The organism is Actinomadura sp. NPDC049382 (assembly GCF_040677125.1).
GTDB lineage: Bacteria > Actinomycetota > Actinomycetes > Streptosporangiales > Streptosporangiaceae > Spirillospora > Spirillospora geliboluensis.
Map to the genome: position 1 here is coordinate 1 of NZ_JBFARO010000028.1, position 57671 is coordinate 57671.

44 protein-coding genes (1 of these 44 running past the window's edge) are annotated in these 57671 nt (G+C 74.7%); 27 read left to right on the forward strand and 17 right to left on the reverse strand.

The genetic code is table 11. From position 1 onward, the window contains the following. Positions 1-229 precede the first annotated feature (229 nt). From meaB to AB0K34_RS18995, 3 genes are read right to left on the reverse strand one after another with little or no spacing between them, the layout of a single operon-like run. Positions 230-1213: a methylmalonyl Co-A mutase-associated GTPase MeaB gene (gene meaB, locus AB0K34_RS18985; RefSeq protein ID WP_364550006.1), complete on the reverse strand. Its 984-nt coding sequence runs from the start codon at positions 1211-1213 to the stop codon at positions 230-232. Beyond that, a complete protein-coding gene (gene scpA / locus AB0K34_RS18990; RefSeq protein ID WP_364550008.1) occupies positions 1210-3423 on the reverse strand; it encodes a methylmalonyl-CoA mutase in 2214 nt (737 codons plus the stop codon). Before scpA ends, meaB begins: the two co-directional genes overlap by 4 nt. Further along, positions 3420-5243 carry a methylmalonyl-CoA mutase subunit beta gene (locus AB0K34_RS18995; RefSeq protein ID WP_364550010.1) on the reverse strand — a complete coding sequence of 608 codons (1824 nt, stop codon included), beginning with the start codon at positions 5241-5243 and terminating at the stop codon, positions 3420-3422. The genes scpA and AB0K34_RS18995 overlap by 4 nt, the downstream gene beginning before the upstream one ends. A 149-nt stretch (positions 5244-5392) precedes the next feature. Between AB0K34_RS18995 and AB0K34_RS19000 the strand changes: the two genes are divergently transcribed. The 10 genes from AB0K34_RS19000 to AB0K34_RS19045 all read left to right on the forward strand — a co-directional run bounded on the left by AB0K34_RS19000 (position 5393) and on the right by AB0K34_RS19045 (position 14634). Continuing rightward, positions 5393-6571, forward strand: coding sequence for an acyl-CoA dehydrogenase family protein (locus tag AB0K34_RS19000; protein WP_301176679.1), 1179 nt, complete (start codon positions 5393-5395; stop codon positions 6569-6571). Between the two features lie 122 nt (positions 6572-6693). Further along, complete coding sequence (locus AB0K34_RS19005; protein ID WP_301176680.1) at positions 6694-6903, forward strand: HGxxPAAW family protein; 210 nt, start codon at positions 6694-6696, stop codon at positions 6901-6903. Positions 6904-6913: 10 nt separating this feature from the next. Further along, positions 6914-7105, forward strand: a complete 192-nt coding sequence (locus AB0K34_RS19010; RefSeq protein ID WP_301176681.1) for a hypothetical protein — start codon at positions 6914-6916, stop codon at positions 7103-7105. A gap of 160 nt (positions 7106-7265) precedes the next feature. Beyond that, positions 7266-8336, forward strand: a complete 1071-nt coding sequence (locus AB0K34_RS19015; protein WP_364550078.1) for a glutamate--cysteine ligase — start codon at positions 7266-7268, stop codon at positions 8334-8336. Positions 8337-8535: 199 nt separating this feature from the next. Further along, positions 8536-9483: a sensor histidine kinase gene (locus AB0K34_RS19020; RefSeq protein ID WP_364550013.1), complete on the forward strand. Its 948-nt coding sequence runs from the start codon at positions 8536-8538 to the stop codon at positions 9481-9483. Positions 9484-9585: 102 nt separating this feature from the next. Then, positions 9586-10023: a hypothetical protein gene (locus tag AB0K34_RS19025; RefSeq protein WP_364550014.1), complete on the forward strand. Its 438-nt coding sequence runs from the start codon at positions 9586-9588 to the stop codon at positions 10021-10023. 55 nt (positions 10024-10078) lie between these two features. Beyond that, the gene (locus AB0K34_RS19030; RefSeq protein WP_364550016.1) at positions 10079-10693 is read left to right on the forward strand and encodes a GNAT family N-acetyltransferase; all 615 of its coding nucleotides are present in this window, start codon (positions 10079-10081) and stop codon (positions 10691-10693) included. A 342-nt stretch (positions 10694-11035) separates the two neighbouring features. Continuing rightward, positions 11036-11812, forward strand: coding sequence for an SAM-dependent methyltransferase (locus tag AB0K34_RS19035; RefSeq protein WP_364550018.1), 777 nt, complete (start codon positions 11036-11038; stop codon positions 11810-11812). 222 nt (positions 11813-12034) lie between these two features. Further along, positions 12035-13354, forward strand: coding sequence for an acyltransferase (locus tag AB0K34_RS19040; RefSeq protein ID WP_364550020.1), 1320 nt, complete (start codon positions 12035-12037; stop codon positions 13352-13354). A gap of 101 nt (positions 13355-13455) precedes the next feature. Next, the gene (locus tag AB0K34_RS19045; RefSeq protein WP_364550021.1) at positions 13456-14634 is read left to right on the forward strand and encodes a helix-turn-helix domain-containing protein; all 1179 of its coding nucleotides are present in this window, start codon (positions 13456-13458) and stop codon (positions 14632-14634) included. A gap of 10 nt (positions 14635-14644) precedes the next feature. Here the strand turns inward: AB0K34_RS19045 and AB0K34_RS19050 are convergent, their stop codons facing one another. Both AB0K34_RS19050 and AB0K34_RS19055 read right to left on the reverse strand, forming a co-directional pair. Next, the gene (locus AB0K34_RS19050) at positions 14645-15532 is read right to left on the reverse strand and encodes a DMT family transporter (RefSeq protein WP_364550022.1); all 888 of its coding nucleotides are present in this window, start codon (positions 15530-15532) and stop codon (positions 14645-14647) included. Beyond that, the gene (locus tag AB0K34_RS19055; RefSeq protein ID WP_364550023.1) at positions 15532-17664 is read right to left on the reverse strand and encodes a phosphatase PAP2 family protein; all 2133 of its coding nucleotides are present in this window, start codon (positions 17662-17664) and stop codon (positions 15532-15534) included. The genes AB0K34_RS19050 and AB0K34_RS19055 overlap by 1 nt, the downstream gene beginning before the upstream one ends. A gap of 186 nt (positions 17665-17850) precedes the next feature. On the opposite strand from AB0K34_RS19055, the gene pfkB reads away from it, so the two are divergent. The 7 genes from pfkB to AB0K34_RS19090 all read left to right on the forward strand — a co-directional run bounded on the left by pfkB (position 17851) and on the right by AB0K34_RS19090 (position 22979). After that, entirely contained in the window at positions 17851-18777 is a 927-nt protein-coding gene (pfkB, locus tag AB0K34_RS19060) for a 1-phosphofructokinase (protein ID WP_364550024.1), read from the forward strand. Between the two features lie 40 nt (positions 18778-18817). Next, a complete protein-coding gene (locus AB0K34_RS19065) occupies positions 18818-19975 on the forward strand; it encodes a PTS mannitol transporter subunit IICB (protein ID WP_364550026.1) in 1158 nt (385 codons plus the stop codon). Between the two features lie 15 nt (positions 19976-19990). After that, on the forward strand, positions 19991-20308 hold the full coding sequence (locus tag AB0K34_RS19070; protein ID WP_138638588.1) for a PTS lactose transporter subunit IIB: 318 nt from the start codon (positions 19991-19993) through the stop codon (positions 20306-20308). Further along, the gene (locus AB0K34_RS19075; protein WP_138638603.1) at positions 20301-20780 is read left to right on the forward strand and encodes a PTS sugar transporter subunit IIA; all 480 of its coding nucleotides are present in this window, start codon (positions 20301-20303) and stop codon (positions 20778-20780) included. Before AB0K34_RS19070 ends, AB0K34_RS19075 begins: the two co-directional genes overlap by 8 nt. Further along, positions 20777-21817, forward strand: a complete 1041-nt coding sequence (locus AB0K34_RS19080) for a zinc-dependent dehydrogenase (protein WP_138638589.1) — start codon at positions 20777-20779, stop codon at positions 21815-21817. The genes AB0K34_RS19075 and AB0K34_RS19080 overlap by 4 nt, the downstream gene beginning before the upstream one ends. 12 nt (positions 21818-21829) lie before the next feature. Further along, the gene (locus AB0K34_RS19085; protein WP_138638590.1) at positions 21830-22114 is read left to right on the forward strand and encodes an HPr family phosphocarrier protein; all 285 of its coding nucleotides are present in this window, start codon (positions 21830-21832) and stop codon (positions 22112-22114) included. A gap of 103 nt (positions 22115-22217) precedes the next feature. Further along, complete coding sequence (locus tag AB0K34_RS19090; RefSeq protein ID WP_138638591.1) at positions 22218-22979, forward strand: DeoR/GlpR family DNA-binding transcription regulator; 762 nt, start codon at positions 22218-22220, stop codon at positions 22977-22979. A gap of 66 nt (positions 22980-23045) precedes the next feature. Here AB0K34_RS19090 and AB0K34_RS19095 read toward each other — a convergent pair whose 3' ends face one another. From AB0K34_RS19095 to AB0K34_RS19115, 5 genes are read right to left on the reverse strand one after another with little or no spacing between them, the layout of a single operon-like run. Beyond that, a complete protein-coding gene (locus AB0K34_RS19095; protein WP_138638592.1) occupies positions 23046-24359 on the reverse strand; it encodes an ABC transporter substrate-binding protein in 1314 nt (437 codons plus the stop codon). Then, the gene (locus AB0K34_RS19100) at positions 24280-25464 is read right to left on the reverse strand and encodes a branched-chain amino acid ABC transporter permease (protein WP_138638593.1); all 1185 of its coding nucleotides are present in this window, start codon (positions 25462-25464) and stop codon (positions 24280-24282) included. Before AB0K34_RS19100 ends, AB0K34_RS19095 begins: the two co-directional genes overlap by 80 nt. Positions 25465-25468: 4 nt before the next feature. After that, positions 25469-26347, reverse strand: a complete 879-nt coding sequence (locus AB0K34_RS19105) for a branched-chain amino acid ABC transporter permease (protein ID WP_138638594.1) — start codon at positions 26345-26347, stop codon at positions 25469-25471. Next, a complete protein-coding gene (locus AB0K34_RS19110) occupies positions 26347-27054 on the reverse strand; it encodes an ABC transporter ATP-binding protein (RefSeq protein WP_138638595.1) in 708 nt (235 codons plus the stop codon). Before AB0K34_RS19110 ends, AB0K34_RS19105 begins: the two co-directional genes overlap by 1 nt. Next, positions 27047-27826 carry an ABC transporter ATP-binding protein gene (locus tag AB0K34_RS19115; RefSeq protein WP_138638596.1) on the reverse strand — a complete coding sequence of 260 codons (780 nt, stop codon included), beginning with the start codon at positions 27824-27826 and terminating at the stop codon, positions 27047-27049. The genes AB0K34_RS19110 and AB0K34_RS19115 overlap by 8 nt, the downstream gene beginning before the upstream one ends. A 231-nt stretch (positions 27827-28057) precedes the next feature. Here AB0K34_RS19115 and AB0K34_RS19120 point away from each other — a divergent pair, with 231 nt between their 5' ends. After that, positions 28058-28660, forward strand: a complete 603-nt coding sequence (locus AB0K34_RS19120) for a TetR/AcrR family transcriptional regulator (RefSeq protein WP_138638597.1) — start codon at positions 28058-28060, stop codon at positions 28658-28660. Between the two features lie 58 nt (positions 28661-28718). On the opposite strand, the gene AB0K34_RS19125 is transcribed toward AB0K34_RS19120, so the two are convergent. Beyond that, entirely contained in the window at positions 28719-30368 is a 1650-nt protein-coding gene (locus AB0K34_RS19125) for a long-chain fatty acid--CoA ligase (RefSeq protein WP_138638598.1), read from the reverse strand. A gap of 135 nt (positions 30369-30503) precedes the next feature. Beyond that, positions 30504-31556 carry a phosphotransferase family protein gene (locus AB0K34_RS19130; RefSeq protein ID WP_138638599.1) on the reverse strand — a complete coding sequence of 351 codons (1053 nt, stop codon included), beginning with the start codon at positions 31554-31556 and terminating at the stop codon, positions 30504-30506. A 289-nt stretch (positions 31557-31845) separates the two neighbouring features. Between AB0K34_RS19130 and AB0K34_RS19135 the strand changes: the two genes are divergently transcribed. The 3 genes from AB0K34_RS19135 (at position 31846) to AB0K34_RS19145 (ending at position 35955) form a co-directional block, all read left to right on the forward strand. After that, the gene (locus AB0K34_RS19135) at positions 31846-33528 is read left to right on the forward strand and encodes an MFS transporter (RefSeq protein WP_138638600.1); all 1683 of its coding nucleotides are present in this window, start codon (positions 31846-31848) and stop codon (positions 33526-33528) included. Between the two features lie 198 nt (positions 33529-33726). Next, positions 33727-34992 carry an MFS transporter gene (locus tag AB0K34_RS19140; RefSeq protein ID WP_138638601.1) on the forward strand — a complete coding sequence of 422 codons (1266 nt, stop codon included), beginning with the start codon at positions 33727-33729 and terminating at the stop codon, positions 34990-34992. Between the two features lie 99 nt (positions 34993-35091). Beyond that, a complete protein-coding gene (locus AB0K34_RS19145; protein ID WP_364550031.1) occupies positions 35092-35955 on the forward strand; it encodes a PHB depolymerase family esterase in 864 nt (287 codons plus the stop codon). Positions 35956-36012: 57 nt separating this feature from the next. On the opposite strand, the gene AB0K34_RS19150 is transcribed toward AB0K34_RS19145, so the two are convergent. From AB0K34_RS19150 to AB0K34_RS19165, 4 genes are all read right to left on the reverse strand, one after another. Beyond that, positions 36013-36210 (reverse strand): MbtH family protein, encoded by a 198-nt coding sequence (locus tag AB0K34_RS19150; protein WP_364550033.1) that lies wholly within the window; start codon positions 36208-36210, stop codon positions 36013-36015. A gap of 18 nt (positions 36211-36228) precedes the next feature. Then, positions 36229-37518: a lysine N(6)-hydroxylase/L-ornithine N(5)-oxygenase family protein gene (locus tag AB0K34_RS19155; protein ID WP_364550035.1), complete on the reverse strand. Its 1290-nt coding sequence runs from the start codon at positions 37516-37518 to the stop codon at positions 36229-36231. 14 nt (positions 37519-37532) lie between these two features. Continuing rightward, positions 37533-38552 (reverse strand): iron-siderophore ABC transporter substrate-binding protein, encoded by a 1020-nt coding sequence (locus AB0K34_RS19160; RefSeq protein WP_364550037.1) that lies wholly within the window; start codon positions 38550-38552, stop codon positions 37533-37535. 100 nt (positions 38553-38652) lie between these two features. After that, on the reverse strand, positions 38653-50646 hold the full coding sequence (locus AB0K34_RS19165; protein WP_364550039.1) for an amino acid adenylation domain-containing protein: 11994 nt from the start codon (positions 50644-50646) through the stop codon (positions 38653-38655). A 91-nt stretch (positions 50647-50737) separates the two neighbouring features. On the opposite strand from AB0K34_RS19165, the gene AB0K34_RS19170 reads away from it, so the two are divergent. Together AB0K34_RS19170 and AB0K34_RS19175 are read left to right on the forward strand one after the other, a co-directional pair. Beyond that, on the forward strand, positions 50738-52033 hold the full coding sequence (locus AB0K34_RS19170) for a salicylate synthase (RefSeq protein ID WP_364550041.1): 1296 nt from the start codon (positions 50738-50740) through the stop codon (positions 52031-52033). A gap of 29 nt (positions 52034-52062) precedes the next feature. After that, positions 52063-52845: a DNA-formamidopyrimidine glycosylase family protein gene (locus AB0K34_RS19175; protein WP_364550043.1), complete on the forward strand. Its 783-nt coding sequence runs from the start codon at positions 52063-52065 to the stop codon at positions 52843-52845. A 39-nt stretch (positions 52846-52884) separates the two neighbouring features. Here AB0K34_RS19175 and AB0K34_RS19180 read toward each other — a convergent pair whose 3' ends face one another. Next, entirely contained in the window at positions 52885-53301 is a 417-nt protein-coding gene (locus tag AB0K34_RS19180) for an SRPBCC domain-containing protein (RefSeq protein ID WP_364550045.1), read from the reverse strand. Between the two features lie 230 nt (positions 53302-53531). On the opposite strand from AB0K34_RS19180, the gene AB0K34_RS19185 reads away from it, so the two are divergent. The 4 genes in view from AB0K34_RS19185 to AB0K34_RS19200 are tightly spaced (at most 20 nt apart) and all read left to right on the forward strand, a layout consistent with a single transcriptional unit that may run on beyond the window. After that, complete coding sequence (locus AB0K34_RS19185) at positions 53532-54128, forward strand: exonuclease (protein ID WP_364550047.1); 597 nt, start codon at positions 53532-53534, stop codon at positions 54126-54128. 12 nt (positions 54129-54140) lie between these two features. Further along, positions 54141-55163: a DUF418 domain-containing protein gene (locus tag AB0K34_RS19190; protein ID WP_364550049.1), complete on the forward strand. Its 1023-nt coding sequence runs from the start codon at positions 54141-54143 to the stop codon at positions 55161-55163. 9 nt (positions 55164-55172) lie between these two features. Further along, complete coding sequence (locus AB0K34_RS19195; protein WP_364550051.1) at positions 55173-55370, forward strand: hypothetical protein; 198 nt, start codon at positions 55173-55175, stop codon at positions 55368-55370. 20 nt (positions 55371-55390) lie between these two features. Then, positions 55391-57671 carry the 5' portion of a BTAD domain-containing putative transcriptional regulator gene (locus tag AB0K34_RS19200; protein WP_364550053.1) on the forward strand. It continues 923 nt past the right edge of the window, so 2281 of the gene's 3204 nt are visible here — the first part of the coding sequence; its start codon is at positions 55391-55393; its stop codon lies beyond the right edge, outside the window.

Here is a 57671-nt window from a genome sequence, read left to right on the forward strand (position 1 = left end):
GCTGCCGCGAGCCGGGGTCGGCGGCGAGCAGCCGCCGCGCCGTCGCGTCCGGGTCCGGGGCGGGCTCCCCGGCCGGGTCGGCGGCGTGGACGGCCGCGACCACCTCGTGCCACGCGCGGATCTGCGCGTCGGTCGGAGCATCGAGCGCGATGACGTCCATCCGACTTTTGTACCGGATCCCGGGCCGCCGCGACCGGGGACCCCGGACATCCCGTGCCGGGAACCCGGGTCAGCCGTCCCGCGTGAACGCCGCCAGGATGCGGTCGGCGGCCAGGGCCGGGGGGAGCGTCCCGTCGGCGACGTCCCGCTCCAGCCCCGGCACGAGCTCGCGGACGCCGGGGTGCGCGTGCAGCTCGCCGAGCAGCCGGTCGTGGACCATCGCCCACGTCCAGCCGACCTGCTGGCGGCGGCGCCGGGCCTCCAGCTCGCCGGACGCGCGGAGCCGCTCCTGGTGCTCGACGATCAGGCCCCACACCTCGTCCAGCCCGGTGCCCTCGCGGGCGCTGCACGTCAGGACGGGGGTGTCGCGCACCCGCTCGTCGCTGCGCAGCATCCGCAGCGCCCCGGACAGCTCCCGGGCGGCGCGCTTGGCCTCCATCTTGTGCTCGCCGTCGGCCTTGTTGACGGCGATGACGTCGGCCAGCTCCAGGACGCCCTTCTTGATGCCCTGGAGCTGGTCGCCGGTGCGGGCGAGGGTGAGGAACAGGAAGGAGTCGACCATCTCGGCGACGGTCGTCTCCGACTGGCCGACGCCGACCGTCTCGACGAGCACGACGCCGTACCCGGCGGCCTCCATGACGACCATCGCCTCGCGGGTGGCCTTCGCGACGCCGCCGAGCGTGCCGGCCGTCGGCGACGGCCGGATGAAGGCGTCCGGGTCGGCGGCGAGGCGCTGCATGCGGGTCTTGTCGCCGAGGATGCTGCCGCCCGTCCGGGTCGAGGACGGGTCCACCGCGAGGACCGCGACCTTGTGCCCCTCCCCCGTCAGCTTCGTGCCGAGCGCGTCGATGAACGTGGACTTGCCGACCCCGGGCACGCCGGTGATCCCGACGCGGCGGGCGTTCCCCGCGTGCGGGGTCAGCTCGACCAGCAGCCTCTGCGCCAGCTCCCGGTGGTCGGGGCGGGTCGACTCCACGAGCGTGACCGCCCGCGCGATCCACGCCCGCGACCCGTCCCGCACCCCGGCGACGTAGTCGTCGAGCCCCGGCCTCACCGCGCGACGTGCCCCAGCTCGGCGCCCAGCTCGTCCAGCAGGCCGAGCGCCGCGTCCGCGAGCACGGTGCCCGGCGGGAAGATCGCCGCGGCCCCGGCGGCGCGCAGCTCGGCGAAGTCCTGCGGCGGGATGACCCCGCCCACGACGATCATGATGTCGGAGCGGCCGAGCGCGGCCAGCTCCTCGCGCAGCGCGGGCACCAGCGTCAGGTGGCCGGCGGCGAGCGAGTTGACGCCGACGATGTGCACGTCGGCCTCCACCGCCTGCCGGGCGACCTCCGCCGGGGTCTGGAACAGCGGGCCCACGTCGACGTCGAAGCCGAGGTCGGCGAACCCGGTCGCGATCACCTTCTGGCCGCGGTCGTGGCCGTCCTGCCCCATCTTGGCGACCAGGATGCGGGGGCGGCGCCCCTCGGCCTCCTCGAACGCGGCCGTCGCGGCGCGCGCCCGCTCGATGCTCGTCACCTCGCCGGCCTCTTCCCGATACACACCCGAGATCGTACGGATCTGCGCCGCGTGCCGCCCGTACGCCCGCTCCAGCGCGTCGGAGATCTCCCCGACGGTGGCCTTGGCGCGCGCCGCGTCGATGGCGAGCGCGAGCAGGTTGTGCTCCAGGCCGTGCGGGCGGGTGCCGCCCTCGGCGGCCTCGGCGGCGCGGGTCAGCGCGTCCAGCGCGGACCGGGCGGCGCCCTCGTCGCGCTCCTCCCGCAGCCGGCGCAGCTTGTCGATCTGCTGCGCCCGGACGGCCGCGTTGTCGACCTTGAGGACCTCGATCTCCTGCTCGGCGTCCGGCCGGTACTTGTTGACGCCGATGACCGGCTGCCGCCCGGAGTCGATGCGGGCCTGGGTGCGGGCCGCGGCCTCCTCGATGCGCAGCTTGGGCAGCCCCTCGTCGATGGCCTTGGCCATGCCGCCGGCCTGCTCGACCTCGGTGATGTGCGCCCAGGCGCGGCGGGCGAGGTCGTAGGTGAGCCGCTCGACGTAGGCGCTGCCGCCCCACGGGTCGATGGTGCGGGTCGTCCCGGACTCCTGCTGCAGGAGCAGCTGGGTGTTGCGGGCGATGCGGGCCGAGAAGTCGGTCGGCAGGGCCAGCGCCTCGTCCAGCGCGTTGGTGTGCAGCGACTGGGTGTGGCCCTGCGTGGCGGCCATCGCCTCGATGCAGGTGCGCGCGACGTTGTTGAAGACGTCCTGCGCGGTCAGCGACCAGCCGGACGTCTGGGAGTGCGTCCGCAGCGACAGCGACTTCGGGTTCCGCGGCCCGAACGTCTTCACCAGCCGCGCCCACAGCAGCCGGGCGGCGCGGAGCTTGGCGACCTCCATGAAGAAGTTCATCCCGATCGCCCAGAAGAACGACAGGCGGGGCGCGAACGCGTCGATGTCCAGCCCGGCCTCGCGCCCGGCGCGGATGTACTCGACCCCGTCGGCGAGGGTGTAGGCCAGCTCCAGGTCGGCGGTGGCCCCGGCCTCCTGGATGTGGTAGCCGGAGATCGAGATGGAGTTGTACTTCGGCATCCGCTGCGAGGTGAACGCGAAGATGTCGGAGATGATCCGCATCGACGGCTGCGGCGGGTAGATGTAGGTGTTGCGGACCATGAACTCCTTGAGGATGTCGTTCTGGATGGTCCCCGCCAGCGCCTCCGGCTTCACCCCCTGCTCCTCGGCCGCGGCGATGTAGAGCGCGAGGACGGGCAGCACGGCGCCGTTCATGGTCATCGACACGCTCATCTTGTCCAGCGGGATGCCGTCGAACAGCTGGCGCATGTCGTAGATGGAGTCGATCGCCACCCCGGCCATGCCGACGTCGCCGGCGACGCGCGGGTGGTCGGAGTCGTAGCCGCGGTGGGTGGCGAGGTCGAAGGCGACCGACAGGCCCTTCTGCCCGGCCGCGAGGTTGCGGCGGTAGAAGGCGTTGGACTCCTCGGCGGTGGAGAAGCCGGCGTACTGCCGGATCGTCCACGGCTGGGTGGCGTACATCGCCGGGTAGGGGCCGCGCAGGTACGGCGCGATGCCCGGCAGCGTGTCGAGGAAGTCGACCCCGGCCAGGTCGTCGCCGGTGTAGAGCGGCTTGACGCCGATGCCCTCCGGGGTGTCCCAGGTCTGGGCCTCCGGGTCCCCGCCGGTGGCGTCGGCGACGGCGGCGCGCCACCGCTTGGCGGCCTCGTCGGCGGGGGGCGCGGTCCCGAGGTCGATCTCGGTGAAGTCGGGGATCATTCGTTCACTCCCAGATCGTGGAGGGTGGTCTCCAGGACCCCGATCGCGTCGCATCCGGCGTACACGCGGGCGTCGACCCCCTCGTAGGTTCCCTTACCCGCGAGCCAGACCTTCACCGCGCCCGCGTCGCGCAGGATCCGCGCGGCGTCCCGGGCCCGATCGGCGTAGACCTCGTCGCTGGAGCACAGGCAGGCGACGGCGGCGCCGGACGCGGCGAACTCCTCGGGCGCGCCGGTGACCGTCTCGATCCCGCCCGCCTGGAAGAGGTTGGCGGCGAACGACGCGCGCGCCGTGTGCACGGCGATGGGCCCGAGCGTCGCCAGGAACACCCGGGGCCGGGCGCCGGTGGCCTCGGCGTGGGCGTCGGAGCGGTCGCGGAGGGCCTCGAAGTCCTGCGCGTACGACACCACCGGGAGGCCGCCGCCCGGCTGCGCCGGGGCGGATTCGCGCTCGGGCAGCGCCTCGGCGAGGTTGGGGAACTCGCTGACGCCGGTGAGGGGCGCCTTGCGGCGGGCGATGTCGGCGCGGCGCCGCTCCCACGTCGCGGCGAGCCGGTCGGCGACGAGCCCGGACTCCAGGGCCGCGGCGAGGCCGCCGGCCTTCTCGATCTCGGTGAACCAGGTCCAGGCGGCCTGGGCGAGGCCCTCGGTGAGGCTCTCGGCGTACCAGGACCCGCCGGCCGGGTCGACGACGCGGGCGAGGCTCGACTCCTCCAGCAGGAGGGTCTGGGTGTTGCGGGCGATGCGGCGGGCGAAGTCGTCGGGCAGCCCGAGGCGGGCGTCGAACGGCAGGACCGTGACGGCGTCGGCGCCGCCGACGCCGGCCGCGAACGCCGCGATGGTGGTGCGGAGCATGTTCACCCACGGGTCGCGGCGGGTCATCATCGCCGCCGAGGTGACCGCGTGGATCCGGGCGGCCGTCCCGTCGGCGGCGCCGCTGACCTCGGCGACCCGCGCCCACAGCCGGCGCATGGCGCGCAGCTTGGCGATCGAGGAGAACTGGTCGGCGTTGACGGCGAGGCGGAACTCCAGCTGCCCGAACGCCTCGTCCACGCTCAGCCCGGCGCCGGTCAGGGCGCGCAGGTAGGCGACGCCGGCGGCGACGGCCGCGCCGAGCTCCTCGGCGTCCGCGCCGCCCGCGTCGTGGTACGGGGTGCCGTCCACGGTGATCGCGCGGAGCCTGGGGAACTCACGTGCGCACCGGACGGCCAGCGCGGCGGCCTCCTCCAGCGAGCCCTGGGCGCCCGTGCGGGCCTGGAGCCCGAGCGGGTCGGCGCCGAGGCTTCCGGACGCGTCGGCCGCGTTCCCCCGCTCGGCGGCCAGGGACAGGAAGGCGCCGGCCGCCTCGGCCGTCGCCGCTCCCGCGTCCAGCACCACGGGCGCGAGGTCGAGCAGCACGCCGCGCAGGGCGTCGGGGAGGGCCGCGACGGGCAGGCCGCCGTCGCCGAGCCGCAGCCAGACCGAGGTGGCGCCGTTCTCCAGGTCGGCGAGGATCGCCTCGCGGGTGGCGGCGGCATCGGGGTGCGCGTGCCGCTGCCGGACGTCCCAGCCGGCGATGCCCTCGCCGTCTGGCCGCACCTCGCGGACGTACGGGGCCAGGCCGGGGCGTCCCGGCGGGGCGTCGGCCCGGGTGTAGAGCGCCGCGACCGGCACCCCGTCGTACGACTCGCGGGTCAGCAGACCCTCGATCCCGTCAGGGGGGGTGTCGTCGGTCGCCGCGCCGGACTTGCGCAGCACCCCCTTCACCATCTCCCGCCACCGGTCGCGCTCGGCCGGGGGGAAGGCGGCGGCCAGTTCGAGTTCCTCAGGCGGCACCGTCATGGCGGAAATCGTAGGTGAGCGACCGAACGGGGCTCTAAAGCGGGTCCCGCTGACCAGTACCCGGGCCCGCCCCCGGGTCCCCGCCGGCCGGTGCCCTGGCCGCCCCCCGGGGCCCGGTTAGCGGCACGGGGGCCGGGAAAAGGGGCGTCATGACCTTGGACTCTCTCCCCGGTGACCTCTACCACATGCAGGAACTCCTCGACGAGCGCGAGCAGCGGATCGTCGGCCGGGTGCGCGCCTTCCTGGAGGCGAAGGTCGCGCCGATCGCCGACGACTGCTGGGCGCGGGCGGAGTTCCCGTTCGACCTGATCCCCCAGTACGGCGAGCTCGGCATCGCCGGGCTCGCCCACGACGAGTGCCCCGGGGAGAAGCCGAGCAGCCTGCTCACCGGCTTCCTCGCGATGGACATGGCGCGGGTGGACCCGTCCATGGCGACGTTCTTCGGCGTCCACACCGGCCTCGCGATGGGCAGCATCGGCCGCTGCGGCTCCCCCGAGCAGCGCGAGCGGTGGCTGCCCGCGATGGGGCGGATGGAGAAGATCGGCGCGTTCGCGCTCACCGAGCCGGAGGGCGGGTCGGACGTCGCGCTCGGGCTGCGCACCACGGCCCGCCGCGACGGCGACCACTGGGTGCTGAACGGCGCCAAGCGCTGGATCGGCAACGCCACGTTCGCCGACCACACCGTCGTGTGGGCGCGCGACGAGGCGGACGACCAGGTGAAGGGGTTCGTCGTCGCCAAGGGGACGCCGGGGTTCACCGCCACCCCGATCCGCAACAAGATCGCGCTGCGGACGGTGCAGAACGCCGACATCGTGCTGGCGGACTGCCGCGTCCCCGAGTCCGACCGGCTCGCGGGCGCGAACACCTTCAAGGACACCGCCGCGATCCTGCGCCGGACGCGCAGCGGCGTCGCGTGGCAGGCCGTCGGGGTGATGCTCGCCGCCTACGAGATCGCCCGCGACTACGCGGTGGAGCGCGAGCAGTTCGGCCGGCCGATCGCCCGGTTCCAGCTCGTCCAGGACCTGCTGGTCCGGATGCTGGGGAACGCCACCGCCTGCCTCGGCATGGTGGTTCGGCTGGCGCAGCTCCAGGACGCCGGCCGGTACCGCGACGAGCACTCGGCGCTCGCCAAGGCGTACTGCACCACCCGGATGCGGGAGGCCGTCGGCTGGGCGCGCGAGCTGATGGCGGGCAACGGGATCGTCCTCGACTACGGCATCGGCCGCTTCGTCGCCGACGCCGAGGCGCTGTACTCCTACGAGGGCACCCGGGAGATCAACACGCTCATCGTCGGCCGCGCGGCGACCGGAATGGGGGCGTTCGTCTGATCCGCCGCCCGCGGCCGGCCCCCGAAGTGATCAACGGGTACCCCGGAAGGCCCTGTGGCTAGGGACGTTGCTAGAGTTCGGGCACGTACCGCCCCTCCAGAACCTTGCAGAGGAACCAACGCATGTCGACTGGCAGCCACGCCGGGCGCCCGAAGTCCTGGGTCGCCGTGGCCATCATCTTCGTCGGTTTCGTCGTCGGTGGTGTCGGCATCACCATGGGCCCCGACTGGATCGTGTTCGGCGTGGGCGCCGCGATCACCGTGGTCGGCGGCATCGTCGCGCTGGCCGTCGACATCATGACCGACGTCATCGTCGACGACCCCCGACAGTAGCGGGGCGGCCATGGCGTTCGGTCGCCCTCCCATCGAGGAGCGGATCGCGGCGCGCCAGCGCGAGCGCGGCGAGCTGAAGCACGGGGCGGTCTTCCCGCACGGCCCGGCCAAGATGCTGTTCTTCTTCAGCATGGGCGTGGTCGTGGTCACGCACATCATCGCCCTGGCGATGTACTTCGTCGACGCGGGGCCGGGCCGCTAAGCCCCGCGCGGGGTCAAAAGCGGGTCAAGAAGATCCCTTTCCACCCGGATTACGGTCTGTCCGCCAGGTGCGGGCTCGGCGGCGGCCACGTACGGTCGAGGTGAGCGTGGCCGCCTGAGTCGCCCCGAGACCGAGGTGGTGGAAGGCCCTGCGGTTCGGCATCGAGGAAGAGTACTTCGTCGTCGATCCCGTCTCCCGGGAGGTCGTCCCCCGTGCCGCCGCCGTCGTGCGGCGGGCCGGCGCGGCGCTGGGCGAGCGCGCCTCCACCGAGCTGGTGGCGTTCCTCGCCGAGGCCAAGACCTCGCCGTGCGACGACCTGGACAAGCTCCGCGAGCAGGTCCGCGCGATGCGGGCCGCGATGGCGGCCGCCGCGGCGGCCGAGGGCGTGCGGCTCGCCGCCACCGGGACGCCCGTACTGGGCGAGGTGATCCCGGCGCCGATCGGCGCCGGCGCCCGCTACGCCGAGAGCCTGGCCGTGTACCGGGGGCTGGACGACGAGCAGAGCATCTGCTCCTGCCACGTCCACGTCGAGATGCCCGACCGCGAGCACGCCGTCCAGGTCGGCAACCACCTGCGGCCGTGGCTGCCGACGCTGCTCGCGCTCGCCGCGAACTCCCCGTACTGGGCCGGGCGCGACACCGGCCACGCCTGCTGGCGGGCGATGGCGTGGGCCCGCTGGCCGGTGGCGGGCCCGCCGCCCTACTTCGACTCCGCCGCCCACTACGACGACCTCGTCGGGACGCTGCTCGGCTGCGGCGCCCTGATGGACACCGGGACGATCTTCTGGGACGTCCGGCCGTCGGCGCGGCTGCCTACCGTGGAGGTCAGGCTCGCCGACGTCGCGCCGACCGCCGCCGACGCGGCCGTGCTCGCCGCGCTGATCCGGGCGCTGGTGCGGGAGGCGTCCCGCGCGGTGGCCGGCGGCGAGCGGGCGCCCGACCCGCCGCAGGAGATGCTGCGCGCGGCCTACTGGCTGGCCGCGCGCAACGGGCTGGCGGGGCGGGGCCTGGACGTGCGCACCGGCCGCGCCGCCGGTCAGCGGGCGCTCGCCGGCGACCTGCTGGCGCACGCGCTGCCCGCGCTGAGCGCGGCGGGCGACCTCGGCTTCGTCACCGCGGGCGTCCGGCGGCTGCTCACCGGCGGGACGGGCGCCGAGCGGCAGCGCGCCGCCTACCGCAGGCGCGGTCTGCTGTCCGACGTCGTCGACGCCGCGCTGCTGCCGGACCGGTGACCCGCGGCGAGTAACCCGATCCGGCTGGATTTTACGTATTTGGCCCGTTTCTCCCGGTCGGCGCCGGGTACCAACTGGTCTGGACCAGTCGCCGCCGACCGCCGGAACGGGGACGCGGGCCGTCGCACGGCCGCCCGCGACCGCGTACCCTCGACCGGATGCAGGCGACCGCAGCGACCTCGGACGGAGCGACCGCACGATGAGCCTCAGGCCCGGTGGACCGGGCGTGATGCCGCAGGGCCCCTTCGTCCATCCCGCGCTCTTCTACCGCGACGACGAGGAGTACCTCGCCGGCACCGTCCCGTTCGTCCGGGCGGGGCGCGCGGCGGGCGAGCCGGTCGCGGTCGCGGTCCCCGGCCGCCGCCTGGAGCTGCTGCGCGACGCGCTCGGCCCCGCCGCCCGCGAGGTCACCTGGCTGGACATGGCCGAGGCGGGGCGCAACCCGGGGCGGATCATCCCCGGCGTCCTGCGCGGCTTCGCCGACCGGCACCACGGCGGCCGGGTGCGGATCATCGGCGAGCCGATCTGGCCCGGCCGGACCGCCACCGAGTACCCCGCCTGCGCGCAGCACGAGGCGCTGATCAACCTGGCCTTCGCCGGGCGCGGCGTGTCGATCCTGTGCCCCTACGACACGACCGGGCTGGACGAGGTCGCGCTCGCCGACGCCCGCGCCACCCACCCCGTGCTCATCGACCGGCACGGCGAGCACGTCAGCGAGGACTACGCGCCCCACCGCGTCATCCGCGCCTACAACCGGCCGCTGCCGGAGCCGTCCGGCGCCGTCGCGATGAGCTTCGACCTCGACGCGCTCCCCCGCGTCCGCGAGTTCGCCTGCCGCTGGGCCGCCCGGCTCGGCCTCGGCGCCGACGCCGTGGGCGACCTGGAGCTCGCCGTGAGCGAGCTGGCCGCGAACTCCTGCCTGCACGGCGGCGGGTCCGGCACCGCCCGGCTGTGGGCCGAGGACGGGCAGGTCGTCTGCGAGGTCCGCGACGCCGGGACGATCACCGACCCGCTGGCCGGGCGCCGCCCGGCGCATATGAGCCCGCACGGCGGCCGGGGCATCCTGCTGGTCCACCACCTCGCCGACCTCGTCCGCATGCACACCGGCCCCGGCGGAACCGCGATCCGGGTGTACCTGCGCGCGTAGTCCCCCGCGGCAGGCCGAGACTTGACCCGGGGTTCAGGTGTAGGGGGCCGACGGCGGGAATGATGCCCTGCGCCCGAACTCTCCCGACCGTGATGGGGAACGATGCGTCTTCTTGCTCGTGCTCACCAGATGCCGGTCCGCCTGGCCGTGGGGGCGTTCGTGCTGAACTCGGGGCTGTCGAAGCACAAGGCCCTGGACGAGTCGGCCGAACAGACCCACGGCATGGCGAAGGCCGCCTACCCGTTCCTGGAGTCGCAGGACGCGCGGGACTTCACCCGCAACCTCAGCCGGGCCGAGATGGCCCTCGGCTCCGCGCTGATCGCCCCGTTCGTGCCCTCGCTGCTCGCGGGCGCGGCGCTGACCGCGTTCGCCGCCGGGCTGACCGGCCTCTACCTGCGGCTGCCCGGCATGCGGGAGGAGGGCGGCATCCGCCCCACCCAGCAGGGCATCGCGCTCGCCAAGGACTTCTGGCTGGTCGGGGTGGGGACCTCCCTCGTCCTGGAGGAGCTGACCCGGATCCGCGGGGACCGCTGTCCTTGACGCGGCGGCGCGGCGGCGGTGAGGATCGGCGCGTCCCCGACAGGAGGCCGCGCCCATGACGTCCCCGCCCGTCCGCACGGCCGGCATGCAGGACGCCGCGGCGATCTCCGCGCTGCTCGGGCGCGCCTTCGACGACGACCCGGTCTGGCGCTGGCTGCTGCCCGACGACGCCACCCGGGTGCGCCGGCTGACCGGCCTGTTCGAGGTCCTGCTGCGGCGGGTCCACCTGCGGCACGGCGCCACCGAGGCCACCGGGCGCGGCGGCGCCGCCGAGGCCGCCGCGCTGTGGGACCCGCCCGGCCACTGGCGGGTGCCGCTGCGGCTGCAGGCGGCGCAGACGGTGCCGCTGCTGCGGATCCTCGGCACCCGCGTGCCGGCCACGCTGCGCACCCTCGGCGAGATCGAGCGGCACCACCCGCGGGAGCCGCACTGGTACCTGGCGGTGCTCGGCACCGACCCGCCCGCGCAGGGCGGCGGCCTGGGCGGCGCGCTGCTGCGGTCCCGGCTCGACCGGTGCGACGCCGAAGGCGTCCCCGCCTACCTGGAGAGCTCCAAGGAGACCAACGTCCCGTACTACGAGCGGTTCGGGTTCCGGGTGACCCGGGAACTGGCCCTGCCCGGACGGGGCTGCCCGCCGGTCTGGCTCATGTGGCGGGACCCCGCCGGCTGAACGACCGCCGACCGAACGACCGCCGGACGGGATTTCCACAGGAATTCGACCGCGTCCGTTAAGTGCATGTCATGGCCGGATCCGGCCATACGGCGGGCCCGTGCGCCCCGAGCCGTGCCCGCGCGGCGACGGTCCGTTCCGCCGCCGCGTTCCTGATGCGCGTCCCGGCGGCCGCCGGAACGGGCGGAGTGCCGCGAAACGCGTCCGGCCCGATGTGGCCACCGGAGCTCCCGATGGCCGGGCCGCCGGGCGGCCCCGGTGGCACCCTCGCCGAATGGGCGGCCTACCGTCGGAAAGGAGCCATTGCACTCCTCCCTTCGGTGAAGGCGATAGGTGAACCACATGACCATGGCCGGGACACGGGCGGCGGAGACCCCGCTCGCCCTGCACAGGCCGGGTCCAGCGCGGGTCCAGGACTACCTGCTCGGCGGCAAGGACAACTACGCCTGCGACCGCGGGCTCGCGCACCGGATCCTCGACGTCCTCCCCCAGTCGGCGGACGCGGCCCGCGCCGCCCGCGCGTTCCTCGCCGGCTCGGTCCGGCTGCTGGCCGAGCGCGGCCTGCGCCAGTTCCTCGACCTCGGATGCGGGCTGCCCAGGGCCGACAACGTGCACCAGATGGCCGCCCGGCACATCTGCGGCACCCGCGTGGTCTACGTCGACCACGACCCGCTCGTCATCGCGCACGCCCGCGCGCTGCTGATCGACGACGGCAACATCGCGGCGCTGCGGGCCGACATCGGCGACCCCGCCGCGGTGCTGGGCAGCCCGGAGGTGCGCCGGCTGATCGACCCGGCCGAGCCCGTCGCGCTGGTGCTGTCGTCCGTCCCGCACTTCCTGCCGGGCGCCGCCGACCTCGTCGCGGACCTGGCCGCGGCGGCCGCGCCGGGCAGCGCCGTGGTCGTCTCGCAGCTGACCGCCGACTTCGCCCCGGCCGGGGTCGCCGAGGCCGCGCGGGCGTACCGGGAGGCGAGCGGCGTCGCGCTGTACCCGCGCGGCGGCGCGGAGGTGGCGCGCCTGCTCGGGCCGTTCCGCCCGCTCCCGCCAGGGATCACGCCGCTCACCGGCGGGACGCGCACCGGAGCCCCGGTGATGTACGGCGTCGTCGGGGTCCGCTGACCCGGCCCGGACCCCGCCCGCGACGGTGTGGCATTGATCACATAGGCGCCCCCGGAACGGCTCCACCGCGGCCGCGCGCCCGGCCCCGCGACGGCCCTGCTCCCGGCGCTCCTCAGGCGTTCGGCACCCGTCACACTGAGTCAGCTAAGACAACTGCTATCGCACAAAAATCTCATTCACCCGTTAGGGACGGTAACGGTTCGGCCCCTATGGTGGCCCCCGATGCCGACGAACACCCTGCCTCCCGCCGAAACGACGACCGCCGCTCCCAAGGGCCGGGCCTCTCGGATGGAGTGGCTCGACGCCCTGCGCGGCCTGGCCGCCCTGGTGGTGGTGTTCGAGCACTCGCTGGACGTGCTGCTGCCCGAGGTGCGCCGCACGGCCAGCCCCTGGTTCGACTTCGGCCGCTACGGCGTCTTCGTGTTCTTCCTCGTCAGCGGCTACGTCGTGCCGTTCTCGCTGCAGCGGCGCGGCAGCGTCCGGGAGTTCTGGGCGGGGCGGTTCTTCCGGCTGTACCCGGCCTGGGCGGTGTCGCTGGTGCTCGCGCTGGCGCTCGCGGCGGCGGGCGTCGGCTACGGCCTGCCCGCCGCGCTCGGCGACCGGCCCTGGGCGTCCGCCCTCGCCCATCTGACGATGCTGCAGGACCTGCTCGGCGTGCCCAACGCCGTCAACGTCCTCTGGACGCTGTCCTACGAGATGGTGTTCTACCTGCTCATCACGGCGATGTTCGTCGCCGGCGTGCACCGCTCCAGCGCCCGGGTCGCGCTGGGGTTCGGCGTGGGCGCGGCGATCCTCGGCGTGGCGCTGCCGTCCGGGCTGCTGGCCTCCCGGTGGCCGGGCGGCACGATCCTCGCCGCCGCGCTGCTGCTGGTGGGCGGCCTCGGCGCCATGCTCACCCGGCACCGGGCCGTGCGGCGCGCCGGCGTCGTCGTCGTGGCGGGGCTGGCGCTGACGCTGCTCGTGCTCAACAGCCGCATCGGCGCGATCGAGAGCCTGTGCGTCATCGCCACGATGTTCGCCGGGACGGCCGTCCGCGGCATCCAGGACGGGCGGCTCCGGCGCGGCCCGGCCGCGGCGATGGTCGCGTTCGTGGCCGTGCTCTCGCTGCTGGCGGGCATGCGCACCCCGACGACCTGGGCGCTGCACGCCAACCCGGACCCGCTCGGCCCCGACTGGTCGGCCGCCGTGGCCGCCGCGTGGGCGACGTTCCTGGTCGGCCTCGCGCTCCGGCACCGCCGCATGCCCCGCTTCCTGGTGTGGTCGGGGCTGGTCAGCTACTCGCTCTACCTGCTGCACCCGCTGGTCGTCCAGGTGGTCTGGTACGCGGCCGGCCAGGACACCTGGGGCCTGCCCGTGCCCGTCCGGGCGGCCTGGGGCGCGGCGCTTGCGGCGGCCGTCCTGGTGTCGGCGGCCCTGGCGCACCGGTACGTCGAGCGCCCGGCCCAGCGGCTCGGGCGCCGCCTCACCGCGCGGCACCGCGCGAGCCCCGCCCCTGGCCCGGCCGCGGGACCGGGCGCGGCGCCGCAACCCGCGCGGACCTGACCGCCCGGCGGCGGCCGGGGGCCGGTGATGACAGCGTTCCCCTTCTTGCTTAGGGTGAGGCCGATCCGTCCCGCCCCCGAACCCGCCGAACGGAACCGCGGATGACAGAAGGGCCGATGCCCGCCGAACTGCCGGAGATGCTGCGGCAGCACCTCCAGGCCGCCGTGGACGAGATGGAGCGGGAGATCCGCGACCAGGTCCCCGAGTACGCGGGCGACGACGGCGGCGAGTACGCCAAGCGCGTGGAGCGGACGGTCGGCGACACCGTCGCGTTCTTCATCGACTCCGTCGACCACCCGGACGCCGACGCCCGCACCCTGACCGAGCTGTACATGCGCCTCGGCGAGGAGGAGGCCCGGCAGGGCCGCAGCCTCGCCGCGCTGCAGAACGCGATGCGGGTGAGCAGCCAGGTCGCCTGCCGCCGCTTCATCAAGGACGCCTACCGGCTCGGCTGGTCGCGGGAGACGCTGAGCCGGCTGACCGACTCGCTGTTCATGCTGCTCGCGCGGGTCGCCGACGCCGCCGCGCAGGGCTACGCGCGCCAGCAGGGCCAGCTGGCGACCGAGCGCGAGCGCCGCCGCGACCGGCTGCGGGACCTGCTGGTGAGCGAGCCGCCGCCCGCGCCGGAGGCGATCGCCGAGCTGGCGGCGGCGGCCCGCTGGGACCCGCCGAAGAGCATCGCGCTGATCGCGCTGCCGGCCGGCGCGCCCGCCGGCGCCCGGATCCTGCCGCCCGGCGTGCTGGCCGGGTGGGACGCGCCGGTCCCGTTCCTCGTGGTGCCCGACCCGGAGGGCCCCGGCCAGGAGCGGCTGTGGCCGGTGCTGCGCCGGCTCGGCACGGCCGCGATCGGCCCGACCGTGCCGCTCGGGCAGGGCGCCGTCTCGCTGCGCTGGGCCCGGCACGCGCTGACGCTGGCCGAGCGCGGCATGCTGCCGCGCGACGCCCCGGTCCGGTGCGCGGACCACATCGCGGCGCTGGCCGCCTTCGCCGCGGACGAGCTGGTCGGCGCGACCGCCGGGGCCGTCCTCGGCCCGCTGCTGGAGCTCGCCCCGGCCCGCCGGCAGCCGCTCGCCGAGACGCTGCTGACCTACCTGGAGTGCGGCGACAACGCGGTGATCGCGGCGGAGCGGCTGCACATCCACGAGCAGACCGTCCGGTACCGGCTGCGCCGCATCACCGAGCTGACCGGCGGGCGGTTCGCCGAGACCGACGGGCGCCTCGACCTCATGCTGATGCTGAGCTGGCTGGTGCGCAGCGGCCGCGCCGCCGCCACCGCCTGACCGGCCGGCGCTACGCCGGGAGGGTCGGGGGGTCGTCGCGGCCGCCGCCGGCGTGCGCGGACCGCGACAGCAGCGCCACCCCGCAGGTGAGCAGCAGGACGCTGAGGGAGACGGCGGTGAACGCGGCGGCGGTGCGGGGCGGCAGCGTCTCGAACGCCAGCGCGGCGACCAGGTAGGAGGCGATCGGGTTGGTCATCGTCATCGCGGTCATCGCGGCGGGCAGCGACCCGGCGGCGAACGCCCGCTGCTCCAGCACGAGCCCGAGCAGCGTGCTGCCCGCGAGCGCGTAGCCGGGCCAGTCCACCGCCGTGGCGGCCACGCCGCGGTCGACGAGGTCGGCGGTGGTGAGCTTGATCAGCACGGCGGTGGCGGCGAAGCACAGCCCGGCGCAGACCCCGAGCAGCGCGGCCCGGACCGGGCCCGCGCGCAGCCACGCCGCGCGGGACAGCACGACGACCGCCGGCGCCGCGATCAGCCCGGCGAGCAGGATCCGCGGCCGGGACGGCTCGCCCTCCGGCGGGATCGCGCCCGGCACCGTGAACAGCGCCGCGAGGCCGGCCGACACGGCGAGGCCGCCGAGCAGGTCCAGCCGCGCGGGGCGGCGCCCGGTGCCGACCGTGCCGAGCACGATGGTGAAGACGAGCTGGGTGACCAGCAGCGGCTGGACGATGGCGGTGGAGCCGAAGTGCAGGGCGACCGCCTGCGTGCAGAAGCCCGCCAGGTTCACGCCCCACCCGGTCAGCCACACCGGGTCCCGGACCAGCCGGCGGATCAGGCCGTGCGCGGCGCTCGCGTCCGAGCCGCCGTGCACGGCGCGGCGGGCGGCCCGGTACTGCAGCGCGGCGGCGGCGGCGAACAGGAACGCGGCGACGAGGCTGAAGCCGACGGACCACGCCATCACGCCGTCCCGCTCTGCGCCTCGCTGCCCGCGCCGCTGCCGGCGCCACCGCCCGCGCCGGCGGCGGCGGCCAGCCGCTCGAACGCCCGCAGGAGGCCGTCCGGGAACGCGGCCGCCTCGGGGAGCACCCGCGGCTCGGCGGTGACCGAGATGTGCAGGGCCCCGTTCCAGCTCAGCGCGCCCACCGCGAACGGGACGCCGTCGGCGAGCGGCAGGATCGGGTGGACGTCGCCGAGCGGCGCGCCCGCGAGCGACATCGGCAGCGGCGGTCCCGGCATGTTCGAAACGATCCCACCGAAGAACCCCGCACGGTAGGTGCCGCGGGCCGCGCGCGCGTGCAGCGGCGGGGGCAGCGCGCCCATCAGCCGCATCGCGGCGGTGCTCGCGGCGGTGCGGCCGGACCTGCGGCGCGGCTCGGCCGCCGCGTGGACCGCCGCGAGCCGGTCGAGGACGGGCATCCGCCCGAGGGGCACGTCGAGCCGGAGCGCGGCGGTGAGGTTGCCGGGCACGGCGGTGCGGCCGAGGCCGGGGGGCTCGGGGGCGCGCAGCGTCATCGGCACGGCGGCGCGCAGCGGCCGGCCGCCCGCCGGTGCGCCGCGCGCCGCCAGCACGTCCGCGACGACCTCGCCGACCAGCGCGAGGAGCACGTCGGTGATCCGGACGCCGGCGGCGCGGGCGACCGCGCGCACCCGGCCGAGCGGCAGCGTGGCGGTGCCGAAGACGCGCTCGGGGCCGAGCGGCCCGGTGACGGCGATGGTCCGCGCGGTCCCGTCCAGGCCGAGCAGGACCAGGCCGGGCAGGACGGCGGCGGCGCGCGCGAGCCCGCCGGGGCCGCGCGCCGGGGCCGCCTCCGGCAGGGCGGGCTCCAGGATGCCGCGCAGGATGTCGACGACGCCGATGCCGTCCGCGATGGCGTGGTGGAAGAGGATCACGACGGCGTCGGGGGCGTCCGGGCCGCGGCGGACGAGGCAGAACCGCCACAGCGGGCGCCCGTGGTCCAGCGGCTCGGCGACGAGGCGGGCGACGAGGCCGTCCAGCGCGCCGCGGCCCCCGCCGGCCGGCAGCCGCACCTCCTGGACGTGCCGGCGCAGGTCGACGGCGCCGGCCTCGACCCAGCGCGGCCGCCGCAGCGCGCCGCCGGGGTGGACCCGCTGGGTGAGGCGCGGCATCCCGGGCAGCCGCTCGGCGAGCAGCGCGCGCACCCGCTCGGCGGGCGGCCCGGGGCCGGCGAACTCGGCGACCCCGCCCACCACCTGCGGGACGTCCCGGCTCTCGACGTGCAGGAAGAACGCGTCGGCGGCGGCCACCCGCTGCTCCCGGCGGCCCCGGCCGCGCCCCGCCGGGCCGCGCCCCCGCACGAGCCGGTCCTGAACGAGCCGCCCCTGAACGAGCCGGGCCCGCACGGCCTCGGCGGCCGCGGCGGCGGGGACGAGCAGCAGCCCGCCCGGGATGTCCACGACGTAGTGGGCGGACGTCGCGACGATCACCAGGGCGGTCACGGCGAGGTGCAGGGCGCAGAGCCAGGTGAAGAACCGGCCGCACCGGGCGCGCAGGGCCGCCGCACCGATCCACGCCACCCAGCCGATGTGCAGGCTCGGCATGGCCGCGTACGGGTTGGCGCCCGCGGACACGACCCCGGTGCCCCAGGTGGCGGGCGGATGGTGCAGCGCGATGACGTCGGTGTACCCCTCGCCCGACAGCAGCCTTGGCGGCGTCGCCGGCCACAGGGCGAAGCAGCAGATCGCGATCAGCGTCACCAGGATCAGCGTGTTGCGCGCCCAGGCGTAGGCGGGGCTGCGGCGCCACCACAGCCAGGCCAGGAACCCGAAGGTGCCGACCACGTACGTCGTCGCGTACTCCCACGCGGCGACCGCGCCCAGCCATCCGTGCCGGGTGAGGAACTCGTTCAGCGGGCGCTCGGCGTCCAGCCCCGCCCACCGCTCGAACTCCAGCAGGGCGCGCCCGTGCGCGTCGCTGACCGCGCGGTCCCCGCTGAAGGCGTGGGTGAAGACCAGGTAGACGACCAGGACGGCGAGCGCGGTGGCGATCTCCCGCGCGGCCGACGCGGCCCGTCCCGCGTCCTCGCCCGCGGCCTCCCGCCCGGCCGGGCCGGGCGGCCCGCCCCGGTTCACGGCGACACTCCCGCCACGCGCATCGCTGCACCCCCTCCGATCATCCTCCCCACGATCGGATTGAACGACCATGCGCGGACTCACCCCCTTGACTACGGCGCCAAACGGGCATAAATACAAGGGAAACAAAATCAAACGGAAGGGAACCCACATGGTCCGCGGAACGGCGCGCGCATGATCGTGACGGTGACGCTCAATCCGAGCCTCGACCGGACGATCGAGGTGGACGTGCTGACCCGCGGCGCGGTCATCCGGGCCCGGTCCGCGCGGCTGGACCCGGGCGGCAAGGGGGTCAACGTGTCCCGGGCGCTGCTCGCCAACGGGGTCGCCTCCACCGCCGTGGTCGCCGTGGGCGGCGGCGACGGCGACCAGCTGCACCGGCTGCTGGCCGCCGAGGGCATGCGGGTCCGCGCCGTCCGCGTCGCGGGCCGCACCCGGTCCAACGTGACCATCGCCGAGCCCGGCGGCGTCGACACCAAGCTCAACGAGCCGGGCGGCCCGCTGTCGCGCGGCGAGCTGGACGAGCTCGCCGCCGTGGTCGCGGCCGAGGCGGGCGCGGCGAGCTGGGTGGTGGGCTGCGGCAGCCTCCCGCCCGGCGTCCCGGACGACACCTACGCCGCGCTGTGCCGCCGGTTCGCCCCGGACGGCATCCGCATCGCGGTCGACTCCAGCGGCGCGGCGCTGCGCGCGGCCGTCGCCGCCGGGCCCGACCTGATCAAGCCGAACCGGGAGGAGCTCGCCGAGGCGGTCGGCGGCGCGGTCGACACCGTCGCCGACGTCGTCGAGGCGGCCGGCGAGCTGCGGGCGCGGGGGGCCCGCGCCGTCCTGGTCAGCCTCGGCGCGGAGGGCGCCGTGCTCGTCGACGACGACGGCGTCCGCACCGGCGAGGCGCCCGTCGCCCACCCGCGCGGCACGGTCGGCGCCGGCGACGCCCTGCTCGCCGGGTTCCTGGCGGCCGGGGCCCGCGGGCCGGCCGCGCTCGCCGAGGCGCTCGCCTGGGGCGCGGCGGCCGTGCGGACGCCGGCCGGCCGGATGCCGGGCCCGGCCGAGATCCACCGCGACACCGTGCGCATCCACCCCCGGCCGGACCTCGCCCGGCCCCTGCTCACCTGACGGATCGCAGTACCCACCCCCGATCGACAGGAGGCCCGAGATGGCCACCACGTACACCCCGGAGCCCACCGGCACCGGGTTCCGGGCGCACGTCCAGCGCGTCGGCGGCAAGATGGCCGGGATGGTCATGCCGAACATCGGCGCGTTCATCGCCTGGGGCCTGATCACCGCGCTGTTCATCCCCACCGGCTGGCTGCCCGACAAGGAGCTGGGCGAGCTCGTCGACCCGATGATCAAGTTCCTGCTGCCGCTGCTGATCGGCTACACCGGCGGGCGGATGGTGCACGGCCAGCGCGGCGCGGTGGTCGGCGCCGTCGCGACCGTCGGCATCGTCGTCGGCGCGGACGTGCCGATGTTCCTCGGCGCGATGATCATGGGTCCGCTCGCCGCGTACCTGCTGAAGCTGTTCGACGGGCTCGTCCAGGACCGGGTCCGCACCGGGTTCGAGATGCTCGTCGACAATTTCTCCGCCGGGATCATCGGCGGCGCCATGGCGGTCGCCGGCCACCGGGTGATCGGCCCGGTCATGAACACCTTCAGCGAGTGGGCCGGGGACGGGGTGAGCTGGCTCGTCGACCACGACGTCCTGCCGCTCACCTCCCTGCTGATCGAGCCCGCGAAGGTGCTGTTCCTGAACAACGCCGTCAACCACGGCGTGCTCGGCCCGCTCGGCGTGCAGCAGGCCGCCGAGACCGGCAAGTCGGTGCTGTTCATGCTGGAGTCCAACCCCGGGCCCGGCCTCGGCGTCCTGCTCGCCTACTGGTTCTTCGGGCCGCGGCGGCTGCGGCCGAGCGTCCCGGCGGCCGCCATCATCCACTTCTTCGGCGGCATCCACGAGATCTACTTCCCCTACATCCTGATGAAGCCGCGGATGATCCTCGCCGCGATGGCGGGCGGCATGACCGGCGTGGCGATCTTCGTGGCGACCGGCACCGGGCTCGTCGCGACGCCCTCCCCCGGCAGCATCTTCGCCTACCTCGCGCAGACGCCGCGCGGCGTCGGCAACTGGATCGGCGTCTACACCGGCATGCTCGCGTCGGCGGCCGTGTCCTTCGGCGTCGGCGCCGCCCTGCTCGGCTTCGGCAGGCTCGCCGAGCCCAAGGAGGACGGCGCCGAGGACGAGCTCAGAGAGGCCGAGCAGAAGACGGCCGAGAACAAGGCCGCGGGAGGGACCGCCAAGGAGGCGGCCGCGTCCTGACCACCACCACGTCCGATGGAAGGCACACCCACCATGAACGGCAAGGACATCCGCAAACTCGTCATCGCCTGCGACGCCGGAATGGGCAGCAGCGTCATGCTCGCCGGGCAGCTGCGCAAGGCGCTGAAGAAGAGCGACGTGACCGTCGAGCACACGCCCGTCGACGCGATCCCCGGCGACGCCGACGTGGTCGTCACCCACGCCGGGCTCGCCGACCGCGCCCGGCGCGGCGCCGGGGACGCCCCGGTCGTCACCTTCGAGGTCTACATCGGCGACCCCGCCGTGGACCGGCTCGTCAAGGCGATCAAGGACGGCGGTGAGGTCGGTGCCTGACCGGGCCGCGGCCCTGCTGGCACCGGAGGCGATCCGGCTGGACGCCCGCGCCGCGGGCCGCGACGAGGCCGTCCGGGTCTGCGGGCGGGTCCTGGTGGAGACCGGGGCCGTCGAGCCCGGCTACGTCGAGGCGATGCTGGAGCGGGAGCGCTCGATCTCCACCTACCTCGGCGAGGGCGTGGCCATCCCGCACGGCACGAACGCGGGGCGCGGCCTCATCCACCGCGACGCCCTCGCCGTCGTCCGGTTCCCCGAGGGGACCGACTGGAACGGCGACACGGTGACCGTGTGCATCGCGATCGCGGCGCGGGGCGGCGGGCACATGGAGATCCTCGCCGAGCTGGCCGAGATCCTCATGGACCCCGGCCGGGCCCGCGCGCTGCGCGAGGCCGCCGAGCCCGAGCAGGTCCTCGCGCTGCTCGCCCCGCCGGCAGAACACCATCGAACGACAGGACAAGGACACACCGTATGAAGGTCGCCCGTTTCTACGCCCCCGGCGACATCCGGCTGGAGGACGCGCCCGAGCCGGCGCCCGGCCCCGGCGAGCTGAAGATCCGCGTCCGGAACTGCTCGACCTGCGGGACCGACGTCAAGATCTCCCGCTTCGGGCACCACCACATCGCGCCGCCGCGGGTGATGGGGCACGAGATCGCCGGCGAGGTGGCCGCGACCGGTGCCGGCGTCGCGGGCTGGACGGCGGGCGACCGCGTCCAGGTCATCGCCGCGATCCCCGACGGCACCTGCGCGGAGTGCCGGCGCGGCCGCCGGACCGTCTGCGCCGCGCAGGAGTCGATGGGGTACCACTACGACGGCGGCTTCGCCGAGTACATGATCGTCCCGGCGAAGGTGCTCGCGGTGGACGGCGTCAACCGGATCCCGGACGGCGTCTCGTTCGCCGAGGCGTCGGTGGCCGAGCCGCTCGCCTGCGTCCTCAACGGCCAGGAGCTGGCGCGGGTCGGCGAGGGCGACGACGTCGTGGTGTTCGGCTCCGGCCCGGTCGGCTGCCTGCACGTGCGGGTCGCGCGGGCCCGCGGCGCCGCCCGGGTGTTCCTCGTCGAGGTCAACGCCGAGCGGCTGGACCGGGCCGCCGCGCTGGTCAAGCCGGACGCCGCGATCGACGCGAGCGTCGCCGACCCGGTCGCGGAGGTCCTCGCGCGCACCGGGGGGCGCGGCGCCGACGTCGCGATCACCGCGGCCGCGTCCGGCGCCGCGCAGGAGCAGGCGCAGCGGCTGATGGCGCCCGGCGGCCGGGTCAGCCTGTTCGGCGGGCTGCCGAAGGACGACCCGGTGATCTCCGTCGACGCCAACCGCGTCCACTACCGGGAGCTGTCGCTGGTCGGCGCGAACGGGTCGAGCCCCGCCCACAACGCGCGCGCACTGGAGCTGATCGGGTCCGGGCGGGTGCAGGTGGAGGACCTCATCACCCACCGGCTCCCGCTGGACGCGCTGCACGACGCCCTGGACCTGGTCACCCGGGGCGCGGCCATCAAGGTCACGATCGAGCCCTGAAGGAGCCATGCCATGCCCGAACGCAGCGTCGTCATCGCCTCGGCGCAGGGCCTGCACGCCCGGCCCGCGCAGATCTTCGTGCACACCGCCGCCCGGCAGCCCGTCCGGGTGTCCATCCGGGTCGGCGACCGCGCCCCCGTCCCGGCGAGCAGCATCCTCGGCGTGCTGTCGCTCGGCGCCGCGCGGGGGACGGAGGTGACGCTGTCGGCCGAGGGCGACGGCGCCGCCGCGGCCCTGGACGAGCTGGCGGACCTGCTCGCCCGCGACCTGGACGCCGAGGAGCCCGACCATGCGTGACCCCGCGCCGGGGCCGGCGGCGGCCCCAGCGCGGACGCGGGAGACCGCCCGCACCCGCCACAATGGGGCGGGACGGGACTGACGCGGGACGGGTGGGACGGTCATGTACGCGGAGGAACGGCAGCAGGCGATCCTTGCGCTGGCGCGCTCGAAGGGCCGGGTGGACGTGGTCGCGCTGTCGGAGGAGTTCTCCGTCACGACCGAGACGATCCGCCGGGACCTGACCGTCCTGGAGCGGGCCGGGACGATCCGCCGGGTGCACGGCGGCGCGATGCCGGTGGAGCGGCTCGGGTTCGAGCCGGAGCTGGCGGCGCGGGACGCGGTGATGACCGAGGAGAAGCAGCGCATCGCCAAGGCGGCGCTGGCGGAGCTGCCCGCCGAGGGGTCGATCATCGTGGACGCGGGCACGACCACGGCCCGGTTCGTCCAGCTGCTGCCGGCCGACCGCGAGCTGACCGTGATCGTGAACTCGCCGCCGCACGCCGCGGTGCTGGCCACCCGCGCCAACCTGACCGTGATCATCCTGGGCGGCCGGGTGCGCGGCCGGACGCTCGCCACGGTCGACGACTGGGTGCTGCGCCCGCTCGCCGACCTGTGGGTGGACGTGGCGTTCATGGCGACCAACGGCTGCTCGGTCGAGCGCGGGCTGACCACCTCCGACCAGGCGGAGGCGGCGGTGAAGCGGGCGATGATCGCCTCGTCCCGGCGGCGGGTGCTGCTCGCCGACCGCACCAAGATCGGGCACGACCACCTGGTGCGGTTCGGCGGGCTGCCGGACATCGACGTGCTCATCACCGACACCGGGCTGGACACCGACCTCGCCGCCGACCTCGCCGCCGCCGGGCCGGAGATCGTCCGGGCCTGAGCCGGTGCCCCCGGAGCCGCCGTCCCGCGCCGGTGGGGCGGTCGCGCGGGACGGCGGCGGCACCCGTCAGCCGGCCGCGGGGATCCCGTTGGCGGGCGCCTGCGGCTGCGGCGTCGTGTAGGGCTGGATCGGCCCGTCGCCGTCGTCGGTGGTGAGCGGCTGGCCCTCGGGCACGACGTTCTCGCCCTGGATCTTGCCGATCACCGCGCCGGTGTACCCGGCGTGCGACTCCTTGCTGTAGGCGAACGGGACGACGCCCGGCCCGGTGAAGTGCGACTTCTCCAGCGCCTCGACGAGGGCCTTGCGGGTCGGGTTCTTCCCGGCGGCCTGCAGCGCCTGCACGAAGGTGTAGGCGACCGACATCCCGTAGACGATGTTGCCGTTGAACGGCAGCTTCGGGATGTACTGGGCGTGGATCTTCTTGAACAGCTGCGTCCAGCTGTTGGAGGCGTCGCCTGGCGCCGCCAGGTACCCGTCGGTGATCATGCCCTGGATGAGCGGGCTGCCCTTGACCTCGGCGCCGCCCTTCTTGGCGAAGCTCTCCAGCAGCCCGGTGAGGGTGATCGGGTCGGACCCGACGTTGCTGACGACGAACGTCGGCTTGTAGTTCAGCTTCAGCGCGGCGAGCCGGAACAGCGCGGTGTAGGTGGGGATGCTGAACAGCACGACCACGTCGGCCTTGGACTGGGCGATCGCCTGGGCCTGCGCGCCGATGTCGGTGCTGCCCGGCTGGTAGGACTGCCGGGACACCACGTCGGCCTTCGGGATGTACTTGTCGAGGCCCTTCACGCCGTCCTGGCCGAAGTCGTCATTCTGGAAGAAGTAGGCGACCTTCTTGCCGGCGAACGTCTTCTTGATGTGGTCGCCGAGGATCTTGCCCTCGCGGATGTAGTCGACCTGCCAGCCGAACGTCTGCGGGTGCTTCTGCGGCTCGTCCCAGCAGCCGCAGCCGGAGGCGACGAACAGGTCGGGCACCCGCTGGGCGTTGAGGTAGTCGACGACCTTGGAGTGGGTGGGGGTGCCCAGCCCGTTGAAGATCGCGAAGACCTTGTCCTGGAGGACGAGCTTCTGCGTGACGCTGACGGTCTGCGTCGGGTTGTAGGCGTCGTCCACGTACTTGTAGACGATCTTGCGCCCGTTGATGCCGCCGTTGGCGTTGACGTAGTCGAAGAACGCCTTGGACGCCGCGGAGTTGGCGCTGTACCCGGGCGCGGCCGGGCCGGTCAGCGGCTGGTGGCTGCCGATGGTGACGGTGGTGGCGGTGACGCCGGGCGCGGCCGAGTCGCCGCCGTCCCCGCCGTCACCGCCGCAGCCGCTCGCCGCGATCGCCAGGCTCGCCGCGGTCATCACGGCGAGCGCCCTGGTCCGCAGTCGCTTCATCTGCTCCTCCTGGGTGCGTGGTGGTGGGCCCCGATGTGTCGGTCGATGCGGAACCGCGCGGCCCGGGAGCTCGGTCGCGCCTGACGTGCGCGCGGCGCCGGACGGCGCCGCCGATGCCGCGGAGCCCTCCCTGGAGTCCGCGCGGGAAGGCCAGCGTCACCACGATGAGGACGAGGCCGTAGACGGCGAGGGGCAGGTTGGAGGCGATGTTGTGCGACAGGCCGGACGAGGACGACAGGTCGGACGCCCACGTCGGCACGTACACCAGGATCAGCGCGCCCCACACGGCGCCGGCCAGGCTGCCGAGGCCGCCGATGATGATCGCGGCGATCAGCTGGAGGGAGAGCGTGAGCGGGAACGCGCCGGGCGCCGCCAGCGTCGCGACCACCGCGAGCAGCCCGCCGCCGAGGCCGGCGCAGGCGGCCGAGACGACGGTCGCGGCGATCCGCAGCCGGGCGACGCGGACGCCGCTGAGCGCGGCGGCGATCTCGTCGTCGCGGCTGGCCCGCAGCGTCCGGCCGAACCGGCCGCGGGTGAGGTTGGCGAGCAGGAACAGCGTGATGACGGCGCCGAGGCAGGAGATCCACGCCTGCCAGCGCTCCAGCGGGAACGTCGCGCCGAGCGACTCGGGCGGCACCGGCGGGACGAGCGTCAGCCCGTTCTGCCCGCCGAGCAGGTCGGTGAGCGGCGCGTAGTTGGCGAGGCCGGGCAGCCCGACGGCGAACGCGAGGGTGGCGCCCGCGAGGTAGGGGCCGTGCAGCCGGGCGGCGACCGCGCCGACCAGCACGCCCGCGACGGCGGTGACGCCGGCCGCAGCCGCGAGGACGGCGGCGAGCGGCCAGCCCCAGTGCCCGATGACGAGCGCGGCGGTGTAGGCGCCGACGGCCATGAACGCGCCGTGCCCGAGCGAGATCTGCCCGCCGAGCCCGGTCAGCACGGTGAGGCCGGCGACCGCGCAGGTGAGGTAGGCGACCTGCGCGATCTGCAGGTCCCGGTAGGGGCCGACGGCCGTCGTCAGGAAGTACAGGGCGGCGAGCCCGGCGAGGGCGCCGGCGGTGTGCCGGGTAAGCGTCGAGCGGCGCAGCAGGTTCAGGACGGTGTCCACCGCGTCACACCCTTCTCGCCGCGCTCGCGGCGAACAGGCCGTTGGGTCTGACCATCAGGACGGTGATGAGGGCGGCCAGCGCACCGAACGTGACCAGGTCGGAGCTGACGTAGCCGGACACGTAGCTGAGCGCGCAGCCGAGCAGCAGCCCGCCGGTGACGGCGCCGACCGGGCTGTCCAGCCCGCCGATGACCGCCGCGGTGAACCCGAACACGAGCATCGCGTCGAACTGGGCGGGGCCGACGAACACCGAGGGGGCGATCAGCACCCCGGCGAGCGACCCGACGAGCGCGGCGAGCGCCCAGCCGAGGGTCAGCATCCGGCCGACGCGGACGCCCTGCAGCCGGGCGATCTCCGGCGCGAACGCCGACGCGCGCAGCCGCAGCCCGAGGTCGGTGCGGACGAACAGCAGCGTCAGCAGCACCATCACCGCGGCGACGGCGCCGATGACGAACAGGTCGAACGGGGACAGCAGCAGCCGCGTCCCGGCCACCGACAGCCCCTTGATCGTGAACGCGGGCGGGTAGGAGTGCGGCGTGTCGCCCCAGATCATCCCGGCGCCCGCCTGCAGCAGCACGTACAGGCCGAGCGTGACGATGACGGCGTTCAGCGGCGGCTTGTTCTCCACCGGGCGGACCACGACCCGCTCGATGACCGCGCCGAGCACCAGCCCGGACGCCAGCGCGACGCCGAGCGCCAGCCAGTAGGAGCCGCCGTGGTCGATGACGCTCCAGGCGAGGAACGTCGTGAACATCAGCATCCCGCCCTGCGCGAAGTTCACGACGCGGGTGGCCCGCCAGATCAGCACCAGCGCGAGCGCGACCGCCGCGAACACCATGCCGGAGGTGATGCCGGCGAGCGTGAGATTGATGAAGCGCACCATCAGAACCCCAGGTAGGCGTGGCGGAGGCGGTCGTCGGCGGCGAGGGTCGCGGCGGGCTCGGCCGCGACGACCGCGCCGAGGTCCAGGACGATCGCGCGGTCGGCGACCGACAGCGCGCTGCGGGCGTTCTGCTCGACGAGCAGGACGGTGCGGCCGTCCTCGTCGCACAGCCGGCGCAGCACGGCCATCAGCTGGGCGACCACGCGCGGCGCCAGGCCGAGGGACGGCTCGTCGACCAGCAGCAGCCGGGGCGCGCCGGTGAGCGCCCGGGCCAGCGCGAGCATCTGCCGCTCGCCGCCGGACAGGGTGGCGGCGGTCCGCGCCCGGCGCTCGGCGAGCGGCGGGAACAGCTCGTACATCTCGGCGACCCGGCGCGCCAGCGCGGCCCGGTCCCGCCGCCACAGCCCGCCGAGCCGCAGGTTGTCCTCGACGGTCAGCTCGGTGATGACGCCGCCGCTCTGCGGGACGTGCGCAACCCCGAGCCGGACGATGTCCTCGACCGGCAGCCGGGTGAGGTCCGTCCCGTCCAGCTCGACGCGGCCCGCCTTCGGCCGCAGGAGCCCGGAGACCGTGCGCAGCAGCGTGGTCTTCCCGGCGCCGTTGGCGCCGAGCACCGCGGTCACCGAGCCCTCGTCCACCGACAGGTCCACGCCGCCGAGCGCGCGGACGGCGCCGTAGTGGACGGTCAGCCCCTTCACCTCAAGCACCCGCGACCTCCTCGCCGAGGTAGGCGTCGAGGACGGCGGGGTCGTCGCGGACCTCCGCGGGCGCCCCGCTCGCGATGACCTTGCCGAAGTCCAGCACCACGACCTGGTCGCAGACGCTCATCACGAGGTCCATGTGGTGCTCGACGAGCACGACCGCCGGGCCGCCGCGCAGCCCGCGGATCAGCTCGGCCAGCTCGTCCATCTCCGCCGCCGACAGCCCGGCGGCGGGCTCGTCCAGCAGCAGCAGGTCGGGCTCGGCGACCAGCGCCCGCGCCAGCGCGACCCGCTTCTGCACGCCGTAGGGCAGCTGCCCGGACAGCCGGTGGGCCTCCCCCTCCACGCCCAGCTCCGCGAGCCGGGCCATCGCCCGCTCGCGCAGCGCGGCCTCGTCGCGGTCGCCGCGCGGCAGTGCGAGGAGCCCGGACCAGAACCCGGCCCTGGCGTGCCGGTCGGCGCCGACCATCACGTTCTCCAGGACGGTGAGCCCGGGGAAGAGCCCGAGCCCCTGCAGGGTCCGGGCGATGCCGAGCCGCGTCAGGTCATGTGGCCGGTGCCGGCCGAGGACCCGGCCGCGCCAGCGCACCTCCCCCGACACCGGCCGGACGAACCCGCACACGGCGTTGAAGAGGGTCGTCTTGCCCGCGCCGTTCGGGCCGATCACACCGGTGACCCGGCCCTGCGGCGCGGAGAGGGACACACCGTCCAGGGCGACCAGCCCGGCGAAGCGGACGGTCACCTCTCGTAGTTCCAAGTTCGCGGAGGAGCCGGACATAACGCCTCACCTCGCCGATGAAACAGCGTGAATCCCCCGAGGCTGAAATGCACATACCGACTGGTCGGATTCCATGAAGATAGAATCATCGGGCGCTCCCGGTCAACAGCCGGTGCGCAGGTCCCGATACGGCCCCGCGCCCGCGCCGCCGGTAGGCTGTCGGCGATCTGCGGGCGGCCGCCGCCGGGACGGCGCGAGATCCCGGGGCCATCCCGGAACGGAGGTGGAGTGATGACGCAGGCGCCCGTGAACCGGATCCCCGGCAACCTGCCGCTGCCCGACCGGCTGCTCGCCGTGGCGACGCGCATGTTCGCCGAGAAGGGCTTCGAGAACACCTCGGTCCAGGAGATCGTCAACGCCGCGGGCGTCACCAAGGGCGCGATGTACCACTACTTCGGCTCGAAGGACGACCTCCTCTACGAGATCTACCACCGCCTCCTCGGCCTGCAGATGTCGCGCCTGGAGCAGATCGCCGACGGCCCCGGCACCGCCGAGGAGCGGCTGCGCGCCGCCGCCGTCGACGTCCTCAACACCTCGTTCCGCTACCTGGACGACTTCACGGTCTTCTTCCGCTCGACGCACCTGCTCCCCCGCGACCGCCGCGAGGCCGTCCGCGCCGAGCGCCGCCGCTACCACGAGCGCTTCCGCGACCTCGTCGAGGAGGGCCAGCGGGCGGGCGCGTTCCGCAGCGCCACGCCCGCCGACATCGCCGTCCACTTCTTCTTCGGGACCGTCCACCAGATCGGCGTCTGGTACCGGCCCGGCGGCACGCTGGAGACCGAGGCCATCAGCGACCACTACGTGGACCTGTTCCTGAACGGCCTGAAAAACTAGCCGCGCTCACTAAGTCGAATACCGAAGCCCATTCGGTAATGGCGCGGCGCCGCCGGATTCAGGGCTTCTCGATCTGCTCGACCTTCAGCGTCGCGTCCTTGTGGTGGGCCCGCAGCGGCTTCTTGTCGAACTTGCCCACGGTGGTCTTGGGGATCTCGTCGATGAAGGTCCAGTACTCGGGGACCTGCCAGCGGGCGACCTTGTCCGCGAGGAACGCGGCGAGCTCGGCGGCCGTCGCGGCGGCGTCCGGGCGCAGCACGACGCAGGCGAGGGGGCGCTCGTCCCAGCGCGGGTCGGGGATGCCGATGACGGCGGCCTCGGCGACGGCGGGGTGGGCCATCAGGTGGTTCTCCAGCTCGACCGAGGAGATCCACTCCCCGCCGGACTTGATGACGTCCTTGGCGCGGTCGGTGATCTGGAAGAAGCCGCGGTCGTCGATGGTGCCGATGTCGCCGGTGCGCAGCCAGCCGCCGTCGAACTTCTGCGGGGCCGGGTCGCGGTGGTAGGCGCCGGTGATCCAGGGCCCGCGGACCTCGATCTCGCCGACGGCCTCGCCGTCCCACGGCAGCTCGGCGCCGGAGTCGCCGACGATGCGCATCTCGACGCCGGCGGCGACGCGGCCGGACTTCAGCCGCCACCGCATGTCCTCGTCGGTGCCGGGCTCCACGCCGGGCGGCGGGAACGCCATGCCGCCGAGCGGGCTGGTCTCGGTCATGCCCCAGCCCTGGATGATGCGCAGGCCGTAGCGCCGCTCGAACCGCTCCAGCAGGACGCGCGGCGCGGCGGCGCCGCCGGACGTCCCCGCGCGCAGGGACGACAGGTCGATCTCGTGCTGCTCCCCGTGGGCGAGGATGCCGTTCCAGATCGTGGGCACGGCGGACGCGAGCGTGCTGCGCTCCGCCTCGATGAACTTCACCAGGTGCTCGGGCTGCATGAACGGGCCCGGCATGTGGAGGGTCGCGCCGGACAGGAAGGCGCCGTAGGGCAGGCCCCACGCGTTGACGTGGAACATCGGGACGATGGTCAGCACGCGGTCGGCCTCGGTGATGCCGACCATCGACGCCGACTGCACGGCCATCGCGTGCAGGAACGTGGAGCGGTGCGAGTACACGACGCCCTTGGGGTCGCCCGTGGTGCCGCTGGTGTAGCACATGGACGCGGCGGAGCGCTCGTCCAGGTCCGGCCACGCGAAGCCGGGCTCCTCGGCGTCGAGGAGGTCGCGGTAGCGCAGGACGGGCGCGCCGTTGCCGTTGCCCTCCAGCGCCGACGCGTCGCCGTCGCCGACCACCACGAACGCCTCGACGGCGGGGAGCTCGCCGACGACCCGCGCCAGCAGCGGCACGAGGGTGTCGTCCACGATGACGACCTGGTCGTCGGCGTGGTTGATGATGTGCGAGAGCTGCTCGGGGAACAGCCGGATGTTCAGCGTGTGCAGCACCGCGCCCATGGCCGGCACCGCGAAGTACGCCTCCAGGTGCTCCTGGTCGTTCCAGCAGAACGTCGCGACGCGGTCGCCGCGCCGGACGCCGAGCCGGGCCAGCGCGGCGGCGAGCCGCTCGGCGTTGCGGGCGATCTCCGCGAACGTCGCGCGCCGGGGCGGGCCGCCGCCGGTCCAGGTCACGCACTCGCTGCGGCCGTAGACGCGCGCTCCGTGCCGCAGGATCGCGGCGACCGACAGCGGAAAGTCCTGCATCGTGCTGGGGATCATGGCAATTCTCCGAAAGACGCGCGGCGGCGAACGGCCGGCGAAGGGAATGGACATCGCACATACCGACCGGTCGGTTCACCATAATTTCCGCGGTGCGCCGCCGTCAACGCCCGGGGCGCGGGCGGCCCGCCGTGATCATTTATGCGGGCCGGCGCCCGGGGAGCCGTCCCGCAGCGCGGCGAGGCCCGCGCGCAGCAGCGGCTCCACGGCCGCGCCGACCGCGCCGAACCCCTCCCCCACAGTCTGGCCGCGCAGGTACCGGTAGTGGATGCCCTCGGAGATCACCGCGAGCTTGAAGCAGGCGAGCGCCACGTAGAAGCCGATCGAGGACACGTCGCGGCCGCTCCGCGCGGCGTAGCGGGCCACCACCTCGTCCGGCGCGGGGAAGCCGGGCGCGCTGGAGGCGTCCCGGCCGCCGGGCGCCGGCGCGCCGCGCCCCATGTAGACCAGCAGCAGCGCGAGGTCCGTCAGCGGGTCGCCGAGCGTCGCCATCTCCCAGTCGAGGACGGCCGCGATCCGGTCGCGGGAGTCGACGAGGAGGTTGTCGAGCCGGTAGTCGCCGTGCACGATCGCGGGCGCCGACCCGGCGGGCGGGTCAGCCGCCAGCAGCGCGTGCAGCTCGTCGGCGGCGGGCAGGTCCCGGCTGCGCGAGGCGTCGAGCTGCTTCTTCCAGCGCCGCACCTGGCGGGCGAGGAACCCCTCGGGGCGGCCGAAGCCGGCGAGGCCGGCCGCCGCCGGGTCGACCGCGTGCAGCGCCACGAGCGTGTCGATCATCCGGTCGGCGATCCGCGCCACCCGGTCCGGCCCGAGCTGCGCCAGTTCGGCGGCGCTCCGGTACGGGACCCCCTCGACCATCTCCATGACGTAGAACGGCGCGCCGATCACGTCCGGGTCCTCGCACAGCGCGTAGGTCTCCGGGACGGGCACGGCGGTGCCGGCGAGCGCGGTCATCACCCGGTACTCGCGCGCCATGTCGTGGGCGGTCGCGAGGACGTGCCCGAGCGGCGGCCGCCGGACGATCCACGAGGAGCGCCCGTCGGTCACCTCGTAGGTGAGGTTGGACCGCCCGCCCTCGACGACCCGCGCGCGCAGCGGCCCGGCCGCGGCGCCCGGCCGGACCCGCTCGAAGTACGCCCCGAACCGGTCCAGCGCCAGCCCGGGGACATCGGACTCCTCGAATACCCGCATGGTCTCTCCTCGCCGTCCGAAAGCCTTGTACCGTCCGGTCGGTATGGCGCAGGATGCCGGAGGGCCGCGCGCTGCGAACGGGCATGGCAAGGGTCCGGCACACGCCGCCCCCGGGCAGGTATCCGCACGTAGATAAGACCATACCGACTGGTCGGTTTTCAACGGCGCAACTTATTGCCATTCGAGCGCGGCGGGATTACCGTGACCGCACGACGGACGGCGGAGCGGTGCTCCACCGCCGGTCGGGACCGGTTTCTCGGGGGAGAACAGCGCCCGGAGGAGTTCCTGAATGCCCGTTTCCTCGTCCACCGACGCCGGCGCCGCCGAGGGCGCCGCCGCGCCGGGCCTCGCCGCCCGGCTGTGGCGCCGCGACCTGCCGCACTACCCCGAGACGGGGCGCCGCTACGGCTATCTCGCGATCGTGGTCGTCACCACGATCGTGCTGTACTACCTGCTCTACATCCAGTACGCCGTCGCGACGTCGATCATGACGCACTACTCGATGTCGTTCGGGTACTTCATCCTGCTGTCGGTGATCGGCAACGCGATCGGCGCGTTCGCCTCGCTGCTCGCCGGGCTCGCCGACCGGTGGGGCCGGGCGAACCTCGTCGTGTACGGGCTGCTGGTCGCCGGCCTGCTGGTGCTGGCGCTGCCCTCGGCGCCGGGCAAGCACACGTTCCTGGTGCTGTTCGCGCTGCTCAGCTTCATCGAGGGCATCGTGCTGGTCGCGACCCCGGCGCTCATCCGCGACTTCTCCCCGCAGCTCGGCCGGGCCACCGCGATGGGCTTCTGGACGATGGGCCCGGTGCTCGGCAGCCTCGTCGTCACGACGGTGACCAGCGCGACGCTCGACACCTCCAGCTGGCAGGACGAGCTGCGCTACTCCGGGTACGCCGCCCTGGCGGTGTTCGTCGTGGCGCTGTTCGGGCTGCGGGAGCTGTCCCCGGCGCTGCGCGACCAGATCATGGTGAGCATGCGCGACCGCGCGCTGATCGAGGCGCGCGCCAAGGGCATCGACCCCGAGCGGCAGGCGTCGGGCCACTGGCGGCAGATGATGCGGCTGGACGTCGTCGGGTCGGCCTTCGCGATCAGCGTCTACCTGCTGCTGTACTACGCGGCGGTCGGCAACTTCGTCATCTACTTCTCCGCCACGTTCGGCTACAGCGAGCAGCGCACCAACGGGCTCGCGAACTGGTACTGGGCGGCCAACGCGGTCGCGCTGGTGGTGGCGGGGCTGCTGTCGGACAGACTCGGCGTCCGCAAGCCGCTGATGCTCGCCGGCGGCATCGGCTCGGTCGCCGCCACGGCCTACTTCGCGCAGCTGGCCGTCCACCCCGACACCGGCTACTACACCTTCGCGTGGCTGTTCATCGCCATCGGCGTGTTCGGCGGCCTGGCGTACGCGCCGTGGATGGCGGGCTTCACCGAGACCGTCGAGAAGCACAACCCGGCGGCGACCGCGACCGGGCTCGCCGTGTGGGGCTGGATCCTGCGGCTCGTCGTGGCGGGGTCGGCGGCGTTCGTCCCGCTCGTGGTGACGTCGGTGACGCCGCTGGTGGAGCACGGGCACGAGGTGCAGGCCGCGTCCAAGGAGGCGGCGCCGGCGCTGGCCATCGTGAACCAGCACCCGCAGCTGTTCGCCGAGCTGGGCAAGTACCCGGCCGGGCAGGCGCCGCCGGAGCTGCAGGCGCGGGCCGCGAAGGAGGTCGGCCTGCCCGGCCTCGCCACCGTGCAGAAGGCGCAGCCGCAGCTTGCGGTGCTCAAGGAGCACGGCGCCGAGGTGCAGAAGGCGTCCGAGGAAGGCCCCGGCCAGTGGCGGACGTGGTGGTACGTCTGCCTGGGCGGCCAGCTGGTCTTCCTGCCGTTCGTCTTCATCATGACGGGGCGCTGGAGCCCGAAGCGCGCCCGTGAGGACGCCGAGGCGCACCAGCGCGCGATCGAGAAGGAGCTGGCGGCGCTCGCGAAGGAGTGACCGCCGCCGCGGGACCACCGCGGAACACGAGCCCCCGGCCGGGCCCCTCCCCCCGGCCGGGGGCTCGCCGCGTTCCGGCCGCGCCGCAGGCCGGCAAGATACTTAGTTTGACTAACATATAAGCCGGTGATACACCGGAATCCGGTTCCCCCCCGCACACTCCGACCGACCACCAGAGAGCCGCGTATGAAACCAGCCATGCAGGGCGGGGCGGGCGCGCAGAGCCCGTTCCGCCAGCCGAAGGCCGTCTGGGCCGTCGCGTTCGCCTGCGTCATCTCGTTCATGGGCATCGGGCTCGTCGACCCGATCCTGCCCGCGATCTCCGAGGACCTGAACGCCTCCCCCAGCCAGGTCACCCTGCTGTTCACCAGCTACCTGGTGGTCACGGCGGTCGCGATGCTGGTGACGGGCTTCGTGTCCAGCCGCATCGGCGCCAAGCGCACCCTCGTCGCGGGCCTGGCCCTGATCGTGGTGTTCAGCGCCCTCGCCGGGACGTCCGGCAGCATCTCCGGGATCATCGGGTTCCGGGCCGGCTGGGGGCTCGGCAACGCGCTGTTCATCGCCACCTCCCTCGCCGTCATCGTGGCGTCGGCGAGCGGCGGGCTCGGCGGCGCGATCATCGCCTACGAGTCCGCGCTCGGCCTCGGCATCGCCGTCGGGCCGCTGCTCGGCGGGGTCCTCGGCGACATCAGCTGGCGCGGCCCGTTCTACGGCGTCGCCGCGCTGATGGCCGCCGCGCTGATCGCCACCGTCGTGCTCGTCGAACCGCAGCCGAGACCCGCGCGCAAGACCTCGATCGCCGACCCGCTCAGGGCGCTCCGGCACCGCGGCCTGCTGATCATGAGCCTGACCGCGCTCTGCTACAACTGGGGCTTCTTCACCGTCCTCGGGTACGCGCCGTTCCCGATGGAGCTGAGCGCGATGAGGCTCGGCCTGGTCTTCACCGGCTGGGGGCTCCTCGTCGCGGTGTTCGCGGTGTTCGGCGCGCCGCTGCTGCAGCGCAGGTTCGGCCTCGCCCGCACCCTCTACGGCAACCTGGCGCTGTTCGCGGTGAACGTCGCGGTGATCGCGGTCTTCGTGAACTCGCAGAAGGTGCTGGTCATCGCGGTGATCGTCGCCGGGATCTTCATCGGCGTGAACAACACGGTGACCACGCAGGCCGTCATGATGATCGCGCCGGTGGAGCGGCCCGTCGCGTCCGCCGCCTACGGGTTCGTCCGGTTCATCGGCGGCGGCCTCGCGCCCTACGCGGCGGGACGGCTCGTCGAGCACACGAACATCCACGTCCCGTTCGCGATCGGCGCGGGCGTGGTCGCGCTCGGCATCGGGGTCCTCGCCCTCGGGCACCGCGACCTCGCGGCGGCCGAGCGCGGCCAGGCCGAGGTCGACGCGGAGGCCGCCCGCGGCGAGCCCGGCGCTGAGATCACCGAGGCCGCGGAGACCGGCTCGGGGTCCGGCTCGTAGCACGGCCGGCCGCTACGCACCCGCGCGCCAAAAAGCGCCGATTCTTTCTGCGCGCGGGTGCGTAGCGGCGCGCGCGCACCAAGCGTTAGATCGGGTGCCATGAAGATCGCCGCGCGGGCGGCGACGATCGTGGCAGTGCTCGCCGCGCTCGTCGCCCACCCCCTGCCCGCCGGGGCCTCCGAGGACGCCCCAGGAACGTCGGAGCACACCATCGCCATGGGCTTCTGGAACCGGCCCTACCTGCTGCACCTCCCGCCCGGCCGGCCGGCCGGGAAGCCGCTGCCGCTGATCGTCGCGCTGCACGGCGGGCTGAACGACCCCGAGTACGTCCGCAGGCAGAGCGGGCTCGACGCTGTCGCCGACGCCCAGGGCTATGCCGTCGCCTACCCCGAGGGGTTCCTCGGCACCTGGAACGCCGGGGCGTGCTGCTCGTTCGCCCGCTGGGCGGGCATCGACGACATGTCGTTCCTCGACGAGCTGATCGAGACGCTGGTGAAGCAGGGCGTCGCCGATCCGCGCCGGGTGTTCATGACCGGCTTCTCCAACGGCGGCGGCATGGCCTACCGGTACGCCTGCCAGCGGGCGGAGCGGCTCGCCGGGATCGCCGTCGTGTCGGGCGCCCTCGCCATCGGCTGCACCCCGGCGAAGCCGGTGTCGGTGCTGGCGTTCCACGGGACGCTCGACCCGTCCGTGCCGTACACGGGCGGCGGGAACATGGACGCCGACGTCCACTTCCCGTTCTTCGCCGTGCAGGTCGTCATGGAGTTCTGGCGCTGGGTGAACAAGCTGCCCGCGCTGTCGTGGCCGGTGCCGGGCGGGCCGGACGGCTGCGTCGGCACCGGGCCCGGTCCGCTGCTGGTCGCGCTGTGCACAGAGCAGGGCGGCGGGCACGAGTGGCCGTCCTACGCCAGCCGGATGATCGGCGAGTTCTTCGCGGCCCGGCCGTCCCTGCCCGCGAGCTGACGGCGCGCGGGCAGGGACGGAGGGGCGGGCGGCGCGGGGGACGCCGCCCGCCCCGGGTCAGCCGGCCAGGCTCCGCGGGCGGATGTCCTTCCAGTTGGCCGTGACGTAGCCGATGCACTCCGACCGGGAGTCGGGCCCGAAGACCGTCGTCCAGCCGGCCGGGACGTCGGCGAACGCCGGCCACAGCGAGTGCTGGCCCTCGGCGTTGGCGAGGACGCGGAACGTCCCGTCGGGGTCGTCGAACGGATTGGTCATCGCGCCTTCCTCTCTCCTCTAGACGGCCGGGGTGACGTCGGCCGAGCGCCGGGCGATGGACCGGACGATCTCCCCGGTGCGGACCGCGGTCATGGACAGCAGCGACGAGGCGATCCCGTGGGTGTGCTCGGTCGCGCCCTGCAGGTAGACGCCCCAGGAGCGGCCGGGGGCGGTGGCGAGGCGGTAGTCGCGCTCCACGACGGGCCGCCCGTCGGGGCCGGCGAGGCAGTCGCCGCCCGCCTCGCCGAGCAGGTCGAACGGGTCGCGCTCGCGGTAGCCGGTGGCGTAGACGAGGGCGTCGGCGTCGAGGTCGGCGGCCTCGCCGGTGGGCAGGAACCCCACTCTGACGCGCACCGCGCCGCCGTCGTCCCGGACGTCCAGGACGCGGGAGGCGTTGAGGATGCGCAGCCGCTCGGCGCCCGCGACCTTCTCGGCGTAGGCGCGCCGGTACAGCTCGTCGATGAGGTCGAGGTCGACGACCGAGTAGTTGGTGTTGCGCGAGTACTCGAACAGCATCCGCTTCACGTCGTCGGGCGCGGCGTAGTAGTGGTCGACGGCCGCGGGGTCGAAGATGCGGTTGGCGAACGCGCTGTCGTCGGCGGGCGAGTACCCGTAGCGGGCGAAGACCGCGCAGACCTCCGTCTCCGGGTAGGTGCGGTGCAGGTACTCGACGGCCTCGGCGGCGCTCTGCCCCGCGCCGACCACGACGACCCGGCGCGGGTTCCAGCTCTCGCGCTCGCCCAGCCGGGTCAGCAGGTCCTCGGTGTGCCAGACGCGCTCGCCCGCCCGCACGCCCTCGGGCAGGACGGGTTCGAGCCCGACGCCGACGACCACGTTGCGGGCGAGGTGCGTCTCCAGCCGGTCGTCGCGGCGCACCACGACCTCCAGGACCTCGTCGTCGCGCGGGCGGAGCGCGACGACCTCCGTCCCGTAGCGAACGCGGTCGGCGAACGCGGCGGCCGTCCATTCGAGGTAGTCGTGGAACTCCACCCGGGTCGGGAACATCGTCTTGTGGTTGACGAAGTCGACCAGCCGGCCGCGGGCGTGCAGGTAGGCGAGGAAGGAGTACCGGCTCGCGGGGTTGCGCAGCGACACGAGGTCCTTGAGGAAGTGGACCTGCATGGTGGCGCCGTCGATCAGCATCCCCCGGTGCCAGCCGAACCCCGGCTGCTTCTCGAAGAACACCGCGTCCACGCCGGGGCGGCCGTCCGCGCCCCGCCGCTCGTCCTCCTCGGCGAGCGCGACGGCGAGGGCGAGGTTGGACGGGCCGAAGCCGATCCCGACCACGTCGTGGACACGGGGCTGCATGCGCTCCTCCTGCATCAGGCGGACTTCACCTTGCCGGCGGCCTCGGCGATCTTCGGGACGACGTTGTCGACGACGTACGGGACGGCGAGCGGGGTCGGGGTGCGCAGCGGCCAGAACGCCTTCAGGTCGAGCGGGACGTAGGAGCCGCGCTTGACGACGGCGAGGTCGGCGAACAGCTTGCCGCCCTCGATCTTCTTCTGCGTCGCGGCGTCGTCGTTGTAGTGGCTGAGCAGCACGTCCACGTCCAGGACGGAGATCTTCTCCATGCTCAGCTCGGCGGCGAAGCCGTCCCCGGGCAGCTTGGCGAGCTGCTCGGGCAGCGTCATGCCGAACTGCTCCAGCAGCTTCACGCTGGTGTCGTCCTTGGACTTCATCACGCCGATGTTGCCGTTGGGGAAGATGCTGGTGAACGCGAAGCCCTTGCCGTTCAGCTCGGGGTGCTCGGTCTTCACCGAGGCGATCTTGGCCTCGACGTCGGCGACGAGCTTCTTGCCGTCGTCCTCGCGCCCGACGGCCTTGGCGGTCTGCAGGGTGATCTGCTGCCAGGTGTCCTCGGCCGGGCCGGTCTGGTAGGCGACGGTCGGCGCGAGCTTGGAGAGCTTCTCGTACTCCTTGTCGATGGAGAAGTCGCCGCCCGCGAGGATGAGGTCGGGCCGCAGTGCGGCGATCTCCTCCAGGTTGAACCCGGCCTCGCCCGCCTTCAGCAGCTTGGGCTTGGCACCGGTCAGCTTGGGCGCGGTCCAGGGCGCGAGGCCGTCGGGCTGGACGCCGGTCAGCTCCGCCATGCCCGCGGGGGTGACGCCGAGCGCGAGGAGCGCGTCCTGGTCGACCTCGCCGAGCGCGACGATCCGCTTCGGCGCGGACTCGACCTTCGCGGTACCGAGCTTGTGGGTGATGGTGACCGGGAACGCCCCGGCGGACTCGCCGCCGGAGGAGCCGCCGGCGGGCTCGTCGCCGCCGCCGCACGCCGCGAGCGTGCCGAGGCTCAGCACGAGCGCGGCGGAGGCGGCCAGGCGCCGCATCTTGGTGCGCATAGAGGACCGGTGTCCTTCCAGGATCTTCGGGGGGATACTGATCAAGGATCTTAGGTTAGCCTCACCTAACCTCGCAATGGGTGCGCCGGTATGAGGCGGCTCACCTCGGCCCGGCCGGGCCGAGCCGGGCCAGCAGCCCCGCGACGGTCGGCGCCGCCATCAGCGCCGCGACCTTGAGGTCCGCGCATCCGGGCTCCCTCCTGATCCGCCGGACGAGCCGCATGGCGAGCAGCGAGTGGCCGCCGAGGTCGAAGAAGTCGTCGTCCGGGCCGACCTCCGGGACGCCGAGCTCGGCGGCGAAGATCCGGCAGAGCGCCGCCTCCCGGTCGTCGGTGCCCCGCGCCGCCGCCGGGGCGGCCTCCGCCGTGACGGCGCGCGCGGTGAGCACGGAGGGCAGCGCGCCGACCCGCGCGCCGGGGTCGGCGGCGACCGCCTCCAGCACGCCGGTCAGCCCGTCCGCCAGCGCGGCGATCGTGCCGCGGTCGAACAGGTCGGCGGAGTAGTCGACGATGAGCCGCAGCCCCTCGCCGTCCTCGCGGAAGATGAAGTCGAGGTCGAACTTCGCCGCGCCCGGCCCGAACAGCGCCTCCCCCTGCTCCAGGCCGGGGAACCGCACGTCGCCGACCCCCTGGTTCTCATAGCCGACCATCACCTGGAACAGGGGGTTGCGGCCGGGCACGCGGCGCGGGCGCAGCGCCTCGACGACCGCCTCGAACGGGAGGTCCTGGTGGGCGAGCCCGGCGAGGTCGGCCTCCCGGACGCGGGCGAGCAGCTCCGCGAACGACGGGTCGCCGGACACGTCCGCGCGCAGCACGAGCGTGTTGACGAAGAAGCCGACGAGGTCGCGGGCGGCGTCCTCGGTGCGCCCGGCCACGGGGCTGCCGAGCGGGATGTCGTCGCCCGCGCCGGTGCGGTGCAGCAGCGCGGCGACGGCGGCCTGGCAGACCATGAACATGCTGGCGTTCGCGTCCCGCGCGACCTTGCGCAGCCGGGCGGCCAGGCCGGGGGGCAGCTCCGTGGCGAGGGTGCCGCCGCGCTGCCCGACGGTGCCGGGGCGGGGCCGGTCCACCGGCAGCGGGATCTCCTCGGGCAGGTCCGCCAGGGCGCGGGCCCAGTGGTCGAGCTGCCGGGCGTGGACGCTGCCGGGGTCGAGGGGGTCGCCGAGCAGCTCCCGCTGCCACAGCGTGTGGTCGGCGTACTGGACGGGCGGCGGCTCCCATGCCGGGGCCCTCCCGTCCAGCCGGGCGGCGTACGCCTCGGCGACGTCGCGGGCGAACGGCCCGAACGACCACTCGTCGAAGGCGATGTGGTGGAAGACGGCGAGCAGCAGGTGCTCGCGCTCGCCCTCCGGGAACACCGCGACCCGCAGCGGGACGTCCCGGGACAGGTCGAACGGCCGGGCGATCACGTCCTCGGGCGCGCAGTCGGCGACCTCCAGCACGGGCCGCGCCTCCTCCGGGGGCAGGATCCGCTGGTAGGGGGTGCCGTCGTGCTCGGTGAAGACGGTCCGGAGGCTCTCGTGCCGGGCGGTGACGTCGCCGATCGCCGCCTCCAGCGCCGCGCGGTCGAGGTCGCCGCGCAGCCGCACCGCGAGCGGCAGGTGGTAGGCGCCGCGCGGGCCGTCGTCCTCGCGGAGCAGCTGGTCGAGCAGCCACAGCCGGCGCTGCGCCGACGACAGCGGGATCCGCTCGGGCCGCTCCCGCGGCGCCAGCGCGGGCCGGGGCTCTGCGCCGGCGTCGCGGTGCACCCGCTCCGCCAGCTCGGCGACGGTCGGCGCCTCGAACAGGTCGCGGATCGCGAGGTCGGCGCCGAGCACCGCGCGGGCGCGGCCGACGAGCCGCGTCGCGAGCAGCGAGTGCCCGCCGAGGTCGAAGAAGCCGTCGTCGATCCCGGCGCCGGGGGCGTCCAGGACCTCGGCGAACAGCGTGCACAGGAGCCGCTCGACGGGGGTGCGCGGCGGCCTGCCCGCCTTGCGCGGCCCGTCCTGCCCGGGTTCGGGCAGGGCGCGCCGGTCGAGCTTGCCGTTGACGGTGAGCGGCAGCGCGTCCAGCGTCATGACCGCGCTCGGCACCATGTAGCCGGGCAGCCGACTCTTGAGGCTCTCCCGGACGCGGGCGGCGAGCACGCCGTGGTCGCGCGCCGCGACGGGGTCGTTCGCGTACGCCTCCGGGGGCCGGCCCGGCTCCGCCGGGAGGTTCGCCGCTCCCCCGCCGAACACGGCGTCGTAGCGGCCGGGCCGGTCGGAGGGGGTGAGCACGGCGTCCGGGAAGAGCGCGTGGAGGGTCTCCGGCTCGATCCCGTCGCGGGTGGTCAGCGCCTGCCCGGCCTCGTCCGCCGAGCCGCCGTCGCGCAGCGTCCGCCACGCTGCGGTCTCGCCCGACAGCCGGGGGTCGGGGATCCCCCGCACCCGCAGCGGGCCCGCCGGCCTGGTCTTGAGGGCGTCGAGGGTCGTCCAGTCGACGGCCGGGGTCCGCGGCGCGGGCGGGGCGTCCTTGCGCAGGACGACGTCGTAGCGGTGGCGGGTCAGCTCGTTGTGGTGCGTGCCGCGCTTGGTGAGGACGTCCACGCGGGCGGGGCCGTCCAGGGCGGTGAAGAAGGCGGGGTCGAGGAGGAGTTCCTTCTCCATCCGGACGGCGCGCTCGACGGCGTCGAGGTCGCCGCCGCCGCGGCCGAGCTGGATCGCGGCGTGCAGGCAGTGGACGGTCCGCAGGTCGCGGACGTCGCCGATGAACAGCGCCCCGCCGGGGGCGAGGAGCCGCATCGCCTTGGCGATGACGTCCCGGAGGTAGCCGGCGCCCGGGAAGTACTGCACCACCGAGTTGATCACGATGGTGTCGAAGTGCGCCTCGGGGAGGCCGGCGGTGTCGTGGGCGGGCCGGCAGCTCAGCCGGACGCCCGAGTCGTCACCGAGGTCGTGCCTGAGCTTGGCGATGACGGGTTCGGAGAAGTCGGTCCCCCAGTACTCCTCGCTCTCGGGGGCGAGGCGGGTGAGCAGGAGGCCGGCGCCGACGCCGATCTCCAGGACGCGGCGGGGCCCGGTCCGGCCGGAGAGCGCGCGGATGCGGTCGACGGTCGTCTCCCGCCATTCGCGCATGTCGTCCAGGGGGATGGGGGCGCCGTCGTAGCTGCTGTCCCAGCCCGCGAACTCCTCGGCGTGGACGACCGTGCCGACCTCGGTGTACTCGGCGTCGTAGATCTGCCGCCACTCGGCGAGCTGCTCGTCGGCGGCACCCTCCCGGGAGCCGTCGGGGACGATGTAGCCGACGAGCCGCTTCACGCTGGGCACGCCGGTGTCGGCGGCGACGACCGCCGCCTGCCCGACGCCGGGCTCGGCGGCGAGCGCGGTCTCGATCTCCTCCAGCTCGACCCGGTAGCCGCGGATCTTCACCTGGTCGTCGGTGCGGCCGAGGAAGTCGATGTTGCCGTCCGCGCGGACCCGGACGAGGTCGCCCGTCCGGTACATGCGGCCCCCCGCCGACGGGTCGGTGCGGAAGGGGTCGGCGACGAAGCGCTCGGCGGTCAGGTCGGCGCGGCCGAGGTAGCCGCGCGCCAGCCCGTCGCCCGCGATGTACAGCTCGCCGGGCGCGCCGGGCGGGACGGGCCGCAGCCACGCGTCCAGGACGTACCCGCGGGTGTTCCAGATGGGTTTGCCGACGGTCGGGGTGGCGCTGTCCTCAGTGCCGCCGCCGAGCGTGTTGATCGTGTACTCGGTGGGCCCGTACAGGTTGTAGCCGAGCACGCCTTCGGCCCGCGCGAGCCGGTCCCACACGGAGGCGGGGACGGCCTCGCCGCCGAGCAGGACGAGCGGCGGCCGGTGCCCGCCGTCCAGGAGCCCCTCGTCGAGGAGCTGCTGGGCGTAGGTCGGGGTCACGTTGATGACGTCGACGCGGTGCCGCCGCAGGTAGGCGGTGAGCGCCTCGGCGTCGCGGCGCAGGTCCTCGTCGCAGACGTGCACCTCGTGGCCCTCGATGAGCCAGAGCAGCTCCTCCCACGACATGTCGAAGGAGAACGAGACGGTGTGCGCGATGCGCAGCCGCCGCCCGGCGGAGGCGACGACGGGGTCGAAGATGTGGGCGCGGTGGTTGAACTGCATGTTGGTGAGGCCGCGGTACGGCGTCACCACGCCCTTGGGGCGCCCGGTCGAGCCGGAGGTGTAGATGACGTAGGCGGGGTGGTCGAGCCGTCCGGGGGTGCCGGGGGCGAAGCCGGGCAGCTCGTCCGGGGACGGGTCGGTGCCGGGCAGGCCGGCGAGGGCGCGGGCGGTCCCGGGGTCGTCCAGCGCGAGCGTCGTGCCGGAGAAGGCGAGGCCGGCGGCGATCTCGCGGTGCGAGACCAGGCAGGCCGGGGCGGCGTCCCGCAGCATGAAGTCGAGCCGGTCGGCCGGGTAGTCGAGTTCGAGCGGCAGGTAGGCGGCGCCCGTGCGCAGAACGGCGAACAGCGCGACGACCATCTGCGCGGAGCGCGGCAGCGCGAGCGCGACGACCTTCTCCGGGCCCGCGCCGTTCGCGAGCAGCAGCCGGGCGAGGCGGTTGACCTCGGCGTTCAGCTCCCCGTAGGTGAGCCGGACGTCGGGGAGGGACACGAGCGCGAGGTCGTCCGGCTGCTCGGCGGCGCGTGCGGCGAGCAGTTCCGCGACGGTCAGCTCGGGGACGGGGTGCCGCGCGCCGTCCCAGTCGCGGTGGAGCCGGTCGTGCTCCTCGGGCAGGAGCAGGTCGAGCCGGTGGCAGGGCGTCTCCGGGGCGTCGGCGAGCCGCTGGAGGACCGACACGTACCGGTCGGTGATGCGGTCGGCCTCCGCCTCGGTGAACGCGTCGCCCCGGTACATGACGCGCAGGCCGGCGCCGGGCTCGACGACCATCGTGATCGGGTAGTGGGTGGCGTCGCGGACCTCGCGGCCGAGGACGCGCAGGTCCCCGTCCGGGCCGAAGCCGCGGTCGGTCGGCATGCCGGGGAAGTTCTGGAAGACGAACAGCGTGTCGAACAGCGTGCCGAGGCCGGTGGCGCGCTGGACGTCGGCGAGCGCGACGTAGGAGTGGTCGAACAGCTCGGACTGCGCCGCCTGGACGCGGTCGAGGACGGCGGCGAGCGCGTCCGCAGGGCCCGCCTGCACCCGGACGGGGATCGTGTTGAACAGCAGCCCGACCATGGATTCGACGCCGTCGACGTCGGGGTGGCGGCCGGAGACGGACGCGCCGAAGACGACGTCGTCCCGTCCGGTGAGGCCCATCAGGACCAGGCCCCACGCGGTCTCGAAGAGGGTGCCCGGGGTGACGCCCCGGTCGCGGGCGACCGCGTCGAGGCGCCCGGCGAGGCCGGGCGGCAGCGGCCGGTGCAGCTCCCCGGCGGCCGACAGGTCGGCGGGCTTGTCGACCAGTCCGGGGCGGACGAGCGCGGGCTCGCCGAAGCCGTCGAGCGCGCGGCGCCACGCGTCCACGGCGGCGTCCTTGTCGCGGGTGCTGACCCAGTCGAGGAACGCGCGGAACGGCGGGACCGGGCGGGCCAGCTCGGCGGCGGCATCGGTGTAGGAGTCGAGCAGCGAGGTGACGAGCAGGCCGCCGGACCAGCCGTCCAGCAGGATCAGCTCGGAGGTCAGCACCAGCCGGTGGTCGTCCTCCGCGAGGGTGGCGAGGGCGAACCGGATCAGCGGCGGGCGGCCCGGGTCGAACGGCTCGGCGCGCTGCGCGTCGATGAACGCCTCCAGGCCGTCGCGCGGCACCTCGGCGTGCGTCCACGGCACCGCGAAGCCGTCGGAGACGAACTGCACGGCGCGGTCGCCGTCCGTCCGGAACCCGGCGCGGAGGTTGGGGAACTTCTCCAGAACGGCGCGCGCCGCGTCCGCCATCCGGCCGGGGGCGACGGGCCCGGACAGCGTCACCACGGCCTGCTGGACGTAGATGTCGCGGCCCTCGCCCGCGAGCATCAGGTGGAAGAGCAGCCCCTCCTGGAGCGGGGACAGCGGCAGCTCCCCGGCCGGTTCGGGGTGGAGGGCGGGCGCGGTGCCCGCGGTGGCCGCGCCCGCCCGCGCCAGCGCCTCGACCGTCCGGAGGCGGAACACGTCGCGGACGGTGAACGACAGCCCGGCGCGGCGGGCGCGGGCGACGAGGAGCGCCGCGCTGATGCTGTCGCCGCCGGTGCGGAAGAAGTCGTCGTCGGCGCCGGCGGCGTCGCGGCTGAGGACGCTCGCGACGAGCCGGGCCAGGACGCGTTCCGGCTCCGTCGCGGGCGCCCGCCCGGCGGCCGGCCGGCCCGGCTCGGGCAGCGCGCGCCGGTCGACCTTGCCGTTCGGGTTGAGGGGCAGCTCGTCCAGGACGACCAGTTCGGACGGGACGAGGTAGCCGGGCAGCAGCCCGCGCAGCGACGCCTGCACGTCCTCGGGGTCGGCGTCGCCGGTGATGTAGCCGACGAGGCGGGATCCGTGCGCGGCGACGGCGGCCCGCCGGACGCCCGGCCGGGCGGCGAGCGCGGCCTCGACTTCGCCCGGCTCGATCCGGAACCCGCGGATCTTCAGCTGCCCGTCGGCGCGGCCGAGGAAGTCGAGCCCGCCGTCGGGGCGGCGGCGGACGCGGTCGCCGGTCCGGTAGAGGCGGGAGCCGGGCGGGCCGAACGGGTTCGCGACGAACCGCTCGGCGGTGCGGGCGGGGTCGCCGAGGTAGCCGCGCGCCAGCCCGTCGCCCGCCAGGTACAGCTCCCCGGCGGGGACCTCGCGGAGCGCGGCGTCCAGGACGTAGGCGCGGGTGTTGGCGATCGGGGCCAGTCCCCCTCCTTCGCCGGGCAGGGCGATGAGGCTGTCACCGGCCGCCTCGGAGCACCCGTACAGGTCGATCAGCCGGGCCGGGACCTTCGCGGCGAGCGCGGCGGGCAGTGCCTCACCGCTGCTGATCCAGGTGGTGACGGACGGCGGCAGCCCGTGCTCCGCGAACGCGGCGAGCAGGCTCGGGACGAGCGTGACGAGCCGGACGCCGTGCCGTTCGATGAACTCGGCGAGCGCGACGGCGTCGGACGCGGTGGCGTCGTCGGCGATGGCGACGGTGTCCCCGGCGGCGAGGCCGCCGAGCAGCTCGGTCGTCCCGTCGATGAACGCGGGCGAGGACTTGGCGACGCGGACGCCGGGCGCGGCGAGGCCGGCGCCCCAGGCGAGCCGGTTGGCGAGGCCGCGCTGGGTGCCGGCGACGGCCTTCGGCGTCCCCGTCGACCCGGACGTGAAGACCACGTACGCGGGGTGGTCGGGGTGGAGGTCCGGCCGGGCGCGGCGGGGTGCGTCGCGCGGCGGCTCGTCGCGGCCGAGGACGAGCAGGGGCCGCACCGCGTCCAGCATCGCCTCGATGCGGGCGGGCGGGTAGGACAGGTCGAGCGGCAGGTAGGCGGCGCCCGTCTTGAGCACGGCGAGCAGCGCGACGGCGAAGTCGTCCGAGCGGGGCAGGGCGAGCGCGACGACCCGCTCGGGGCCGGCGCCGGCGGCGGCGAGCCGGTCGGCGAGCGCCTCGGCGCGGCGGTCGAGCTCGGCGTAGGTGAGGGCGGTGCCGCCGAAGACGACGGCGGTCCGGCCGGGGGTGCGCGCCGCCTGCTCCTCGATGAGCGCGGCGGCCGTCTCGACGGCGAACTCGCGGGCCGTGTCGGGGTGCTCGACGGGCGCGCCGAGGGTGGAGAGCCGCCGTCCGGGGTCGGCGGTGACCTGGGCGAGCAGGTCTCCCAGGCCGTCCAGGAGACCCTCGATCGTGGCGGCGTCGAACAGGTCGGCGGCGAACGCCGCGAACCCCTGGACCTCGTCGTCGCCCTCGGCGAAGTACAGGTCGAGGTCGAACTTCACGCCGCCGGTCCCGGGCAGGAACGGCTCGGCGCGGACGCCGGGCAGCGCGAGCCGCACGTCGTCCAGCCGCTGGTGGACGATCATCACCTGGAACAGCGGGCTGCGGGCCAGTGAGCGCTCCGGGGCGAGCCTGTCCACGACCCGCTCGAACGGGACGTCGGCGTGCGAGAACGCGGCGAGGTCGGCGGCGCGCACCCGCTCCAGCAGCTCGGCGAACGCGGGGTCGCCGGACAGGTCGGTGCGCAGCACGAGCGGGTTGACGAACACCCCGACGAGGCCGGCGAGGTCCTCGTCGGCGCGGCCGGCGATGGGCGAGCCGAGCGCGATGTCGTCGCCCGCCCCGGACCGCTGGAGCAGCGCGGCGACGGCGGCGTGCAGCACCATGAACACGCTGGTCCCGGTGTCGCGGGCGAGCCGCCGCACCCCGGCGGCGGGGAGCCGGAACGGGACGAGCCCGCCCCGGTGGCTGGCCTCCGCCGGCCGCGGCCGGTCGAACGGCAGGACGGTCTCCTCGGGCAGGCCCGCGAGGGTCCGCGCCCAGAAGTCGAGCTGCGGTGCCGGGGCGGGTGCGGCCTCGCGCTGCCAGGCCGCGTAGTCGGCGTACTGGACGGGCAGCGGCTCCCAGGCCGGCGCGCGCCCGTCCCGCCGGGCCTCGTAGGCGTGCGCCAGGTCGGCCAGCAGCGGCGTGAACGACCATTCGTCGGCGGCGGCGTGGTGCAGGAGCAGGATCAGCGACCAGTCGTCGTCGCCGGTCCGGATGAGGGTGCCGCGGACGGGCAGGTCGCGGCCGATGTCGAAGGCGTGCGCGGTGGCGTCCCGCTCGATGGCGGCGAGGCGTTCGGGGGTCTCGCCGCGCGCGTCGACGAGGGAGAGGCGGACGGCGGTGTCCGGTGCGAGGACGCGTTGGACGGGCAGGCCGTCCGGCCCCTCGACGAGCAGCGTGCGCAGCGCCTCGTGGCGGGCGACGACATCGCCCAGCGCCGCGTTCAGCGCGTCCGCGTCCACGGGGCCGTGCAGGCGCAGTCCCAGCGGCAGCGCGTACGACGCGGACGGGCCGCGCAGCCGCTCCTCCAGCCACAGCCCGCGCTGCGCCGCCGACGCCGGTACGACCGCGGGCCGCTCGACGTCGCGGACGCGGACCGCGTCCGTCGCGGTGAGCCGGGGCGCGAGGGCGGCGACGGTCGGCGCCTCGAAGACGTCCGCGATGGACAGCTCGGCGCCGAGCACGGCGCGCGCCCTGGCGGCGACGCGGGTGGCGAGCAGCGAGTGCCCGCCGAGCGCGAAGAAGTCGTCGTCGATGCCGACGCCCTCTTCGCCGAGCAGCTCGGCGAAGATCGCGCAGAGCGCGGCCTCGCGGGCGTCGCGCGGGGCGCGTCCGGAGACCTCGGCCTCGGGGGCGGGCAGCGCGGCGCGGTCGAGCTTGCCGTTGACCGTGCGGGGCAGCGCGTCGAGGGCGACGAGGGCGGACGGCACCATGTACTCGGGCAGCGCCCTGGCGAGCGCGTCCCGGAGCGCCGCGGCACCGGTCTCCCCGCCGGAGGGGACGTAGTAGCCGGTGAGGCGGGGCTCGCCGGGGCGGTCCTCGCGGACCACGACGGCGGCCTGCGCGACGCCCGGCTGCGCGGCGAGCACCGCCTGCGCCTCCGCGGGCTCGATCCGGAACCCGCGGATCTTCACCTGGTCGTCGGTGCGGCCGAGGTACTCGACCGACCCGTCGCGGGCGCGGCGCGCGAGGTCGCCCGTCCGGTACATGCGGGAGCCGGGCGGCCCGAACGGGTCGGCGGTGAACCGCTCCGCCGTGAGGTCGGGGCGGCCGGTGTAGCCGCGGGCGAGCTGCGCGCCCGCCAGGTACAGCTCGCCGGGCACGCCGGGCGGCACCGGGCGCAGCCGCGCGTCCAGGACGTACGCGCGGGTGTTCCAGAACGGGGTGCCGATGCCGGACGCGGGCAGGTCGGCGGCCGTCGCCCAGATCGTCGCCTCGGTCGGCCCGTACAGGTTGGTGGCCAGCGCCGCCCGCTCCGCCAGCGATTCGGCGAGCGCGGCGGGCAGCGCCTCGCCGCCGACCAGCACGCGCAGGCCCTCCAGCGCGGCCGGGTCGAGCGTGCCGAGCAGCGACGGGGTGCCCTGGACGACCGTGGCGCCCTTGAGCAGCCCGGCGAGCGCGGCGGGGTCGCGGACGTCCGCCCGGCCCCCGAGGACGACGGTCGCGCCGCTGATGAGCGGGGCGAACAGCTCCAGCGCCGCGATGTCGAACGCGATCGTCGTCACCGCGACGAGCCGGTCGCCCTCGCCGAGGCCCAGCCGGTCCCGGGTGAAGAGGAGGAAGTTGGCGAGCGCGCCGTGCGGGATCTCCACGCCCTTGGGGCGGCCGGTCGAGCCCGAGGTGTAGATGACGTAGGCGAGCTGGTCGGGACGCGTCGCGGCGGGCGCCGCGCTCGCCGACTCCAGGGGACCGTCGAGGATGAGGAGGTCGGTGGTGCCGGGCAGGACGTGCGCGGTCTCCGGTGCGGCGATCGCGCACAGCGGCCGGGCGTCGTCCAGCATGTAGGCGAGCCGGTCGGCGGGATGGTCGAGGTCGAGCGGCAGGTACGCGGCGCCCGCCTTCAGGACGCCGAGCAGCGCCACGACGAGGCCGGGGGTGCGGGGCAGCGCGAGCGCGACGACGCTCTCGGCCCCGGCGCCCCGGGCGCGCAGCTCCGCCGCGAGCGCCGACGACCGCTCGTCCAGCTCGGCGTAGGTGAGGGACTCCGCCCCGGTCTCGACGGCCGTCGCGCCGGGGGTGCGGGCGGCCTGCTCGGCGAACAGCGCCACGACGTCGGTGTCCGGCACGGGGTGGCCGGTGTCGTTCGCGTCCTCGATGAGGGCGCGCTCGTCCTCGCCCATGAGCTCCAGGGCGCCGATCGGGCGGTCAGGGTCGGCGACCGCGTCGGCGAGGAGGGTCTCCAGGTGGGCGAGCAGCGCGTCGATGCGCTCGTCCTCGAACAGCTCGCGCCGGAACGTGGCCTCGACCGTCATGCCCCGCGGCCGGACGAACGCCTCCAGCGACAGGTCGAAATGGGTGGTGCCGTTGTGGACGTGCGTCCAGCTCGACGTGATCCCGGGCAGGTCGAGTTCGCCGATCTCCTGCGCGAGGAACAGCAGCATGGTGTCGAAGAACGCCGACCGCCCCCGGCCCCGTGCGGGGCGGAGCTCCCGGACGATCCGGTCGTACGGGAGGGCCTGGTGCGCGAAGCCCTCGGTGACCGTCGCGCCGGTGCGGCGCAGCGCCTCCCGGAACGTCGGCGCGCCCGACAGGTCGGTGCGCATCACCAGCGTGTTGCCGAAGTTGCCGACGAGCCGCTCGGTCTCGGCGTGCTCCCGGTTCATCACCGCCGACCCGACCGCGATGTCCTCGGACCCGGTGTAGCGGTGCAGCAGGACGGCGTACGCGGCGAGCATCACCATGTACGGGGTGAGGTTCTCCTCGGCGGCGAGGCGGCGCATCCCCTCCGTCACCGCGTCGTCGAAGCGCCGCGCCCGGCGCCCGCCGCGCTCGGTCGCGGCGGCGCCGCGCGGACGGTCGGCGGGCAGGTCGAGCGGCGCGGGCGGCGGGTCGAGGCGCCCGCGCCAGTAGGCCAGGTCGGCCTCGTCGGCGGGCCGCCGCTGCTCCCACTCGGCGTAGTCGGCGTACTGGACGGCGAGGGCCGGGAGCCCGTCCGGCTCACCGGTCGCGGCCGCGCGGTACAGGGCCGACAGGTCGCGCGACAGCGAACCCCAGGTCATCCCGTCCCACGCGATGTGGTGGACGACGAGGACGAGCGCGTGCGCGTCCTCGCCGAGCTTCAGCAGCTCCAGCCGGATCGGCCGGTCGCCGCGCAGGTCGAACGGCAGGGCGGCCAGCTCCGCCGCCCGCGCGCCGGCGTCGTCGCAGGGGACGGGCGGGAGCTCGAGGGAGTCGTCGTCGGTGACGACCTGGACGGCGCTCTCCCCCTCGGCGTCGGCGTAGGTCGTGCGGAGGACGGCGTGCCGCCGGATCAGGCCGCGCAGCGCCTCTTGCAGCGCGCCGGTGTCGAGCGGCCCGTCCATGCGGACGAGCAGGCAGACGTTGTAGGCGGGGCTGTCCGGGAACGTGCGGTGGTGCAGCCACATGCTCTGCTGCGCGTAGGAGAGGGGCGCCGGCCCGTCCGACCCGCGCGGGGCGATCCCGGACGTCCCCGGCCCCAGCCCGGCCTCGGCCATCATCCGCCGCATCAGTTCGCGCCGCCGCGCCGTCGTCGTCTGCACGCCCGCTCTTTCGTCCGACTCCATGATCGCGGGTTAGGTTAGCCTTGCCTATGGACGACGCACAAGGTTAGCCTTACCTAACTTGATCTTCCGGCCGCAGAGGGAGTTGGCTGCCTTGTCCATCGGTCTGCGCACTGATGCGAACCCCACGGAGCTCGTGCTGGAACGCACCGCCGAGCCGCTCGCCGCCATGGCCCGGCTGGCCGGGTCCGGCCTCTTCGGCGACTACGTGGTGTACGAGCGGCCCGGCTCGTGGACGTTCGCGGGCGGCGTGCTCGGCGAGGTCGTCCTCGACGCCGACACCGTCCACGTCCGCTGGCCGGGGCGCCCGCCGTCCACCGAGCCCTGGTCGGGCCGCCCCGCCGACGCGCTCCGCGACACCTTCGCCGACGCCCCGCTGCCCGCCTGGAACGCCTACGGCTGGATCGCGTTCGAGTTCGCCGCGCCGCGCCCCGCCGGGCGGCTCGCGCACCTGATCGTGCCGCGCACCGAGGTCCGGATCGAGGACGGCCGTGCCCGCGTCACCGGCGCCGACGCGCCGCGGGTCGCCGCGCTGCTCGCCGAGGCCGGCCCGGTCGCCGGGACCCCCTCCCCCGTCGACGTCCGCGTCGACGGCGACGCCTACCGCGCCAAGGTCGCGGCGGCCGTCGCCGAGATCCACGCGGGCCGCTACCAGAAGGTCATCGTCTCCCGCCGGCTGGACGTCCCGCACCCCGTCGACGTCATCGCGACCTACGCGCGGGGCCGCGAGGCGAACACCCCCGCCCGCTCGTTCCTGCTCGACCTCGGCGGCTTCCAGGCCACCGGGTTCAGCCCCGAGGTCCTCGCGACCGTGGACGCCGGCGGCCGCGTCATGACCCAGCCCCTCGCCGGCACCCGCGCGTTCGGCGCCGGCGCCGAGACCGACGCCCGCAGCCGCCGCGAGCTGGAGAACGACCCGAAGGAGATCTTCGAGCACGCCGTCTCCGTCCGGACGTCGATGGAGGAGCTGCGCCGCGTCTGCGACCCCGCCACCGTCCAGGTCACCGACTTCATGACGGTGAAGGAGCGCGGCAGCGTCCAGCACCTCGGCTCCCGCGCGTCCGGCGTCCTCGCGTCCGGCCGCTCCCCCTGGGACGCCCTGGAGGCCCTCTTCCCCGGCGTGACCGCGTCCGGCATCCCGAAGCCTGCGGCGATCGAGGCGATCACCCGCCTCGAGGACCGCCGGGGCATGTACTCCGGCGCCGTCGTGGCCGTCTCCCACGACGGCTCGCTCGACTCGGCGCTCGTCCTGCGCGCCCTCTACAGCGAGGGCGGCCGCGCCTGGCTGCGGGCCGGCGCCGGGATCGTCAGCGCGTCCACGCCCGAGCGCGAGTACGAGGAGACCTGCGAGAAGCTCTCCAGCATCGCACCCTACGTCGTCCGCCGCTGACCCGCCGCATGGCGGGTAGGGGACCCGCCATGCCGGAACTTCCCGATGTCGAGGGCTTCCGCCGGGTGCTCGCCGAGCACTCCGGCGAACCGATCACCGGGGTCGCCGTCCTCGACGCCGGCGTGCTGCGCGGCGTCACCGCCCGCGCGCTGCGCGACGCCCTGCGCGGCCACCGGTTCGAGGAGCCGCGGCGGCACGGCAAGTGGCTCATCGCCCCGGCCGGCGGCCCCGTCCTCCTGCTGCACTTCGGCATGACCGGCTCGCTCACCTGGCACGGCGCGGCCGAGCCGCGACACCGCCACGACCGCGTCGTCTGGCGCCTCCCAGATGGCGAACTGCGCTACCGCGACATGCGCAAGCTCCAGGGCGTCCACTTGGACGACGCCGGCGAGGTGCTCGGAGACCTCGGCCCGGACGCCCTGGAGGTCTCCCGGCGCGACCTCGCCGGCCTCTTGTCGCACCGCCGCGGACGGCTGAAACCGACCCTGACCGACCAGACCGTCATCGCGGGCCTGGGCAACCTGCTCGCCGACGAGATCTGCTGGCGCGCCCGCGTCAACCCGCTGCGCACGGCCTCGGACCTGGACGCGGCCGAAGTGGCCTCCCTCCACCGCGCCCTGCGCCGCGTGCTGCGCGACTCGGTCGAGGCCGAACGCGTCCCGCCGCGCCGCACCTGGCTCACCGGCGCCCGCGACAGGCCCGACCCCGTCTGCCCCCGCTGCGGCACTCCCCTGTGCAGCCGCCGCGTCTCGGGCCGCCGGACCGTCTGGTGCCCCGCCTGCCAGCCCGCGCGAGGCGAACGCGGGCGCTGAGAACGCTCAACGCCCGCGATCACGTGCCGCCGCCGTGGTTCACGCCGTGGCCAGGTATCCGGCAAGGCCGTCCAGCAGCATGGTGCTGCCCTGCTCGGCCTGGTCGCGCTCCTCGGCGCCGTCGAACCTCTGGGACAGGGTGATCTTGGTGCGGTCGCCGTCGGCGGCCAGCTCCATCGTCATCAGGACCTGGTCGCCGCCGCCGGGGACGTCCATCCCCATGACCAGGCGCTCGTTCGGCACGACCTCGGTGTAGACGCCGGTCAGCGGGACGCGGGCGCCGCCGGGGATGACCATGACCGAACTCCAGGCGCCGCCCGGCCGGACGTCCAGGGAGACGTCCTCGGCGCTGGCCCACTTGCCGTAGACGTCGGAGTCGGTCCAGGCGTCCCAGACCTTCTCGACCGGGGCGTCCAGCGTGCGGGTGATGGCGTAGTCGAAACCGGCGGTACCCATGGCTCTCCTCCTTCTCCGGCCCCCGCTCGGTGGGGGCCCGACTGACACTCAAACTATAGTAACGATCGATGACAGTCAAGAACAGTGACTAATTTCCCGAGCACTCTCGGCGCGCGCTCCATGAGGACAGCACTCCGGTACGACATTGCGGGAGGATGGCCGGATGACCAGCGACGCGCTCCCCCCGAGGCCCCGGTACCCCGCCGCCCCGGATCACGCGGAGGCCGCCGATGCCCAAGCGTGAGCTGTACATCTCGGTGGACGTCGAGGCCGATGGGCCGATCCCCGGGCCGTACTCCATGCTGAGCTTCGGCATGGCGGCGTGCGGCACCTCCGACGGACGCGACTTCACGCCGCTCGACCCGGCCGAGTCCACGTTCTACGCGGAACTGAAACCCATCAGCGACGAGTACGTCCCCGAGGCACTCGCGGTCAGCGGCCTGGACCGCGACCTGCTCGCCGCCGAGGGCCGCGAACCGGCCGAGGCGATGAACGCGGCCACGGCCTGGGTGACGGAGGTGACCGCGGCGGCGAACGCCTCACCCGTCCTGGTCGCCTACCCGCTCGGCTTCGACTGGATGTTCCTGTACTGGTACTGGACGCGCTTCGCCGACACCGGCTCCCCGTTCGGGCACTCGCGGCACCTGGACCTGAAGAGCCTCTACGCGGCCAAAACGAACGCCATGGTCACCCGCTCGACCAAGAGGCAGATGCCACCCGAACTGCTCTCCGACCAGCCCCACACCCACAACGCCCTGGACGACGCGATAGAACAGGCCGAACTCTTCCAGAACCTCACCCACTGGCCCGGACGGGGCAATCCGTGATGTCGTCGCCTGGTGCCGACACCGCCGCGAGCGCAACCCGCCCGCATCACCGAGGTCGACGTCCTCCGCGGCTTCGCACTCTTCGGCATCACCCTGGCGAACACCGTCACCCTCACGGGAGCACCATCCTCGGCTACAGGCGGCCTCGGCCACTGGGCCTTTGAGACCCTCCTGCACCAGAGATTCTTCCCGATCTTCTCGTTCCTGTTCGGACTGAGCTTCGGGCTGTTCCTGGACGCCGTCCAGGGGCGGACGCGCAGCCCCCGCCTGCTCATGCTGGCCCGCCTGGGCTTCCTGGTGCCCTTCGGTGCGCTGCACCGCCTGCTGCAACCGCGCGAGGTCCTGCTGACCTATGCCGTCATCGGCATCATCGTGCTCCTCCCGGCGTCCTACCTGCCAGGTCGGCGCACGGTCCTGGCGCTGGGGACCGCCGCCACCGCGGCCGCCGCGCTGCTCGCCGGCGGCAGCACGCTCATCCCCGGCCTGTTTCTGATCGGCTTCGCAGCGGCGAGATACGGCCCGGACAGACTGCTCACCCTCCCGACGAGCCGCATCTGCACGGTCTTGGCCATAACTTCCGTAATCGCCATCGCCCTGAACGTTCAGCAGATCCACTACGGCTCCGACTCCACCTCACGTGCGGCGACCGTGGCCGGACTGGTGACAGCCGCGACCTACGTGATCGCCATCGTGCTCCTACTCCGTACACCGATCCGACAGGCGCTGCGCCCACTGTCGCCCGTCGGCCGCATGGCACTGACGTGCTACATCGTGGCCACGCCCTTGATCCTGATATCCGATCAGGCGTTGCACCTCGACGACGGCTATGGAATCGCTCTCGCCATCGGCATGGGCGTGTTCGTGGCCGAACTGACTTTCGGCATGCTGTGGCTGCGCCGCGCCCGATACGGACCGCTCGAATGGGTGTGGCGTTGCCTGACCTGGTGGAGCTTCGTACCGAACAGCTCACGCGGGTCCTCGCGGCATGGTCCGGCCGGGCTGCGGTGGTCTCCGTCCCGTGACGGGTGCCGATAGCGTCCGTCCATGGACGTACCCGACCTGGCGGACCTGATCTGGCTCTTCGAGGACGAGCCGACCCCGGAGTACGACGACGTGACCTGGCCGGTCGGCCTGCAGGGCTTCCGCCTCCGGCGGGGCGCCCGCGAGGTGCCGTTCTCTGGTAATCCGCCTCCCGGAAAGCCCGCGCGGACCGCGCGGCCGCTTCGTAGGCTGGCGCGGTGATATTCGGGGTTTTGGGGCCGTTGGCCGCCTGGACGGACCATGGCGAGCCCGTCACGGTCCCTGGGCGCAAGGTGCGGGCGCTGCTGGCGGACCTGCTCGTCCACGAAGGACGCGTCGTATCGTCCGACCGGCTCGTCGACGACCTGTGGGGCGACGCGGCACCGGCCGATTCCACGGCCGCGCTGCACGTGCGGGTGTCGCAGCTGCGGCGGGCGCTGGCGAGCGCCGAGCCCGGCGCGCGCGACCTCGTGGTGTCGCAGCCGCCCGGCTACGCGCTGCGGGCCGCGCCCGGCGCGGTGGACGCGGCGAGGTTCGCGCACCTGGCCGAGCTGGCGCAGGCGGCGGGCGACCCGCGGACCCGGGCCGGGCTCCTGACGGAGGCCCTGGACCTGTGGCGCGGCCCGGCCCTGGCCGACTTCGCGGACGAGGAGTTCGCGCAGGCCGCCGTGACCCGCTGGGAGGAGCGGCGGCTGGTCGCGGCGGAGGCGCTCGCCGAGGCGCGCCTCGCCCTCGGCGAGCACCGCGAGCTGGTCGCCGAGCTGGGCGAGCAGGTGGCCCGGGAGCCGTACCGGGAGCGGCTGCGCGCGGCGCACATGCGCGCCCTCTACCGGGCGGGCCGGGTGGGCGAGGCGCTGGAGAGCTACCAGGACCTGCGCCGCCGCCTCGCCGGCGAGCTGGGGCTCGACCCGGGCCCGGAGCTGACCGCGCTGCACGCGGCGATCCTGGCCGGCGACCCGTCCGAGCGGGCGCCGGCGCCCGCGCCGCGTCCGGTGAGGCCCACCTCGAACCTGCCGGCCCCGGTGACCGAGCTGATCGGACGCGACCACGACGTCCGCCGCGTCCGCGAACTGCTGGCGACGGGACGGCTCGTCACCCTGACCGGTCCGGGCGGCGTGGGCAAGACCAGCGTCGCGCTCGCGACCGCCCACGCCGTGGCCGACGCGTACCCGGACGGCGTGTGGCTGGTCGACCTGACCACGTGGGACGGGCGCGGCGACCCGGCGGAGACCGTGCTGTCCGTCCTGTCCATCCCGGACGTGCCGGGCGACGCGGAGACGGGCACCGGGGCGCGGCTCGCGGCGGCGCTGCGCGAGCGGCGGATGCTGCTGGTGCTGGACAACTGCGAGCACGTGATCGAGCCGGTGGCCGAACTGACCGGTGGGCTGCTGCCGGCCGCGCCCGGCCTGCGGGTGCTGGCCGCGAGCCGGGAGCCGCTGCGGCTGCGCGGCGAGGCGCGCTGGGACGTGGAGCCCCTCGACGTCCCGGGCACCGACGACCCGGACCGGCTGTCGCGGTCGCCCGCCGTCCGGCTGTTCCTCGCGCGGGCGGGGCTGGACCCGGCGCCGGAGACGGTCGCCGCCGTGGCGGAGGTGTGCCGCCGGCTGGACGGCATCCCGCTCGCCCTCGAACTCGCCGCGACCCGGGTGCCGGCGCTGGGCGTCGCCGAGCTCGCGGCCCGCCTGCGCGTGCCGCGCGACCGGTTCGGCCTGCTCGGCACCGGGCCGCGGGACGCGCCCGCCCGCCAGCGCACCCTGACCGCGGTGATCGACTGGAGCTGGCGGCTGCTGACCGGGCCGGAGCGGGCCGTGCTGCGCCGCCTCGCCGTCCACTCCGGCGGGTGCACGCTCGACGCCGCCGAGGCGCTGTGCGCCGGGGACGAGGTCGAGCCCGGCCAGGTGCTCGACCTGCTCGCCGGGCTGGTGGACCGTTCCCTCGTCGTCCGCGCGCCCGGGCCCCGGTTCCGGCTGCTGGAGTCGGTGTCGGCGTTCTGCCACGACCGGCTGCGGGAGGCCGGGGAGGAGGCGGAGCTGCGCCGCCGGCACGCCGACCACTACCTCGCGCTGGCCGAGACGGCCGATCCGCGGTTGCGCGGGCCGGGCCAGCGCGAATGGCTGCTGTGGCTGGACGCCGAGAGCGCGAACCTGCGCGCGGCCCTGGACTCCTTCTGCGGGGACGGCGCGGCGGAGCGCGCGCTGCGGCTGGCCGGGACGCTGACCTGGTACTGGTTCCTGCGCGGCCGGTTCACCGAGGCCGACCGGGCGCTCGCCGCCGCCCTGGACGTGCCGGGCGAGGCGCCCGCCGGCGTCCGGGCGAAGGCGGCGGCCTGGCACGCCGGGCTGGCGCTCCTGCGGGGCCGGGCCGGGGCGGAGCGGGTCGCCGAGGTGCTGCGCGACGTGGAGGCGGTGGCGGATCCGGTCGAACGCGTCCGGGCCCAGTGGTTCATCGCGAGTTCGATGATCAGCTTCGGCGACGAGACGACCATCGCGAAGCTCCTGGCGTCCGCCCTGGGCACGGCCCTCG

Coding starts and splice junctions, on each gene's coding strand:
- AB0K34_RS19080 (WP_138638589.1), top strand. CDS start 20,777: ATGAAGGTCGCCCGTTTCTACGCCCCCGGCGACATCCGGCTGGAGGAC.
- AB0K34_RS19085 (WP_138638590.1), top strand. CDS start 21,830: ATGCCCGAACGCAGCGTCGTCATCGCCTCGGCGCAGGGCCTGCACGCC.
- AB0K34_RS19105 (WP_138638594.1), bottom strand. CDS start 26,347: ATGGTGCGCTTCATCAATCTCACGCTCGCCGGCATCACCTCCGGCATG.
- AB0K34_RS19175 (WP_364550043.1), top strand. CDS start 52,063: ATGCCGGAACTTCCCGATGTCGAGGGCTTCCGCCGGGTGCTCGCCGAG.
- AB0K34_RS19030 (WP_364550016.1), top strand. CDS start 10,079: ATGACGTCCCCGCCCGTCCGCACGGCCGGCATGCAGGACGCCGCGGCG.
- AB0K34_RS19135 (WP_138638600.1), top strand. CDS start 31,846: ATGCCCGTTTCCTCGTCCACCGACGCCGGCGCCGCCGAGGGCGCCGCC.
- AB0K34_RS19165 (WP_364550039.1), bottom strand. CDS start 50,646: ATGGAGTCGGACGAAAGAGCGGGCGTGCAGACGACGACGGCGCGGCGG.
- AB0K34_RS19160 (WP_364550037.1), bottom strand. CDS start 38,552: ATGCGCACCAAGATGCGGCGCCTGGCCGCCTCCGCCGCGCTCGTGCTG.
- AB0K34_RS19035 (WP_364550018.1), top strand. CDS start 11,036: ATGACCATGGCCGGGACACGGGCGGCGGAGACCCCGCTCGCCCTGCAC.
- AB0K34_RS19185 (WP_364550047.1), top strand. CDS start 53,532: ATGCCCAAGCGTGAGCTGTACATCTCGGTGGACGTCGAGGCCGATGGG.
- AB0K34_RS19125 (WP_138638598.1), bottom strand. CDS start 30,368: ATGATCCCCAGCACGATGCAGGACTTTCCGCTGTCGGTCGCCGCGATC.
- AB0K34_RS19005 (WP_301176680.1), top strand. CDS start 6,694: ATGTCGACTGGCAGCCACGCCGGGCGCCCGAAGTCCTGGGTCGCCGTG.
- AB0K34_RS19115 (WP_138638596.1), bottom strand. CDS start 27,826: ATGTCCGGCTCCTCCGCGAACTTGGAACTACGAGAGGTGACCGTCCGC.
- AB0K34_RS19120 (WP_138638597.1), top strand. CDS start 28,058: ATGACGCAGGCGCCCGTGAACCGGATCCCCGGCAACCTGCCGCTGCCC.
- AB0K34_RS19065 (WP_364550026.1), top strand. CDS start 18,818: ATGGCCACCACGTACACCCCGGAGCCCACCGGCACCGGGTTCCGGGCG.
- scpA (WP_364550008.1), bottom strand. CDS start 3,423: ATGATCCCCGACTTCACCGAGATCGACCTCGGGACCGCGCCCCCCGCC.
- AB0K34_RS19130 (WP_138638599.1), bottom strand. CDS start 31,556: ATGCGGGTATTCGAGGAGTCCGATGTCCCCGGGCTGGCGCTGGACCGG.
- AB0K34_RS19180 (WP_364550045.1), bottom strand. CDS start 53,301: ATGGGTACCGCCGGTTTCGACTACGCCATCACCCGCACGCTGGACGCC.
- AB0K34_RS19150 (WP_364550033.1), bottom strand. CDS start 36,210: ATGACCAATCCGTTCGACGACCCCGACGGGACGTTCCGCGTCCTCGCC.
- AB0K34_RS19090 (WP_138638591.1), top strand. CDS start 22,218: ATGTACGCGGAGGAACGGCAGCAGGCGATCCTTGCGCTGGCGCGCTCG.
- AB0K34_RS19000 (WP_301176679.1), top strand. CDS start 5,393: ATGACCTTGGACTCTCTCCCCGGTGACCTCTACCACATGCAGGAACTC.
- AB0K34_RS19025 (WP_364550014.1), top strand. CDS start 9,586: ATGCGTCTTCTTGCTCGTGCTCACCAGATGCCGGTCCGCCTGGCCGTG.
- AB0K34_RS19095 (WP_138638592.1), bottom strand. CDS start 24,359: ATGAAGCGACTGCGGACCAGGGCGCTCGCCGTGATGACCGCGGCGAGC.
- AB0K34_RS18995 (WP_364550010.1), bottom strand. CDS start 5,243: ATGACGGTGCCGCCTGAGGAACTCGAACTGGCCGCCGCCTTCCCCCCG.
- AB0K34_RS19070 (WP_138638588.1), top strand. CDS start 19,991: ATGGAAGGCACACCCACCATGAACGGCAAGGACATCCGCAAACTCGTC.
- AB0K34_RS19010 (WP_301176681.1), top strand. CDS start 6,914: ATGGCGTTCGGTCGCCCTCCCATCGAGGAGCGGATCGCGGCGCGCCAG.
- AB0K34_RS19020 (WP_364550013.1), top strand. CDS start 8,536: ATGAGCCTCAGGCCCGGTGGACCGGGCGTGATGCCGCAGGGCCCCTTC.
- AB0K34_RS19050 (WP_364550022.1), bottom strand. CDS start 15,532: ATGGCGTGGTCCGTCGGCTTCAGCCTCGTCGCCGCGTTCCTGTTCGCC.
- AB0K34_RS19045 (WP_364550021.1), top strand. CDS start 13,456: ATGACAGAAGGGCCGATGCCCGCCGAACTGCCGGAGATGCTGCGGCAG.
- AB0K34_RS19140 (WP_138638601.1), top strand. CDS start 33,727: ATGCAGGGCGGGGCGGGCGCGCAGAGCCCGTTCCGCCAGCCGAAGGCC.
- AB0K34_RS19155 (WP_364550035.1), bottom strand. CDS start 37,518: ATGCAGCCCCGTGTCCACGACGTGGTCGGGATCGGCTTCGGCCCGTCC.
- AB0K34_RS19040 (WP_364550020.1), top strand. CDS start 12,035: ATGCCGACGAACACCCTGCCTCCCGCCGAAACGACGACCGCCGCTCCC.
- AB0K34_RS19145 (WP_364550031.1), top strand. CDS start 35,092: ATGAAGATCGCCGCGCGGGCGGCGACGATCGTGGCAGTGCTCGCCGCG.
- AB0K34_RS19195 (WP_364550051.1), top strand. CDS start 55,173: ATGGACGTACCCGACCTGGCGGACCTGATCTGGCTCTTCGAGGACGAG.